This is a genomic window from Fulvimonas soli, from assembly GCF_003148905.1.
Classification (GTDB): Bacteria; Pseudomonadota; Gammaproteobacteria; order Xanthomonadales; family Rhodanobacteraceae; genus Fulvimonas; species Fulvimonas soli.
On the sequence record NZ_QGHC01000017.1, the window covers coordinates 1 to 52,307 of the forward strand.

A 52,307-nucleotide genomic window follows, 5' to 3' on the forward strand; every position below is an offset into this window, starting at 1 on the left:
CGGAAGTCCGCCGTCTTCAGCTTGAGCACCACGCTACGCGCCACCCGCTGCGCCTCCCGCTGGTAGACCAACCAGGTCTTCTCGGCTAGGCGGTGAAAGATCGGCAGCCGCGATCGCCTATCATGCGGTCGCGGTCGCCTCGTGATGCGACGCAGGGGAGGTGCGGCTTGTTCGTACACGTGGAGACGCGGCGGCGCAGCGGGGCACGCTGGGCGACCTGGCTGCTCGTGCTGGTCTGCGTGGCCTGCTTCGTGGGCCTGGCGTTGACGCCGCCGCCGCAGCGGCTGTCGCTGCTGCTCGAATGGGGCACGATCCCCGCCAACGTGTTCGATGCGGGCGAGCCCCTGTGGAACCAGCTGCTCGATCCCGCGCTGCTGCGCCTGTTCACCGCGCTGTTCATCCACGTCGCCTGGATCCACCTGCTCAGCAACCTGCTGTTCCTGGCGATCTTCGGCCTGCCCGCCGAGCGGGCGCTGGGCTCGCTGCGCTTCCTGGCCCTGTTCCTGAGCGGCGGCGTGATCGCCAACCTGGTCGGCGCGCTGACCCTGGCCGGCGTGCGGCTGCCGATCATCGGCTGCAGCGGCGCGGTGTCGGCGGTGCTGGGCGCCTACGCGGCGCTGTTCCCGCGCGCGCGCCTGGGCCTGGTGCTGCCGCTGGGCCTGTACCTGGAATTCGTGCGGGCGCCGGCGTTCCTGCTGATCGGCATCTGGGTGCTGCTGCAGCTGCTCTTCAGCTACGCGGGGCCCAGCTACGGGGCGGTGGTGTGGTGGACGCACATCGCCGGCTTCCTGTTCGGCATCGTGTTCGCGCTGCTGTCGCGCGAGGCCATCGCGCGGCGGCTGCGCGGCTAGAATGCGCAGCCATGCGCACCAAGAAACTCTACAAGGTCACCTTCCTGCACCTGGGCAAGAGCTACGAGCTCTATGCCAGGCACGTCGCGTCCAGCGCGCTGTGGGGCTTCACCGAGGTCGGCGAGCTGGTGTTCGAGCCGGCGGGCGAGGGGCTGGTGGTGGACCCGACCGAGGAGCGCCTGCGCGAGGAGTTCAAGGACACCCGCGTGCTGCACCTGCCGATGCAGGCGGTGGTGCGCATCGAGGAGGTCGAGCGCAAGGGCGTGCTGGCGATCCGCGATGCCGCGGACGGCCAGAAGGTGACGCCGTTTCCGATGCCGCCGCGCAGCACGCGCTGAATCCGCGGCTTTGCGGCTTCGTGCCAGTATCTCCCTGGGATCGGTGAATGCACCGGCGGTCGTCTCACTGGCGGAGTTCCGCGGACCGAATCGTCCGCTTCATTCGCGCCCAGGCTCACGCCAACGCTCGCTCAGCAGTCGAACCGGCTTGCCCTTCGCGGCGGGGGATGTTGCCTATGGCCCACCAGCGCGGCCCGGCCGGCCGTCAACCGCGCGCATGACCAGACGTGGTATCCCGGGCGACGCCAAGGACCGGCGTGTCGTGGCCCTCGTTGAACCGCCATGCGTTGGCGGGCCCGGCATCGAGGTCGCTGGCGGCCTTGCGGCAGGCTGATCGCGGCCGGAGGCCGCTCCCACAGGGGGGCCTCGCAAGCCTTGTGGGAGCGGCCTCCGGCCGCGATGCCCGGGCCATCGTCCCGCTCCCGCCATCCGCGCCGTCGCGGGTCGGGCGCCCATTCCTCGCTCCTCAAAGCCAGCGCCACCCATGGCGCCTCCTTGCGTACCTAGGCGCTTCCCCGGCCCGCACGCAGACGGCTCCCGGCAGGGTACGGGAGATTCGTGGACAGGCCCTCAGGCCATGTCCCGGCCATGACGGCGGCGATGCGTGCGCTCCGATCGCGGCGCCATTGGGGCTGCCGACGCCGCCCGGAGGCGTGGAGCTCAACGCGAGCCGCTCAATCCATGGTGCCGCGCGAAGTGCCGCAACAGCCGCCGCGCCATCGGCGTGGCGGCCACCTGCCGGTAGGCGTGGTGCGGATCGAAGCCTTCCCTGTGCATCGCCTCGCGCTTGCGGCGGATGTAGGCGCGCATCACGTCGGCGTTGAATTCCGGGTGGAACTGCACGCTCACCGCGTTGCGGCCGTAGCGCAGCAGGTGGTGCGGATCGCGCGCGGAGCGCGCCATCACGGTGGCGCCGGGCGGCGGCTCGAGCACGCTCTGCTCGTGCGTGGTGTGCGCGCGGAACACCGCGGGCAGCGCGGCGGCGAGCGGGTCGTGGCGCGCCCCGGGCAGCAGCTCGATCGGCAGCGTGCCGATCTCGCGGCCGCCGGGCAGGTAGTCCACGCGCCCGCCGAGCGCGTGCGCCATCAGCTGGTGGCCGTAGCAGACGCCGAACATCGGCAGCTCGGCGTCCATCGCGTCGCGGATCCAGCCGGCGGTGCGCTCGCTCCAGGCGGCGCGCTCGGTGACCATCGCCGCCGAACCGGTGATCAGCGCGCCGGCCACCTCGCCGGGGGCGGGCAGCGGCTCGCCGGCCTGCACGTCCACCACGCGCACCCGCGCCGGAGCGAGTTCGGAGGCGAGGCGGAACCAGTGCGGGAAGTCGCCGTGGCGGGCACGGATGTCGTCGGGCGCGCGGCCGGTGCGGATGATCAGGACGGGTTTCATGGCAGCGGGCGGATGGACGTCCTTACGGCTGGTGGTCGTCCGGTTGCTCGATCGGCGGCAGCACGGTGAGCACCTCCTGCACCGTGGTCAGGCCGCGCGCCACCTGCTCGGCGGCCGAGATGCGCAGCGGCCGCATGCCCTCGGCGAGCGCCGCGGCGCCGAAGCCGCCGAGGTCGAGCTGGGCCGAGATCATGCCGCGCAGGCGCGGGCTCAGCCGCAGCATCTCGTAGATGCCGGTGCGGCCGAGGAAGCCGGTGTTGCGGCATTCGAGGCAGCCGACGGGGCGGCAGACCTTCCCCGGCAGCGGCAGCGACCAGCCATGGGTGAGCGCGGCCCACTCGTGCGGGTCCTGCGCGGCCTCCTGCTTGCAGTGCGGGCACAGGGTGCGCACCAGGCGCTGCGCCACCACGCCGGTGAGGGTGGACTGGATCAGGTAGTGCGGCACGCCGAGGTCGAGCAGGCGGGTCACCGCGCTGGGCGCGTCGTTGGTGTGCAGGGTGGACAGCACCAGGTGGCCGGTGAGCGAGGCCTGCACCGCCATCTGCGCGGTCTCCAGGTCGCGGATCTCGCCGACCATGATGATGTCCGGGTCCTGGCGCAGCAGCGTGCGCACGCCGGCGGCGAAGTCCAGGTCGATCGAGGGCTGCACCTGCATCTGGTTGAACTCGGGGCTGACCATCTCGATCGGGTCCTCCACCGTGCACACGTTGATGGCCGGCGTGGCCAGGTGCTTGAGGGTGGAGTACAGCGTGGTGGTCTTGCCCGAGCCGGTGGGGCCGGTCACCAGCACGATGCCGTGCGGGCGCTCGACCATGCCGCGCCAGGCGGCGTCCTCCTCCGGCGAGAAGCCGAGCTGCGCGAAGTCCTTGGCGACGATGTCCGGGTCGAAGATGCGCATCACCACCTTCTCGCCGAAGGCGGTGGGCATGGTCGAGATGCGCAGCTCCACCTCGCGCCCGGCCGCCGAGCGGGTCTTGATGCGGCCGTCCTGCGGACGGCGCTTCTCGGCCACGTCCATGCGCGCGAGGATCTTGATGCGCGCGGTCACCGCGGTCATCACCGGCGGCGGCAGCTCGAACACCTTGTGCATCACGCCGTCGATGCGGAAGCGCATCAGGCCGGCCTCGCGGCGCGGCTCCAGGTGGATGTCCGAGGCGCGCTGCTCGAAGGCGTACTGCAGCAGCCAGTCGACGATGTGCACGACGTGGCGGTCGTCCGCGCCGACCTCGCCGGCCTTGCCCAGCTCCACCAGCTGCTCGAAGTTGAGCAGCGCGCCGGCGTCGTAGCCGACGTTGGCCTTGGCGTCCTGCGCCAGCTGGATCGAGCGCTGGACGCCGTAGAACTCCTGCAGGTAGCGGTTGATGTCGATCGGGCTGGCCACCACGCGCTTGACGTCGCGGCGGAGCATGTGCGCGAGGTCGGCCGCCCAGGCCGCGTCGAACGGCTCGCAGGTGGCGAAGGTCACCTCGCCCGGCGCGGCCGCCACCGGCAGGATGCGGTGGCGCTGCGCGTAGGCGTGGCTCACCACCTGGGTGACGGCGGCCACGTTGATCTTCATCGGGTCGATCTTGAGGTAGGGCAGGCCGGCGTGCGCCGCCAGCCACTCGGTCAGGCCCTCCAGGCTGAGCGGGCGACCGGGCTCGCGCTGGTTGGGCAGGCGGGCGTTGGCGATCACCACCAGCGGGTGCAGCTCCACCGTGCTGCGCCCGGCGCGGTGGCCCATGCGCACGTGCTTGGCGTCCTCGGCCGCGACGTGGCCGTCGACCACCAGCGCGGCCAGCACGTCGTCCAGCCCGAGCCGGCCGCGGCGGCCGAGCAGCGAGGCGATTTGCGGTGAGGCAGCCATCCGGATGCAGGATCCCCCTGAAGTGCGGTGCGACCGGCGCGAAACCCGGCGCCAGGGCCGGCTGCGGCTATACTAGCGCGCTTTACGCAAGGCCACGGGAAGCCATGTCCGCGCCCACCTTCCAGGATGTGATCCAGACCCTCAACCGCTACTGGGCGGCGCAGGGGTGCGTCTTGCTGCAGCCGCTCGACACCGAGGTCGGCGCCGGCACCTTCCACCCGGCCACCTTCCTGCGCGCGCTCGGCCCCGAGCCCTGGGCCGCGGCCTACGTGCAGCCCTCGCGCCGGCCCACCGACGGCCGCTACGGCGAGAACCCCAACCGCCTGCAGCACTACTACCAGTACCAGGTGGTGATGAAGCCGAACCCGGAGAACATCCTGGATCTCTACATCGGCTCGCTGAAGGAGCTGGGCATCGACCCGCTGGTGCACGACCTGCGCTTCGTCGAGGACAACTGGGAATCGCCCACGCTGGGTGCCTGGGGCCTGGGCTGGGAGGTGTGGCTCAACGGCATGGAGGTCACCCAGTTCACCTACTTCCAGCAGGCCGGCGGCCTGGAGTGCCGCCCGGTGACCGGCGAGATCACCTACGGCCTGGAGCGCCTGGCGATGTACCTGCAGAACGTGGACAACGTCTACGACCTGGTGTGGACGCGCGCGCCGCACGGCACGGTGACCTACGGCGACGTGTTCCACCAGAACGAGGTGGAGCAGAGCACCTACAACTTCGAGTACGCCAACGTGCCGGAGCTGTTCCACTGGTTCGACGTGTGCGAGGGCGAGGCCAACCGGCTGATCGCCGCCGGCCTGCCGCTGCCGGCCTACGAGCAGGTGATGAAGGCCAGCCACACCTTCAACCTGCTCGACGCGCGCCGCGCGATCAGCGTCACCGAGCGCCAGCGCTACATCCTGCGCGTGCGCACGCTGGCGCGCGCGGTGGCCGAGGCCTACGTGGCGCAGCGCGAGAAGCTCGGCTTCCCTGGCCTGAAGAAGAACGCCGAGGAGCAGGCCGCATGAGCGCCGCCAAGTCGCTGCTGATCGAGCTGGGCACCGAGGAGCTGCCGCCCAGGGCGCTGGACGAGCTATCCGCCGCCTTCCTGCGCGGCATCTGCGACGGGCTGGCCAGGCGCGGCATCGCCGCCGCGCTGGACGGCGCGAAGGCCTACGCCACGCCGCGCCGCCTGGCCGTGCACGTGCCGGAGGTGGCCGCCGCGCAGCCCGAGCAGGCCATCGAGCGCCGCGGCCCGGCGGTGAGCGCCGGGCTGGACGCCGAGGGCCGGCCCAGCAAGGCGCTGCTCGGCTTCGCGCAGTCCTGCGGCGTCGGGGTGGAAAAGCTGGAGAAGCTGGAGACCGACAAGGGTGCCTGGTTCGTCTACCGCAGCGTGCAGCCGGGCCAGCCCACCGCCGCGCTGCTGCCGGCCATCGTGGACGAGGCCTTGAAGGGCCTGCCGATCCCCCGGCCGATGCGCTGGGCCGACCACGACTACAGCTTCGTGCGCCCGGCGCACTGGCTGGTGATGCTGCACGGCGACGCCATCGTCGACGGCGAGGTGCTGGGCCTGAAGAGCGGGCGCAAGTCGCGCGGCCACCGCTTCATGCACCCCAACCCGGTCCACGTCACCGACGCCGACGGCTGGCTGGACGCGCTGCGCGCGGCCAAGGTGCTGGCCGATCCGGCCGAGCGCCGCCAGCGCGTGCGCGACGAGGTCGCGCGCGCCGCGCGGCAGACCACCGGCGTGCCGCGGCTGGACGAGGCGCTGCTGGAGGAGATCGCCAACCTCACCGAGTGGCCGGTGGCGATCGCCTGCGCGTTCGACCGCGAGTTCCTCGCGGTGCCGCCCGAGGCGCTGGTCACCACCATGGAGACCAACCAGAAGTTCGTGCCGGTGTTCGACGCCGCGGGCAGGCTCACCGAGCACTTCATCGGCGTGGCCAACATCGACAGCCGCGACCCGGCGCAGATCCGCAAGGGCTACGAGCGGGTGATCCGCCCGCGCTTCGCCGACGCCAAGTTCTTCTGGGACGAGGACCTCAAGGCGCCGCTGGCGGGCTACCAGGACGCGCTGAAGAACGTCACCTACCAGCAGGCGCTGGGCAGCCTGTGGGACAAGAGCGTGCGCGTGGCGGAGCTCGCGCGCATCGTCGCCGGCCGGGTGGGCGTGGACGCCGGCGCGGCCACGCGCGCGGCGGCGCTGAGCAAGTGCGACCTGCTCACCCGCATGGTCGGCGAGTTCCCCGAGCTGCAGGGCGTGATGGGCCGCTACTACGCGCAGCACCACGGCGAGGCGCCGGAGGTGGCCGCGGCGCTGGACGGCTACTACCAGCCGCGCTACGCCGGCGACGCCATCGCGCCGGGCAAGCTGGGCCAGGTGCTGGCGGTGGCCGAGCGCGTGGACACCCTGGCGGGCATCTTCGCGGTGGGCCTCAAGCCCAGCGGCAACAAGGACCCGTTCGCGCTGCGCCGCGCCGCGCTGGGCCTGGCGCGCACGCTGATCGAGGGCAAGCTCGACCTGGACCTGTCGGCGCTGTTCGCCGAGGCGCTGGAGCTGCTGCCGGAGGCCGCGCTGGCGGCGGGCCTCAAGCCGGGCAAGGACGGCAAGGCCCCGGCGCTGGACGCGGGCGCGCGCCGCGCCGCGCTGCGCGCCGAGCTGGTCGAGTTCGTGTTCGACCGCCTGCGCGGCTACTACGCCGAGCAGGGCTTCGGCGGCGAGGCCTTCGAGGCGGTGCTGGCGGTGGCGCCGGCCAGCCTGTACGACTTCGACCGCCGCCTGCGCGCGGTGGTCGAGTTCGGCCGCCGCCCGGAGGCGGCCAGCCTGGCCGCCGCCAACAAGCGCGTGGCGAACATCCTGCGCAAGCAGGAGGAGGAGGGCGGCGCGCCGGCTTCCGGCCGGATCGACCCGGCGCTGTTCGAGCTCGACGCCGAGCGGGCGCTGGCCGCGGCGCTCGACGCCGCCCGCGCCGACACGGCCGGCGCGCTGCGCGGCAACGACTACGCCGGCGTGCTGGCGCGGCTGGCGCAGCTGCAGCAGCCGGTCGACCGCTTCTTCGACGAGGTGCTGGTGAACGCCGACGACCCGGCGGTGCGCGCCAACCGCCTGGCCCTGCTGGCGCAGCTGCGCCAGCAGTTCGGCAGCGTGGCCGACATCTCCCGGCTGTAAGAGCCCGTTCACGATCCACCGTCGGCGCGGCTATTCCCTCCTCCGTCATTCCTGCGAAGGCAGGAGGCGCTTTTCAACAGCCGAAGGGCTGGTCATCCGGTGACTTTCCCTCGAAAAGTCAGCGACGCTGGATCCCAGCTTTCGCCGGGATGACGTTTCATGGGGGATACTTGGAGATCGTGAACAGGCCCAAGGCGGCGCCGGCCGGCGCGTCAGGCGCTGCGCTTGGCGTGCAGGCGCTCGGCCAGGCGGTGGTTGAACAGCAGCATCGCCGCGGCGTCGACCTGGTTGCCCTGCGGGCCCAGGATGCCGTAGAGCTCGGCCAGCAGGTCGCTGTGCTCGGTCAGGGAGAGCTGGCTGCCGGCCAGCTCCAGCTCCGACTGCAGGATGCGCATGGCCGTGCTCAGCCGCTCCGTGTCCACCATGCTGGTGCCGGTGTCGGACGCGCCGCCGGGGCCGGAGAAGCGCGCGCGCGTGCGCGGGAAGCTGAGCACTTCGCTGCTGGACGGGTCGTCCTTCGCGGCGGCGTCCTGGTCGCCCGGCAGCATCGAGCCCTCGCCCGCGACCAGCCAGACCAGCGAGATGCCCAGCGTGCGCGCCAGCGTCACGCAGCGCGCGCGCGAGGGGTCGGTGTTGCCGTCGCGCCAGCTGCGCACCACGCCCTCGGAAAAGCCGCACATGCGGGCGATCTCGGTGGCGCTGCCCACGCGCTGGATCAGCAGGCGGATGCGGTCGGCGAACGTGCTGCCGCCCTCGGGCGGGCTGGCGGGCTTGCTGGATCGGCGGGACATACGCGCTTTCCTGAAAAAAGTTGCGGGTCGGTCGGGCGGCGCAAGCATTTACGCACCGCCACCACGCCGGTGCAAATTAATTCGCGTTAACGCGAGGGGGGCCGCCGGCGTTGACGCGGCGCCGAACTTGCACCGTTCCGCCCCTTTGGCTTAACGTCGGATTTACATCGCCTCCCCCTTCCCCGAGGCGGCGATGCCGTGGTGCGCGCGAGGCCCTTCCCCAAGGCCGGCGCACCGTGTCCCCAAGGCTTTCCGACCGGCTTCGCGGCCGGCCGTGGGCTTTTGTTCGTTCGGAGTTTGAAAACAACAATGAAGCAGAAGACTTTGCTGGCGACCGCCGTGGCGGCAGCGCTGATGCTGCCGGCGTGGACGGCTTTCGCGCAGGACGCGACCCAGGGCGGCGACGCCACCTCCCCCGAGAGCGCCAAGAAGCTCGAGACCATCACCGTCACCGGCTCGCGCATCCGCAGCGTGGACGTGGAGACCGCGCAGCCGGTGTTCACCATGGACCGCGCGCAGATCCAGGCCACCGGCCTGACCGACGTGAGCGACATCCTGCAGCGCATGGTGTCGGCCGGCACGCCGGACATCACCCCGCAGGACACGCTGTCCTCCGGCTCCGACGTCGGCGGCCGCTACACCAGCATCCGCTACCTCGGCTCGCAGCGCACCCTGGTGCTGGTCAACGGTCGCCGCTGGAGCACCAGCATCAACGGTCTGACCGACCTGTCGACCATCCCGACCTCGATGATCGAGCGCATCGAGGTGCTCAAGGACGGCGCCTCCTCGATCTACGGCTCCGACGCCATCGGCGGCGTGGTCAACATCATCACCCGCGACCACTACAACGGCGCCGAGGCCAACGTCTACTACGGCCAGAACCAGAAGGGCGACGGCCAGCAGCAGCAGTACGACATCACCTTCGGCACCAGCACCGACAAGTCCAACACGATCTTCTCGGCCAGCTACCAGAACACCGACGCGATCTGGGACCGCAAGCGCCAGGAGACCACCTACGCCTACGGCCCGCGCCATCCCACCGACGGCTACGGCCAGGGCGCCTGGGGCCGCGTGGTCGACCCGGCCACCGGCGAGAGCTACGTGATCAACCACGCCAACGGCCAGGCGGGCGACACCTCCAACCTCGCCAACTACCACCTGTACGACCCGAGCAACGTCGACGACCTGTACAACACCCAGGCCGACATGACCTTCCGCGCGCCCACGCGCCTGAAGAACCTGTTCGCGCAGGAGCGCTACAACCTCACCGACAACGTCACCCTGCGCGCCACCGGCAGCTACAGCGAGCGCAGCTCCTCCTCGCAGCTGGCCGGCTATCCGTTCCGCAGCGACGGCAACCAGCAGGTGCTGATCTCCGGCGACAACGCCTACAACCCGTTCCCGGGCCAGGACGTGGAGTTCTTCCGCCGCACGGTGGAGCTGCCGCGCGTCACCGAGAGCACCTCCAAGCTGTCGCACTTCGACGTCGGCGCCGAGGGCTACTTCGCGCTCGGCGCGCACGACTGGAACTGGGACGTCACCTACAACTACTCCAAGGCCGACATCCACCAGACCACCACCGGCAACCTCAACCTGCTGAACGCGGCCAAGGCGCTGGGCCCGACCGCGGTGGTCGACGGCCAGGTGGTCTGCGCCGACGCGGACGACCGCGCCGCCGGCTGCGTGCCGTGGAACATCCTGGCCGGCCCGGGCGGCACGCCGCAGTCGGTGTGGAACTACGTCGCCGCGGTCGAGCAGGCCTCGGCGAAGGACACCACGCAGGACTTCAGCGCCAACGTCGGCGGCGGCCTGTTCGACCTGCCGGCCGGCACGGTCAACCTGGCCCTGGGCGTGGAGCATCGCCGCGAGAGCGGCTCGTTCACCCCGGACCAGTTCGCCTCCTCCGGCTACTCCACCGACCTGGCCAGCGCGCCGACCCGCGGCGCCTACCAGCTCAACGAGGCCTACGCCGAGCTGGACGTGCCGGTGCTGCGCGACCTGCCGGGCGCGCAGGAGCTGGGCGTGAACGTGTCCAGCCGCTACTCGCACTACAGCAACTTCGGCAGCACCACCAACAACAAGTACAGCTTCCGCTGGCGCCCGATCGAGGACCTGCTGGTGCGCGGCACCTACGCGGAAGGCTTCCGCGCGCCGACGCTGAACGACCTGTACGGCGGCACCGGGCAGAGCTTCGAGTCCTTCCTGGACCCGTGCGACAGCGTGTACGGCGCGGCCGCCAGCAACGCCGGCGTGGCCTCGGCCTGCCGCGCCGCCGGCGTGCCGGCGGGCTACCGCCAGATCACCCAGTCCGGCGCGCCGATCTCCAGCGCCCAGGGCGGCCAGACCCCGACGCCGTTCCTGTCGGGCTCCAACCCCGACCTGAAGCCGGAGACCTCGGTCACCCGCACGCTGGGCCTGGTCTACAGCCCGCACTACGTGCAGGGCCTGGACTTCACGCTCGACTACTACAGGATCAACATCAAGAACACGATCCAGTCGGTGCTGGCGTCGGACATCCTGAACTACTGCTACGTGCAGAACGCCCCGGCCTTCTGCGGCCGCTTCACCCGCGGCGCCGACGGCGCGATCACCAGCCTCAACGAGAGCCTGGCCAACCTGGGCCGCCTCAACACCGAGGGCTACGACTTCAGCGTGCACTACCGCCTGCCGCAGACCTCGTTCGGCCAGTTCGTCGCCACGCTGGACTCGACCTACCTCACCAAGTACGAGGTGCAGAACGGTCCGGGCCAGCCGGTGCAGGGCCAGGCCGGCATGATCGAGCCGGCCACCACCCAGGGCCTGTTCCGCGTGCGCGCCAACGCCTCGCTGGACTGGAGCTACGGCAACTTCGGGGCGACCTGGACGCTGCGCTACTTCTCCGGCCTGCGCGACAGCTGCTGGGACGTGGGCGTCGAGTGCAACGAGCCGAACTACACCAACCCGTGGATCGGCACGGTGGGTGCCAGCAGCAAGGGCGGCGTGACCTTCAACGACGCGCAGTTCCGCTACAAGCTGCCCTGGAACGGCACGGTCAGCGTGGGCGTGAACAACCTCTTCAACAAGAAGGGGCCGTACTACTACAACGTCACCGCGTCCGGCTCCGGCAGCCCGCCGTACCTGCCGCTGTTCGACATCGATCGCTACTTCTACGTGTCCTACAACCAGAAGTTCTGATCGCCGCCGGTGTTTCACGGCAGACCGGGGTCCGCGAGGGCCCCGGTTTTTTTGCGCCCGCCGTCCGCGGCCGCCGGGAGGATTTTTTGTGTTCCCGCGCATACGCCGACGCATGGAAGTGCCGGTTCCCCTTGACTTTTCCGCAGACCCCTTTTTCCGCTATGCTTGGAACTTCCCCCGCGGAAAACAGCGGTGCCGGGCGACTGGCTGTTTTCCACGCCCGCTAGATATCGTTCTCGAGAGGTTCCCTCATGCGCAGGATCGTTTGGTCACTGATGTCGGTAGCCGCGCTGGCCCTGGCCGGCTGCAACAGCGGCTCGGATTCCTCGTCGCCGCAGGCGGCGCCCGAGGCGTCCTCCAGCAGCGCCGGCCAGGCCGCCCCTGCGCAGGCCGCCAATACCGTCAGCGGCACGATCGCCTTGCGCGAGGGCAGCAGCCAGCCGTCGGCCGACGCCAAGCTGGAGATCAACCTGGTCGACGTGTCGGCGCAGGACTCGGCGCCGCTGGCCAGCAAGACGGTGGCGCCGGCCAACCAGTTCCCGGTCTCGTTCGAGCTCAGCTTCAACCCGGCCGACGTGAACCCGGCCGACCTGTACGTGGTGCAGGCCAACCTGGTCGACGGCGAGCGCCACTACGCGATGGTGCTGCAGGCGCCGGTGCTGACCAAGGGCGCGCCCAACAAGGTGTCGATCCAGCTGGCCGCCGAGCAGACCCCGGCGGAGAAGCAGCTGGCCGAGTTCACCGCGCTGCAGAAGCAGATCGGCGGCATGAAGATCAGCAGCGGCTCCAAGCTGGACAAGGACGTGTCGCGCGCCTGGCAGGTGTTCCGCCAGGGCGGCACCGTGCGGCTGGTGCGCATGCAGGCCGACTACGGCGACAAGGGCTTCACCAGCACCGACTACGCCTACCAGGACGGTGCGCCGTGGGTGGTGGTGCAGCAGAAGAAGTCCAGCCAGGACGCCAAGCCGAACTCGACCGAGCGCGCCGGCTGGGACAAGGACGGCAACCTGCTGCTCAAGCAGGCGGAGTCCGGCGGCAAGACCGACGCGCTCGGCGACGACGAGGCCGCCAGCCTGAAGAAGCAGGCGCAGGACGTGCTCAACATGGTCACCAACGGCAAGGGCAAGTAAGCCCGGCTCCTGTTCAGGAAAAACCAAAGGCCGCCCGATGGGCGGCCTTTTTCGTTCGCTCCCTCTCCCCCGCAGGGGGAGCGGGTTGGGGTGAGGGGTCGACCTCGCGCTGCCCTCGCTCCTCCGGGGGAGGAGCGAGGGATGAGGGGCCAACCCCGCGCGGCCCCCTTTAAGGCGACCTCAGAAGCTGATCTTCACCCCCATGTTGACGCCGTTGTCGCGCTGGCTGTCGTCGCTGAAGCGGCCGCTGAGGGCGATCCAGCTGGTCACGCTCGGGGTGAGCTGGGCCGACAGGCCGAGGTCGGCGCTGCCCCAGGTCTTGTCCGGGCTGTAGCCGGGCAGCTCGAAGCTGCCGCTCAGGCTGTTGAGGCCGGCCTTGATGGCGCGCGGCTCGGCCTTGCTGTCGTGGTTCCAGCTCAGCTCCGCGTACGGCGCCATCGCCAGGTCGCCGACCTTCCACTGGCCTTGCAGGCGCCAGCCCAGCGAGCTGATCAGCGCGTCGCGCTGCTGCCGGCCGAACCACATCGCGGTGCTGTCGTTGCCGCCCTCGGTGTAGCCGTTGACCTTCACCGTCTGCCACTCGACGTGCGCGAACGGGCCGGTCTGCAGCCCCTCGGCGAGGCGGAACCACCAGCCGCCCTCGACGCCGCCGCCCAGGTGCGAGCCGTCGGCCTTGCCGCTCTCGGTGCGGGTGGCCGCGCCGATCTGGATGCGGCGGTCGATGTCCTTGAAGTTGGACTGGCCGAAGCTGGCGAAGCCGCCGATGTAGCCGCCGCCGTTGTGGTACAGCGCATAGCCCAGGCCGGAGACGTCCTGCATCTTGTAGCCGCCTCCGCCGTGGGCGAAGTCGGCGTCGTGCTGGCCCACGCTCAGCGCCACGCCGAGGGAGACGTGCTCGCCGGCGCGCGCGTCGGCGCCCAGGGTCAGGTCGACGTTGTCGCTGCTGGTCTTGGGTGCGTTGCCGGCGGCGTCGAAGTGCTGCTGGCCGTAGTCCACGCTGGCGAACAGGCGGGTGTCGCTGCCTTGGCCGTCGGCCAGCAGTTGGTTGCGGATGGCGCGGTACTGCGCCTGCGCGGCCGCGAGCGGCGCCTCGCCCAGCAGCGAGACCTGGCCGGGCGCGGCGATCTCGGACAGCACCACCTGGGCCAGCATGGCGTGGGCCGCGCTGGTCGGGTGCACGCCGTCGGCGAACAGGTAGGTCTGGTCGGTGCCCGGCGCGTAGGTGTACGGCAAACCCGAGCCCTGCGGCCCGCATTGCACCGAGCTGGCGCCGGCGCCGCAGGCCGGCGCGGTGACGTTGCTGAAGCCGTAGGCAGCCGGGTTGGCGACCACCTCGTCGATCAGTGCGTAGGTGTTCACCGGGATCACGTTGAGACCGTTGCTGTTGAGCTGGATCAGGCCGGTGTTGAGCGTGCTGTTGTAGAGCACCGACAACTGGGTGCCGCCCGACACGGCGGCAGCGCCGCCAGCGAGTGCCGACGGAGTCTTGCCGATGTCAGGCAGGTTGTAGACCACCACGTACCGGGCGCCGGCCGCCTGCAGCTGGCCGAGCAGGCCTATCTCGGTCTGCGCCGCGGTGACGGCGCCTGCGGCCAAGGCGTTCTGGTCGGTGGTGGTGGCGGTCAGGTAGAAGATGTCGTTGGCGCCTCCCCACACCTGATAGAGCGCGTTCGCGTCGGCTTTGCCACCGTTCGCGGCCAAATACATCTGCAGCTGTTGCGGCAGGGTGGGGATGGGACCTGCGCTGGAATTGTGCACCAGGCCCGCACCGCCGAAGGCGTAGTCGGTGCCGCCGGTCAGCGACGGGGTGACCGGAAGGCCGAGCCCCGCGGCGACCAGCTCGGCGGCGGTCTGACCCGGATTGGTGGTGAAGCGCAGCGGCGGTTGCACGCCTGGCGCGGTGGCCAACGAAATGTTGCCGGCATCGCTGAGGCTGTCGCCGATCACGACCACCTTGCTGAAATCGGTGGCGGCTGCCGCGTTGCTGAAGAGCAGGGCGCCAGCAATGGCGCCGGCGAGAAGACGGGTACGAGGCATGTGGTAAGGCTCCTGGGCCAGTGTGGCCTTGTTATCCGGACGTTACGGTAATGCATGTCCATACGTGTGCGCATGCTGCGCTGCATCCGGGATTACCAAGGAGTCGGCAGATAGGGGGGCGCATCGGTTCGGGCACGGTCGCTCAGCGCCTTGCCCGACCGCTACGGCCAGTGATCTCGCCAGGTTCAGCGCTTCATCGCGCGCGCCAGCGCCTCGGCGAAGGCGCCGTTGGCCGGCGCCGGCTTGGGCGGGAGCGGCGCCCCGCCGCGGCGGCCGCCGCGCCCGCCCTCGCGCGCCTGGCCCGCGCCCGGCCGCGCGCCGCGCGCCTGGCCCGGCTCGTCGTCCAGGCGCATCGACAGGCCGATGCGCTGGCGCGGCAGGTCCACCTCCATCACCTTCACCTTGACGATGTCGCCGGCCTTGACCACGTCGCGCGGGTCCTTGACGAACTGGTGCGACAGCGCCGAGACGTGCACCAGGCCGTCCTGGTGCACGCCGATGTCGACGAAGGCGCCGAACGCGGCGACGTTGGTGACGCGGCCTTCCAGGATCATGCCGGGGCGGAGGTCCTTCAGGTCCTCCACGCCCTCGGCGAAGCTGGGCGCGACGAACTCCGGGCGCGGGTCGCGGCCGGGCTTCTCCAGCTCCTTGAGGATGTCGCGCACGGTCGGCACGCCGAAGCGCTCGTCGGTGAACTGCTCGGGCTTGAGGCCGCGCAGGAAGGCGGTATCGCCGATGATCCCGCGCACCTCGCGGCCGCAGCGCGCGATGATGCGCTCGACCACCGGGTAGGCCTCCGGGTGCACCGCGCTGGCGTCCAGCGGGTTGTCGCCGCTGGGCACGCGCAGGAAGCCGGCGCACTGCTCGAACGCCTTCTCGCCCAGCCGCGGCACCTTGAGCAGCGCCTTGCGGTTGGGGAACGGGCCGTGGGCGTCGCGGTGCCTGACCACGTTCTCGGCCACCGAGGGGGTGAGGCCGGCCACGCGCGCGAGCAGCGCGGCGGAGGCGGTGTTCACGTCCACGCCCACCGCGTTCACGCAGTCCTCCACCTTCGCGTCCAGCGCGCGCGCCAGCTTCACCTGGTTGACGTCGTGCTGGTACTGGCCCACGCCGATCGCCTTGGGCTCGATCTTCACCAGCTCGGCCAGCGGGTCCTGCAGGCGGCGCGCGATGGAGACGGCGCCGCGCAGGCTGACGTCGAGCTCGGGGAACTCGCGCGCGGCGAGCTCCGAGGCGGAGTACACCGAGGCGCCCGCCTCGCTCACCACGATCTTGGCGAGCTTGCGCCCCGGATGGGTCTTGGCCAGGCCCTTGAGCAGCTCGCCGGCCAGCTTGTCGGTCTCGCGCGAGGCGGTGCCGTTGCCGATCGCGATCAGGTCCACGCCGTGCCGCGTGCACAGCGTCGCCAGCCGCGCCAGCGACTCGTTCCACTGGTTGCGCGGCTCGTGCGGGTAGATCGTGTCGGTGGCCAGCAGCTTGCCGGTGGGGTCGACCACCGCCACCTTCACCCCGGTGCGGATGCCCGGGTCCAGGCCCATCACCGTCCTCGCGCCGGCGGGCGCGGCCAGCAGCAGGTCCTTGAGGTTGTCGCCGAACACGCGGATCGCCTCGTCCTCGGCGCTCTCGCGCACCTTGCCGAACAGGTCCAGCGTCAGGTGCAGGTGCAGCTTCACGCGCCAGGCCAGGCGCACCGTCTCGCGCAGCCAGGCGTCGGCGGGGCGGCCGCGGTCGGCGATGCCGGCGCGCGCGGCCACGCGGCCCTCGGCCTCCAGGTGGCCCTGCTCGGCGTCGAGCGCGGGGACCAGCTCCAGCTCCAGCACGCCCTCGTTGCGCGCGCGCATCAGCGCCAGCAGGCGGTGCGAGGGAATCCTGGCGATCGGCTCGACGTGGTCGAAGTAGTCGCGGAACTTGGCGCCCTCGTTCTCCTTGCCCTCGATCACCCTGGCGCGGATCTGGCCCTTCTCCCACAGCCAGTCGCGCAGCTCGCCGACCAGGGCGGCGTCCTCGGCGATGGCTTCCATCAGGATCGCGCGCGCGCCCTCCAGCGCGGCGCGCGCGTCGGGCACGCCCTTCTCCGCGTCGACGAAGCGTGCCGCGAGCGCCTCGGGCGACTGCGTGGGGTCCTCGCGCAGGCCGGTGGCCAGCGGCTCCAGCCCCGCCTCGCGCGCGCTCTGCGCCTTGGTGCGGCGCTTGGGCTTGTACGGCAGGTACAGGTCCTCCAGCCGCGCCTTGGTGTCGGCGGCGAGGATGTCGGCCTTCAGCGCGTCGCCGAGCTTGCCCTGTTCCTCGATGCTGGCGAGGATCGCGCCGCGTCGCTCCTCCAGCTCGCGCAGGTAGCGCAGGCGCTCCTCCAGCAGGCGCAGCTGGGTGTCGTCCAGGCCGCCGGTGGCCTCCTTGCGGTAGCGCGCGATGAAGGGCACGGTCGCGCCCTCGTCGAGCAGCGCGACGGCCGCGCGCACCTGCTCGGGCTTGGCGGCGATGTCCTGGGCGATGCGTTGTTCGATGCTCAGCATGGGTGTTGCGGGTCCTCGTGTGGCGATGGCGCGGCGGCGCCCGCGCGGGCACCGCCGAACGTTCGATCATAGCAAGGGGCCCGGCCGCGGCCGGGCGTGCGGGTCGGGCTCAGGCGTGGAAGGTGCCGTCGCCCGCGGCGGGCCGGCGCGGCTGCTGCTGCCGGCCGGCGCGGCCGTTCAGCACCAGGGTGCCGGCGAGCATGTCGTGCAGGCCCTGCTTGCGGCGGGTCCAGGCCACCATCAGGAAGCCGACGAAGAGGATGAAGGCGCTGAGCAGCTTGGCGAAGTAGCGGGCGCTGGCCTTCGCGAAGCCGATGCGGCGGCCGTCCAGGTCGGTGACGCGGATGCCGAGCGCGAGCTTGCCCGCGGTGGCCTGCCAGGCCGAGCTCTCGCACAGCGCGAAGTACAGCCAGCCCAGCACCAGCTGGGCGAGCGCGGCCGGCCCGATGTCGTGCATGTAGGTGTTCATCGCCTGCAGCAGCAGGTCCGGGTTGCCGCCGGCGGCGGCCTGCGCCTGCTGCAGCGCCAGCTCCGCCTCGCGCGCGCCGAACAGGTTGCCGAGCAGCAGGTTGGGAATCCACAGCACGATGCCGTCGAGGATGTAGGCGGCCACGCGCTTCCAGAAGCCGGCGTGGTCCTCCAGCGCGGGCATGTCGTGGCTGGGCCAGGCCGCCGGCGCCGCGGCGGGCGGCGCGAACGGCGGCGGCGCGGCGCGGGTCTCCTCGGGGAACAGCACCGACAGCGGCTGCCAGTTGGCCAGGCCCTCGCGCCAGCCGAGGTCGTCGCGGCTCAGCTGGCCGCTGCGCAGCCAGGCGCGCACGTCGTCTTCCTTGTAGGGGCCGTGGCGTTCGCCATCACGACCGATCCAGATTTCCATCGAGCGGTTACTCCAGCCTGCGTTGCCGCGCATGATGCCATGCGTCGCCGGGTTGGCGCGTGCCGTCCGTTGCCGGGAGGCGGCTTGGGTCCTGCCGGGCTGCCTTCGCGGCCGGAGGCCGCTCCCCCAAGCTGGCGCGAGCCTGGGGGAGCGGCCTCCGGCCGCGAAAACCGGACGCTCCGGGCAGCCTCAAGCCGCGCGACGCTTCAGGTGCACCAGCAGCAGCGAGATCGCCGCCGGCGTCACGCCGCTGATCCGCGCCGCCTGGCCGATGGTGGCCGGGCGCGCGCGCTTGAGCTTGAGCAGCACCTCGGCCGACAGCCCGCGCACCTTGTCGTAGTCGAAGCCCTCGGGGATCGCGGTGTGCTCGTGGCGGCGCTGGCGCTCGATCTCCTCGCGCTGGCGCTCGAGGTAGCCGGCGTACTTGGCCTGCACCTCCACCTGCGCGGCCACGTCCTCGCGCTCCACCGCCGGGCCGAGTTCCGGCACCGCGGCGAGCTTCGCGTAGTCGAGCTCGGGGCGGCGCAGCAGGTCGAGCGCGTTGGTCTCGCGGCTCACCGCGATGCCGAGGTGGCGCGCCACCGCCGCGCCCAGCGCGTTGGTCGGCGCGGCCCACAGCGCGGCCAGGCGCCGCGTCTCGCGCTCCACCGCCTCGCGCTTGGCACGCAGCGCGTCGTAGCGCGCCGGCGGCACCACGCCGAGTTCATGGCCCTGCTCGGTGAGGCGCAGGTCGGCGTTGTCCTCGCGCAGGTGCAGCCGGTACTCGGCGCGCGAGGTGAACATGCGGTAGGGCTCGATGGTGCCGTTGGTGGTGAGGTCGTCGATCAGCACGCCCAGGTAGGCCTCGTCGCGGCGCGGGTACCACGGCGCCTTGCCCCGCACGGCGAGCGCGGCGTTGAGGCCGGCCAGCAGGCCCTGCGCGGCGGCCTCCTCGTAGCCGGTGGTGCCGTTGATCTGGCCGGCGAAGTACAGGCCCGGGATCGCCTTGGTCTCCAGCCACGGGTGGAGCCCGCGCGGGTCGAAGTAGTCGTACTCGATGGCGTAGCCGGGGCGGGTGACGTGCGCGCGCTCGAAGCCGGGGATCGAGTGCACCAGCTCCAGCTGCACGTCGAACGGCAGCGAGGTGGAGATGCCGTTGGGATAGATCTCCAGGCTGTCCAGCCCTTCCGGCTCGATGAAGATCTGGTGCGAGGCCTTGTCGGCGAAGCGCACCACCTTGTCCTCGATCGACGGGCAGTAGCGCGGGCCCGCGCCCTCGATCTGGCCGGTGTAGAGCGGCGAGCGGTCGAGCGCGCCGCGGATGATCTCGTGGGTGCGCTCGGACGTGTGGGTGATCCAGCAACTGACCTGGCGCGGATGCTCCGCGCGCGAGCCCAGGTAGGAGAACACCGGCGCCGGATCGTCGCCGGGCTGTTCCTCCAGGCCGGCGAAGTCGATGCTGCGCCGGTCGATGCGCGGCGGCGTGCCGGTCTTGAGGCGGTCGGCCGCCACCGGCAGCTCGCGCAGCCGCTGCGCCAGCGCGCTGGCCGGCGCGTCGCCCGCGCGGCCGCCCGCGTACTGCGCGGGGCCGATGTGGATCTTGCCGGCGAGGAAGGTGCCGGCGGTGAGCACCACCGCGCGAGCGTGGAAGGCGAGCCCCATCTGCGTCACCACGCCTACGGCGCGGCCGTTTTCCAGGCGCAGGTCGTCGACCGCCTGCTGGAACAGCTCCAGGTTCGGCTGCGACTCGACGATGCGGCGGATCGCCGCCTTGTACAGCGCGCGGTCGGCCTGGCAGCGCGTGGCGCGCACCGCCGGGCCCTTGGAGGCGTTGAGCGTGCGCCACTGGATGCCGGCGAGGTCCGCCGCGTGCGCCATCGCGCCGCCCAGCGCGTCGATCTCCTTCACCAGGTGGCCCTTGCCGATGCCGCCGATGGCCGGGTTGCAGCTCATCGCGCCGACCGTCTCGACGTTGTGGGTCAGGAGCAGCGTGCGCGCGCCGGTGCGCGCCGCGGCCAGCGCGGCCTCGGTGCCGGCGTGGCCGCCGCCGACCACGATGACGTCGTAGCGGGTGGGGTGGAACATGCGGAATCTCTGGTTCTTGCTTGCGGATGGCTGCGCGCGGCGGACGCCCGGCGCCGGCGCGCCCGAAACTGACCCGCCGGCGCAGATACTGACCAAAACGGCCCGGGGCCGGGCGCCATGGTACCGCCCCGCGGCCAGTGCGGAAGGGATATGGCCTTGTGGCACGGACTTTGCTCCAATCCTCACGCACTTTCACGGGCAGACGCTGCGCGGAACTTCGCGCGCCGAGATCGGGCGGACAGGGGTCCGATCGCGTGCCGGGAAAGGGAGCATGGCGGCGCCACGGGTCTACCCTGGCGCCGTCACTTTTTCCGGGCCCGGAAACGCCAAACCCCGCGCAGGACGCGGGGTTTGGCGTTTTTTCAGATCTGGCGCCCGGCGGTCTCAGGAACAGGGGGAATCCAGGATGACCGTGTTGCCGGGCGCCAGAAACCGTGGAACCGGCGCCGTGTGCGGTGGTGGGCACCGCACCGGACTTGAGGGGGATTCTCCGCATCCGGTCGTGAATGAGAAGTGACTGGAACGTAGCTTTTTGCCAACGTGCGGCAATCGCTGACCCTCCGCGTCAGTTTGCTTGCAGCGCGCGATTTTTTCATGTGATGCGCATCACGTTTTGGCATGGCGATTGCTCCGCCTCCCGTACCTCGGAACGTCAGGGGAGAGCGTCATGGAAGTGTCCTTGGATTTCACGCCGGTCTATCCGCGCCACGATCTGCTGATCGAGATCGGCCGCATCGAGATGGCGATGGAGCATCTGGCCGAGCGCGACGAGCGCGAGCGCGTCAGCCTCAAGCCGCGGCTGGAGTCGCGCATGCAGCGCCTGCGCAGCGAGCTGGCGCATCTGGCCGTCTAGACGGCGATCCGCCGGGCCGCGCAAGGCGGCCCGGACGCCGGCGCTCAGGCCGGCAGCAGGTGGCCGACGATCTCCGCGAGATTGCGCGACAGCGCGCCGTGGCCGGCCAGCGCGGCGAGCGCCTGCCGCGCCTGTTCCCGCCGCACCGGCTCCAGCCGTTGCCAGCCGTTGAACGCGGTCGCCAGGCGCGCGGCCACCTGCGGGTTGAGCGCATCCAGCTGCGCCAGCCGTTCGGCGAGCAGGCGGTAGCCGGCGCCGTCGGCGCGGTGGAAGCCGCTGGGGTTGCCGCTGGCGTAGCTGCCGAGCAGCGCGCGCACGCGGTTGGGGTTCTTCAGGGTGAAGGCCGGGTCCGCCTCCAGCGCCCGCACCCGCGCCAGCGCGGGCTCGCCGGGGATCTGCGCCTGCACCGCGAACCACTTGTCCAGCGCGAGCGGGTCCTGCGCGTGGCGCGCGCGGAAGGCGGCCAGCGCGTTGAGGGCCTGCGGCGCCTCGTGGCGCACCAGCACGGCGAGCGCGGCGAGGCGGTCGGTCATGCCGGCGGCCGATTCGTACTGCCGCTGCGCCAGCGGCAGCGCGGCGGCGGGATCGTGCAGCGCCAGCAGCTCCAGCACGCGGCGCTTGAGCCGGCGCCGCGCCTGCGCCGCGGCGTCGGGTTGCGCGCCGGCGTCCGCGGCCAGCTTGCGGTGGTGCCGTTCGAGGCGCTCGCCGCCGAGCGCGGCGGCCAGCCGGCGTTGCAGTTCCTGGCGCAGCGCGTGGATGCGCGCGGGATCGACCTCGCGCTCGCGCTCGGCCAGCTCGATCTCGCCGGGCGGGGTGAGCAGGTCGGCCAGCAGCGCGGGGTCGAGCGCCGCGTCGTCGAACAGCGCGGCCAGCGCGGCGCACCAGCCCTCGACCGCCGCCTCGCCGCCGCCGTCGCGCAGCGCCGCGTAGGCGCGCAGGGCGAGCTGCTGGCCGGCCTCCCAGCGGTTGAAGCCGTCCGGGTCGTGCGCGAGCAGCAGCGCCAGTTCCTCCGGCGCGTAGTCGCATTCCAGGATCACCGGCGCGGAGAAGCCGCGCAGCAGCGAGGGCACCGGCGGCGCGTCGACGCCGCGGAACACGAAGTCCTGCTCGGCCTGCGCCAGCACCACCACCCGCTCGGTGGAAGCTGCGGACGTCTGGCCGTCCAGGCGCAGCGGCAGCATGCGGCCGGCGCGGTCGAACAGCGCCAGCTTCACCGGGATCGGCAGCGGCCGCTTGTCCGGCTGGCCCGGCGTGGGCGGCGTGTGCTGCGCCAGGGTCAGGGTGTAGGTGCGCGCGGCGGCGTCGTGCCGGCCGCGCGCCGTCAGGCGCGGCGTGCCGGCCTGCGCGTACCAGGCGAGGTAGGGCGAAAGGTCCAGCCCGTTGGCCTCGCCCAGCGCGGCGAGGAAGTCCTCGAGCGTGGCGGCGCGGCCGTCGTGGCGCGCGAAGTACAGGTCCATGCCGCGGCGGAAGCCCGCCTCGCCCAGGCGGCCGGCCAGCATGCGCACCAGCTCGGCGCCCTTCTCGTACACCGTGGCGGTGTAGAAGTTGTTGATCTCGCGGTACTCGGCCGGGCGCACCGGGTGCGCCAGCGGGCCGGCGTCCTCCGGGAACTGCGCGCGGCGCAGCAGCGCCACGTCCTCGATGCGCTTGAGCGCGGGCGAGTTCATCCGCGCCGAGAACTGCTGCTCGCGGAACACGGTGAGCCCTTCCTTCAGCGAGAGCTGGAACCAGTCGCGGCAGGTCACGCGGTTGCCGCTCCAGTTGTGGAAGTACTCGTGCGCCACCACCGCCTCCACCGCGCGGTACTCGTCGTCGGTGGTGGTGTCCGGGTCGGCCAGCAGGTACTTGGCGTTGAAGATGTTGAGGCCCTTGTTCTCCATCGCGCCCATGTTGAAGTCGTGCGTGGCGACGACGTGGAACACGTCGAGGTCGTAGTTGCGCCCGTAGGTTTCTTCGTCCCAGCGCATCGCGCGCTCCAGCGCGCCGAGCGCGTAGCGGCAGCGGCCGATGGCGTCGGCCTCGGACCAGATCGCCAGCTTCACCGCGCGGCCGTCGGCGGTGCGGTAGTCGCGCTCGATCTTCTCCAGCCGGCCGGCGACCAGCGCGAACAGGTAGCTGGGCTTGGGATGCGGGTCGACGAAGCGCGCCCAGTGGCGGCCGCCGGGCAGCTCGCCCGCGCCGTCGGGGTTGCCGCCGGCCAGCAGCACCGGGAAGCGCGCGCGGTCGGCGCGCAGGGTGACGGTGAACCTCGCCAGCACGTCCGGCCGGTCGGGAAAGAAGGTGATGCGGCGGAAGCCTTCCGCCTCGCACTGGGTGAGCAGGAAGCCGGCCTCGCGCGAGCCGGACAGGTACAGCCCTTCCAGCGCGGTGTTTTCGGCCGGCCTCACGCGCACGCGCGTCTCCAGCACGCTGCCGTCGCGCGCGCCGTCCACTTCCAGCACGCCGTCGGCGTAGCGCCAGCGGCCGGCGGGCAGCGGCGCGCCGTCGAGCGCGATGGCGAGCAGTTCCAGCTCCTCGCCGTCCAGCCGCAGCGGCGCGTCCTGCGCGGGATCGCGCGCCAGGTGCAGGCGCGCGCCCACCTCGCTGGCGTCGATGCCGAGCTCGAAGTCCAGCTCCGCCTGCACGACCCGCCACGGCGGCGGCGCGTAGTCGCGGAGGCGGATCGGCAGGGGAGCGGCGTCGTTGCGTGCGGGCATGGGGCGTACTGCAGGAAAGGGGGCGGATCAGGCTAACATGCGGCGGTTGCCCGGCTGGACAAGACCGTGACCGACTACCGCGCTTCCCTGGACCGCCTCGGCCCGCACGCGCTGGCCCTGCTCGAGGACGCCGCGCGCGGCCGCCGCGTGCGCATCGCGCGGCGCGGCGCCACCGTGCTCGGCATCGAGGCGACGCACCGCGGCCGGCCGGTGGCGCTGGCGGACGGCTACCGCGACGCGGCCGAGCTGGAGGGCCACGTCAACTCGCGCTTCGCGGTGATGGCGCCGTTCGCCAACCGCGTCGCCGACGCGCGCTACGTGTTCGACGGCGTGGCGCACGACCTGCAGCCGGGCGTCGCCGGCGCGGCGCGCGGCGCCCGGCACGGCTTCGTGCGCGGCGTGGATTTCGAGCTGGCGGAGCTGGACGCCGCCGCGCACGGCGCGCGCGCCGTGTTCTCGACGCGGGCGATCCGCCCCGGCGCGCATCCGGGCTACCCGTTCACGATCGACCTGGAAGTGCGCTACACGCTGGACGCGGACGGGCTGACCCTGGAAGCGCGCATGCGCAACGCGGGCGAGACGGCGGCGCCGTGCTTCTTCGGCTGGCATCCGTACTTCCGGCTGGGCGAGGCGCCGCTGGCGGGCCTGGAGCTGGGCGTGCCGGCCGCGACCCGGGTGCGCACCGACGCGGCGCTGCTGCCGCTGCCCGGCGCGGAAGCCTACGCGCCGGTGGCCGACGCGCCCGCGCTGGACTTCCGCGCGCCGCGCGCGATCGGCGACGCCCGCCTGGACCTCGCCTACGCCGACCTCGCGCGCGACGCCGACGGCCGCGCGCGCACGCGCCTGCGCGACCCGGCCAGCGGCCTGGGCATCGCGGTCTGGCAGGAGCACGGGGTGATGCTGGCCTTCACCGCCGACACGGTGGCGCGCGACCGCCGCGGCGCGATCGCGCTGGAGCCGATGGAAAGCCTGTCCGATGCCTTCAACCGGCCCGACTGCGCCGCGGCGATCCGGCTGGAGCCAGGCGCCGAGCGGCGCTTCCGCTGCGGCGTGGAGATGGAGACCCTATGAACGTGCTGCCCACCCTCGACGACATCCGCGACGCCGCCGCGCGCATCGCGCCCCACGCCACGGTGACGCCGGTGCTGCGCAGCGCGGCGCTGGACGCGCTGGCCGGCGCGGAGCTGTTCTTCAAGTGCGAGAACCTGCAGCGCGGCGGCGCCTTCAAGTTCCGCGGCGCCTGCAACGCGGTGTGGTCGCTGGACGGAGGCCAGGCGGCGCGCGGCGTGCTCACGCACTCGTCCGGCAACCACGGCACCGCGCTGGCGCTGGCCGCCGCTACCCGCGGCATCCCCGCGCACGTGGTGGTGCCGGAGGGCGCGGTGCAGGCCAAGCTCGATGCCATCGTGCGCGCCGGCGCGATCCTGCACCGCTGCGCGCCGACCATCGCCGCGCGCGAGGCGACCGCCGCCGGGCTGGAGCGCGCGACCGGCGCGGTGATGGTGCATCCCTACACCGACCCGCGCGTGATCGCCGGGCAGGGCACGCTGGCGCTGGAGCTGCTGGCGCAGGCCGGGCCGCTGGACGCGCTGCTGACGCCGGTGGGCGGCGGCGGGCTGATCAGCGGCGTGGCGATCGCCGCGCACGCGCTGGCGCCGGGCATCGAGATCCACGGCGCGGAGCCGGCCGGCGCCGACGAGTCGGCGCGCTCGCTGGCGCGCGGCGAGCGCGTGGTCGACTTCGTGCCGGACACGCTGTGCGACGGCCTGCGCGGCACCCTGGGCGAGCCCAACTTCGCGGCGCTGGTCGCGCACCGCGTGGCGATCACCACGGTGACCGACGCGGAGTGCGTCGCGGCGATGAAGCTGTTGTGGCGCGAGCTCAAGCTGGTGGTGGAGATCTCCAGCGCCACCGTGCTGGCGGCGGTGCTGAAGGCGCGCGGGCGCTTCGCCGGGCGGCGCGTGGGCGTGGTGCTGACCGGCGGCAACGTGGACCTCGACGCGCTGCCCTGGTGAAGCCGCCCAGGCGCGGCGCGTCCCTTGCCGTCATTCCGGCACAGGCCGGAATCCAGGGGCGATCACGCCGGTTTTTCGCGGCAAGACAGCCATGCCCAAGGCACGCCGTGCCGGCGTGCCATGAGGCCATGGCGGGCGCTCCCGCGACTGGATGACTCGCTGTGCTCGCCCTTGCAGGCCGTCCGCTGCGCACGTTCTGCGCGCTTCGCGCTTGTCCGGCCTGCGCCGGCATGACGAGCGGGCGGCTCGTCGCGCCCGGTCCGGTCTTGAGACGCCGCCGAAGTGGCGCCGCGGGATGTCGCGGACACGCCCTCACACCGGCCGCCGCCGCCAGTTCACTGCCACCAGCCCGAGCAGCACCAGCGCGATGCCCGCCGCCTCCGCCGGCGAGGGCCGCTCGCCGAGGATCGCCCAGGCCAGCAGCACGCTGAACACCGGCACGCCGAGGCTGGACAGGCTGGCCACGGTGGCGCTCAGGTGCCGCAGGGCGAACAGCCACAGCGCCCAGGCCGCGCTGGAGGCGACCACCACGCTGTAGGCCAGCGCGGCGAGCAGGGCCGGCGTCCACTGCAGCGGCCGCTGCGGCACGGCCAGCGCGGCCGCGCCGAGCGCGAGCGCGCCGATCAGCATCTGCCAGGCGGCGAAGTTGAGCGGCGCCACCGCATGCCGCTGGAACAGCCGCTTGCTCAGCACCGTGCCCAGCGCCCAGGCCGCGCCGCCGCCCACCGCCAGCGCGCTGCTGCGCGCGCCGCCCAGCCCGCGCCAGGGTTCGAGGATGCACGCGAGGCCCAGCGCGGCCAGCGCCACGCCCAGCCCCTGCGCGCGCGCGGGCCGCTCGCGCAGCAGCGGCCAGGCCAGCGCCACCGCCCAGAACGGCATGGTGTAGGCGAGCAGCGCCACCCGTCCGGCGCCGCCGTCGACCAGCGCCCACTGCTCGAGCCCCTGGAACGCGGCGGTCTGCGCCAGGCCGACCAGCGCGGTGGGCCACAGCGGCGGCGGCGCCAGCGGCTGGCGCGCCGCCAGCAGCACCGCGAACAGCGTGGCCGCGCCGAGCAGGTAGCGCAGCGCGGCGAAGTCGAACGGCCCGGCGTAGGCCAGCGCCTGCTTCATCACCACCCAGCTGTACGCCCAGATCAGCAGCGTGGCGGCGAGCGCGGCGGCGGCGCGGCGGGAGGCGGGATCGGTCATGCGGCGGCGGCGGGCGAAGGAGCGCGCCAGTCTAGCGGAGCGGTCCCGCGCCGATGCGCTACAGTGCCCGCCCGATGCGAGGAGGACCGTCATGCGACGCTGCCACTGGGCCGAGAGCGACGACGCGCTGATGCGCGCCTACCACGACACCGAGTGGGGCGTGCCGCTGCACGACGACCGCGCGCTGTTCGAGTTCCTGTGCCTGGAAGGCGCGCAGGCGGGGCTGTCCTGGCGCACCATCCTGGCCAAGCGCGGGCGCTACCGCGAGGTGTTCCACGGCTTCGAGATCGAGCGCGTGGCGGCGATGAAGGACCGCGAGCTGGAGAGGCTGCTGCAGGACCCCGGCATCATCCGCAACCGCCTGAAGGTGGGCGCGGCGCGCGACAACGCCGTCGCCGCGCTGAAGGTGATCGCGGAGGCCGGCAGCCTGGACGCCTACCTGTGGTCCTTCGTCGACGGCAAGCCGGTGCGCAACCGCTGGCGCGACAAGGGCGAGGTGCCCGCCACCACGCCGCTGTCCGACCGCATGAGCAGGGACCTGAGGAAGCGCGGCTTCCGCTTCGTCGGCAGCACCATCTGCTACGCCTTCATGCAGGCCACCGGGATGGTCAACGACCATCTCGTCGGGTGCTTCCGGCACCGCGAGGTGTAGCGCGGGAGCGGGCGCCACGCGGCGTCCGCCCGGATGCGGACCGCGCGTGCCGGCCGGAACGCGCGCGGCGCGAAGCGAGGCCGGGGCCTGCCCGCGATGGCGGTTCCGGCGCGTGCCGGCCCGCGCGGCGTCCCCGGCGCGGCTGGCGCCGGCGCGCCCCGCACGCCCTCAGCGCCGCCCCGCGCACGAGCGGTTGCCGGGATGCGCCGGGTCCTCGTGCAGCAGCCGGCGGGTGACGCCGTTGGTCCAGCCGAAGCCGTCCTGCAGCGGGTACTCGCCGCCGCCGCCACCGACGATCTCGCCGTCCTGCGGCACCAGCACGTACTTCTCCACCAGCTTGCTCTCGCGCCGGTACAGGTTGGCCACGGTGTGCAGCCAGCGCGAGGCGATCTCGTCGGCCAGCGGGTCGCCGTAGCGGCGCAGCCCGCCGATCGCCAGCCACTGCAGCGGCGCCCAGCCGTTGGGGCTGTCCCACTGCTCGGGCGTGACGCGCTCGGTGCAGTCCAGCCCGCCGGGGCGGAGCAGGCGCGCGCGCAGCGCCGCGCCGGTGCGCGCGGCCTGCCCGGGATCGGCCGCGCCCACGTAGAGCGGCATCGCGGCGGCGGCGGTGAGCGCCTCGCGCGGCGCGCCGCGCTCGAAGTCGTAGTCGAGGTAGGCGCCGGCGCGCGCGTTCCACAGCACGCGGTCGATCGTCTCCCGCCGCGCCTGCGCCAGCGCGCGGAAGCGCGCGGCTTGCGCCGCGTCGCCGGCGGCGGCGCTGAGCAGGGCGATCTGCGCCTCCAGCTTCCACAGCAGGGCGTTGAGGTCCACCGGCAGGATCGCGGTGGTGCGGATGCCGGACAGCTCGTCGCCGTCGCACCAGCGCGAGCTGAAGTCCCAGCCGGAGGCCGCGCCCGCGCGCAGCTCGCGGTACACCGCGCGCGCCGGCCGCGGCGAGCGCCGCGCGGTGGTCACGTCCTCCAGGTGGGCTTCCTCGCGCGGCGCGTCGCGCGCGTCCCAGTAGCGGTTGAGCAGGCGGCCGTCCTCCAGCCGCACGCAGTGGCCGCGCGCCTCGCCGGGACGCAGCGCGCCGGCGTCGGCGGTCCAGAAGGCGTGCTCCCTGCGCAGCTGCGGCAGGTAGCGCAGCGCCTTGCAGATGCCGTGCCGCTCGAACAGCTCCACCATCAGCACGAACACCGGCGGCTGCGAGCGGCTGAGGTAGTAGCTGCGGTTGCCGTTGGGCACGTGGCCGTAGGCGTCGATCAGGTAGGCGAAGTTGTCCGCCATCGCGCGCAGCAGGTCGCCGCGGCCGCTCTCGGCCAGGCCGAGCATGGTGAAGTAGGAGTCCCAGTAGTACAGCTCGCCGAAGCGCCCGCCCGGCACCACGTAGGCGTTCGGCAGCGGCAGCAGCGAGCCGTGCGGCGGGTGCTGCGCCGGGTGGCGGGTGAGCACGTCCCACAGCCCGTCGATGTGCTCGCGCAGCGGCTGGCCCGGCGGCGAGACGTAGTGGCTGCGGTGCACCCGCGGCGGCGCGAAGTGCGCGCGCACGAAGGCGGCGAGGTCGAAGCCCGGCTGCCCGCGTTCGCGGCGGTAGGCCTGCAGGATCGCCTCCGGCGCCCGTTTCGGCGCGCAGTCGACGAAGGTCTTGCTGTCCTCGAACACGCGGCCCAGCTGCACCGCCTCGAACAGCTCGCGGTAGCGGTCGGCCGGGGTCAGCGGATCGGCGGGCGCGGCCTGCGCCGCGCGCGCGGCGGCCTCGTGCCGTTCCCGCTCCGCGCCGCTCATTGCTCGGCGTAGTTCCACAGCAGGCCGCCGTCCACCACCAGGCTGGCGCCGGTGACGTAGGCCGCGTCGTCGCAGGCGAGGAAGGCCACCGCGCCGGCCACGTCCTCCGGCGTGCCGAGGCGGCCGAGCGGGATGTTGGCGAGCAGTGCCCGGAGCAGCGCCGGCTGCGCCATCAGCTGGGCGTTGATCGGCGTCTTCACCGCGCCGGGCGCGACGTTGTTGACCGTGATCCCCAGCGGCGCCAGCTCGACGGCCAGGTCGCGCATCAGCGTCTTCAGCCCGCCCTTGCTGGCGCAGTAGCTGGCGAAGTGCGGGAACGGCAGCTCCTCGTGCACCGAGCCGACGTTGACGATGCGCCCGCCGCCGCCGCGCTCGCGCGCGTGGCGCGCGAAGGCCTGGGTGAGGAAGAACGGCCCCTTGAGGTTGGTGGCGAGCACGGCGTCGTAGTCGGCCTCGGTGGCGTCGAGGAAGGCCGCCCGGCGTTCGATGCCGGCATTGTTGACCAGCAGGTCGAGCCGGCCCAGCCGCGCCACCGTCTCGGCGACCAGGCGCCGGCAGTCGGCCGCCACGCCGACGTCGCCGGCCACCGCACAGGCCGCGGCACCGTCCTGCCGCAGCAGCGCGAGCAGCTCGTCCGAGCGCGCGTCGGGCGCACGCACGCCCAGTGCGACGCGCGCGCCCTCGCGCGCCAGCCGCAGCGCGATCGCGCGGCCGATGCCCTGGCTGGCGCCGGTCACCAGCGCCGTCTTGCCCTCGAGTCGCATGCCCGGCTCCGTCGTTGCCGCGGGCGGCAGTCTAGGACGCCACGCCGTGAATGCTCCGCGAGCGCGTTCCGCCGGCGCTTCGCCACGGCGCGCCGGCTGGCGGCAGCCCGGCACGATCGGCGAGGCTGCTGCCGCAGGCTGTCAGCAGCGTGCGTGGCCGAGGGTGGGCTTTCGCCGTGCCGTGCAGGCATCATGGCGGTCCATTCCCTCCCGCGGCCGCCGCATGTCCCCAGGTTCCCGCTTCGCCCCCGTGCTGTTCGCCGTGGGCGCGCTGCTGATCAGCATGGTGTCCTACCAGTGCGGCGCGGCGCTGGCCAAGCAGCTGTTCCCGCTGGTCGGCGCGCAGGGCGCCACCGCCTACCGGCTGGGCCTGGGGGCGCTGGTCCTGCTGCTGCTGCGCCGGCCCTGGCGGCGGTTCCGGCGCGACGTCGACTGGCGCGCGCTGTGGGGCTACGGCCTGGCGATGGGCGCGATGAACCTGTCCTTCTACATGGCGCTGCGCACGATCCCGCTGGGCATCGCGGTGGCGCTGGAGTTCACCGGGCCGCTGACGCTGGCGCTGGCCGGCTCGCGCCGGCTGCTCGACTTCGTGTGGATCGCGCTGGTGGTGGCCGGGCTGCTCCTGCTGCTGCCGCCGCGCGGGCAGGCGCACGGGCTCGATCCGCTCGGCGTGCTGTACGCGCTGGGCGCGGGCGTGGGCTGGGCGCTGTACATCGTGCTGGGCCAGAAGGCCGGCGCGGCGCACGGCGGCGACGCGGTGACCTGGGGCACCTCGGTGGCGGCGCTGCTGGCGCTGCCGGTGGGGCTGGCGCACGCGGGCGGCGCGCTGTTCTCGCTGCCGCTGCTGCCGGCGGCGCTGGGCGTGGCGGTGCTGAGCTCCGCGTTGCCCTATTCGCTGGAGATGGTCGCGCTGACCCGCCTGCCGGCGCGCAGCTTCAGCGTGCTGCTGAGCCTGGAGCCGGCGATCGCCGCGCTGGCCGGCGTGCTGCTGCTGAGCGAGCGGCTGAGCGCGCTGCAGTGGCTGGCGATCGCGGCGATCATCGTGGCGGCGACCGGCACCGCGCTCAGCGTGCGCCGGCCGGTGGCGGAGCCGTTGGCGAACTAGGGACCAAGCTCCAGGCGTGGCGGCCATCGCGGCCGGAGGCCGCTCCCGCCGGAATCAGCGCCGCCGCGAACCGCGCAGGCTGTCCACCGAGAAGCTGGCGATCTCGCCGCCGCCCCGGCCGCGGCGCGCCTGGCCCGGCGGCGGCCCCCAGGCGTGCGCGGTCACCACTTCCCAGGTGGCGGGGATGCGGCCGTCGCTGCGGAACTCCTCGTAGGCGGCAAGCATGCGCCGGTAGTGCGCCTTGCCGGTGAGGCCGCGGCCGCGCGCCGCGTCGGCGTGGGTGGCGCCCAGGCCCTTCAGTTCCTTCAGCAGCTCCGCCGGCTCGCTGTAGGTGAGCGTGTAGCGGTCCACGTCCAGCACCGGGTCGCGCAGGCCGGCGGCGATCATCGCGTCGCCCACGTCGTGCATGTCGAGGAAGCGGCCGACGTGCGAGCGCGCGTCGACGGCGGCCCAGGCCGCGCGCAGCTCGCGCAGGGTGTCCGGGCCGAAGGTGGAGAAGGCGAGCAGGCCGCCGGGCCGGAGCACGCGCACGCATTCGCCGAACAGCGCGGCGAGGTCGTCGATCCACTGGAAGCACAGGTTGGAGTGCAGCACGTCCACGCTGTGGTCGGGCAGCGGCAGCGCCAGCGCGTCGGCGCACACGCGCTGGAACGGCTTCAGCCAGCCGGCGTGGCGCCTGGCCTCGCGCAGCATCGGCAGGGCGAGGTCGAGCGCGAGCACCTGCGCCTGCGGCCAGCGCTTCTTCAGCAGCGCGCTGCCGCGGCCGGTGCCGGCGCCGACGTCGAGCACCAGCCGGGGCTGTTCCAGATAGAAGTCCAGACGTCCGAGCAGGCCCTCCTGCACCGCGCGCTGCAGCGCGTCGTGGCGTTCGTAGCCGGCCGCGGCGCGGGCGAAGTGGCGGCGCACCAGGGTGCGGTCGAGGTGGAACTCGTTCATGCGGGAACCTGCTCCAGCAGCGGCGCCAGCGCCTCGGCCAGCGCGCCGGCGTGGCCGAGGAACGGCGCGTGACCGGCGTGGGCGATCTCGGCGAAGCGGCCGCCGCTGGCCTGCGCGGACCAGCGCATCGCGGCCGGATGCACCAGCCGGTCGCGGCGGCCGGCCAGCCAGGCGCTGGGCTGCGCTAGGCCCGCCAGCGCGGGGCGCAGGTCGGTGTCTTCGAGCAGGCGGAGGCCTTCCTGCAGCACGCGCAGCTCCGGCTCGCCGTGCGCGAACACCTCGCCGCGCAGGCGGCGCAGCTCGGCGCGCGGGTCCTGGCTGCCCATCGCCTCCAGCGCGAGGAAGCGCTCGATGGTGGCGTGGTAGTCGGTCTCCAGGTCCTGCGCGAGCCGGCGCACCAGCGCGGGATCGTTGCCGTGCGGCCAGTCCGCGTCGCGCACGAACTTCGGCGTGGCGCACAGCATCGCCAGCGCCTGCACGCGCGCGGGCTGCTCCAGCGCGGCGGCCAGCGCGACCAGGCCGCCCAGCGACCAGCCCAGCCAGGCCGCCGGCGGCGTGGCCGCGGCGATCGCGCGCGCGCAGGCGGACGGCTCCAGCGGCAGGCCGCAGTGGCGCGAGCGGCCGTGGCCGGGCAGGTCCACCACGTACAGCGCGCAGCGCTCGGCCAGCGCCTCCACCAGCGGCGCGAACACGCCGCCGTGCATCGCCCAGCCGTGGATCAGCACCAGCGGCACGGGACCGCGGCCGGCTCGCTCGATGTAGAGACTCATGCGCGCGTCTCCTTGCCGGGTCGGGACGAGAGCCGGGCGGCGAGGCCGGGACTCGCGCCAAGGCTGCGGCTTACGGCCTCCTCTCCCCGCCGGGGAGAGGAGCGAGGTGAGGGGGCGGGGCTTGCGGAAGCGCCTGGCGGGATGGGTTCCGTGGCTGGCGTGTCGCCAGGCTGGCCCCTCACCCCGGCCCTCTCCCCGGAGGGGAGAGGGCGCGGACGCGGCGGTGCGGGGCGCAGGTCGGGACCCAGTGCGCCGCGCGCGTCGAACACGAAGCAGGCGCCCTGCCAGTGCGCGCCGCCGGTCTCCTCGAAGTACCCGAGGATGCCGCCCTCCAGCTGGAACACGCGCTCGATGCCGAGCTCGCGCATGTGCAGCGCGGCCTTCTCGCAGCGGATGCCGCCGGTGCAGTAGGGCACCACGGTCTTGCCGGCGTAGCGCGCGCGGTCGGCGGCCAGCGCGTCCGGCAGCTCGGTGAAGCGGGCCAGCCGGTAGTCGACCGCCTGCGGGAACCTGCCGACGTCGGTCTCGTAGCCGTTGCGGGTGTCGAGCAGCACGAGCTCGCGGCCGTCGTCGTCGCGGCCGCGGTCCAGCCAGCGCTTCAGCGTGGCCGGGTCCACCGCCGCGGCGCGGCCCGCCTCCGGGCGGAGCGCCGGCCGGCGCAGGGTGATGATCTCCCGCTTCAGCCGCACGCGCAGGCGGCCGAACGGCACCGCGTCCGACCACGAGGCCTTCGCCTCCAGGCCGGCGAAGCGCGGGTCTTCGCGCAGCCAGTCCATGAAGGACTCGGCCGCCTCGGGCGCGCCGGCCAGGAACAGGTTGATGCCCTCCGGCGCGAGCAGCACGGTGCCCTTGAGCGCCAGCGCCTCGGCGCGTGCGCGGAGGCGTTCGCGCAGCGCGGGCAGCCCGTCCAGGCTGACGAAGCGGTAGGCGGCGAGGTTGAGGATGGGCATGGCGGGGAAACGGGCGGAACGGCGCACGATTATAGGTGGTGTGTCCGTAGGCGCCGGCGCGCGGCAGGATCGATCCGACGCATGCGGCCGGCCGGCGACGACGCGCCGCGGCTGCCTGCGCGCACGCGCCGGCGCGGCGCGCGTCGATCGACGGCGGCCGGCGCGATGGGCCACGCTGGCCACGCCCCGATCCGGGGCAGGCCATCCAGGGAGCGGAACATGAAGACAGGCATGGGCACCGCCATTGCCGGGCTGCTGTGGCTCGCGGCGTCGGCGGCCTTCGCGCAGCCGGCCGGATCGCAGGCCCGGCCGGCCGCGCACTACACCGACCTGGCCGCCACGCTGCAGGACGACGCCGACATCGACGCCTGGTACGGCATCGCCGACGCGCTGCGGCGCGACTTCGACGCGATCTGCGGCGACACCTTCTGCGAGGGCGACTACAGCGACATCGAGCCGCTGCGTTTCGTCTGCTCGGCGGACCCGGCGACGGGCGAGGTGGGCCAGTGCGTGTGGAGCTTCGCGGCCAGCGACGAACGGATCGATGCGCGGCGTGGCCGCATCCGCGCGGCGATCCCGGGCTGGCGCTGCGTCGGCCCGCTGGCGCCGCACACCACGGTGCGCGAGCTGCTGGCCGCGCTGGCGGTGCCGCACCCGCTGCACGCGCCGCTGCCGCGCAGCGGCGCCACGCTGTACGACGGCCTCAGCGATTGCCTGTAGCGGCATCGCCGGGCTCCGTGACGCGGCCGCGCAGGCCCTCCGCCAGCGCGTCGAGCAGGCGGTCCACGTGCGCCTCCTCGTGCGCGGCGGACAGCGTGACGCGCAGGCGCGCTTTGCCCGCCGGCACGGTGGGCGGGCGGATCGCGGCGACCAGCAGGCCGCGCGCCTCGAGCGCCTGCGCCGCCTGCAGCGCCGCCTCGGCGCTGCCGAGCAGCAGCGGCTGGATCGCGGTGGGCGAGGGCAGCAGCGGCAGGCCGAGCTGCGCGGCGCCGGCGCGGAAGCGGGCGACCAGCGCGGCGAGCTTCCCGCGCCGCCACGCCTCGCGCCGCGCCAGTTCCACCGCGGCCAGCGCGGCGGCGGCCAGCGCGGGCGGCATCGCGGTGGTGTAGACGTAGGTGCGCGCGAACTGCATCAACCCCTCGACCAGCGCGGCGGAGCCGGCGACGAACGCGCCGGCGCAGCCCAGCGCCTTGCCCAGCGTGGCCATCAGCAGCGGCGCCTCGTCCTGCGCGAGGCCGGCGGCCTCCACGCTGCCGGCGCCGCGCGCGCCCAGCACGCCCAGGCCGTGCGCGTCGTCCACCATCAGCGTGGCGCCCTCGCGCGCGCAGAGCGCGGCCAGCTCGCGCAGCGGCGCCACGTCGCCGTCCATGCTGAACACGCCGTCGGTGGCGAGCAGCGCGGCGGCCGCGGCGTCGCCGCGCAGCTGCCGCGCGGCGGCGGCCACGTCGGCGTGCGGGTAGCGCCGCAGCGTGGCGCCGGCCAGCCGCGCGCCGTCGAGCAGGCAGGCGTGGTTGAGCCGGTCCTGCACGCACAGCGCCGGTCCCGGGCGCGCGCCGGGATCGCCCGCTTCCAGCAGCGCCTGCAGCGCGCCGAGGTTGGCCATGTAGCCGGTGGAGAACAGTAGGGCGCGCTCGCGGCCGGTCCACTCGGCCAGCGCTTCCTCCAGCCGCGCGTGCTCGCGGCGGTGGCCGCAGACCAGGTGCGCGGCGGTGCTGCCCACGCCGGCGTCGCCGGCGGCGCGGCGCAGCGCTCCCACCAGCGCGGGATGCTGGGCCAGGCCCAGGTAGTCGTTGCCGCAGAAGGCGAGCAGGCGGCGGTCGTCGACCTGCAGCCAGGGGCCGTCGGCGCGCTCGACCGCGCGCAGCCGGCGCAGCAGCGCGGCCTGCGCGCGCGCCTGCGTGCGCGCGGCCAGCCGCCGCAGCAGGTCGGGGCGCGGGCCGGGCGCGGGGTGCATCGGGGGCCCGCTCATGCGAGGATCGGCCCGTGGCGCGTCGAGGGGGCGCGTCCGCCGTAGTCGCGAAAGGTGCAGGGCCTATGTCTTTTTCGTTCCGCGGGGGTGGGGCGGCAGTCGGCGTGCGTGTGGCCGCCGGCGCCGGGCACGTGCTGCGCTGGCTGTTCTGGGTGCCGCTGCAGCTGGCGCTGCTGTGGGCCTTGTACGTGGCGGTGCGCTACCACCACGCCGAGCATCGCCTGTACGTGTGGCTGCGCGGCGAGCCGGACGCGCCGGCGTGGAGCGCGCGAGCCGGCCGCGGGCTGGACCTGGCCGCCTACCGCATGGACATTGCCGGCCGACGCATCGCCGGCGCGGAAAACCTTTCCGGCCTGGCCTGGGATGCGCAGCGCGACCAGCTCGTCGCGGTGCTTAACCGCCCGGCCACGCTGCTGCTGCTGGACCGCGAGGGCGCGGTGCAGGCGCGCCACCGGCTGCGCGGCTTCGCCGACACCGAGGCGGTGGCTGCGCTTGGCGACGGCTGGTACGTGGTGAGCGAGGAGGGCCGCGCGCAGCTGGCGCTGTTCCGCCTGCCCGCCGAGGGCAACGAGGTCGCGCACGCGCAGGCGGTGGTGCTCAACCTGGACCTCGCCGACGGGCACGACGGCAATGCCGGCTTCGAGGGGCTGGGCTACGACGCCGCGGGCGACGTGCTGTACGTGGCAAAGGAGCACTCGCCCACCCGCCTGTACGAGGTGCGCGGCCTGGCCGCGTTGCGCGACCACGGCGCGCTGCGCGGGCTGTCGATCCGCGACCGCAGCGAGCTGCTGGCGCCGATGCGGCCCAGCGACGACCTGTCCTCGGTGGAGTTCGACCCGCGCAGCGGCCACCTGCTGCTGCTCAGCGACGAGGGCCAGCGGGTGATGGAGGTGACCCGCGACGGCGTGGCGGTGAGCCAGCGCCTGCTCGACGGCAGCCGCACCGGCGAGCCGCCGCTGGCGCAGGCCGAGGGCGCGGCGATCGACGGCCACGGCACGCTGTACGTGGTCAGCGAGCCGGACCGCTTCTACCGCCTGCGCCCGGCCGGCGGCTGAACGCCGCGGGTCCATGACCGGCCCCCGCTGCGCGCTCAGGCCGCGCGCGTGGCGCACGGCTCGAGGATGTCGGCGTGCGCGGTGCCGCCTTCCTGCACGGGTTCCAGCGGATGCAGGTCGAGCCGGCGGAACAGCGCGCGGTCGTGCTCCACGTCGGGGTTGCCGGTGGTCAGCAGCTTCTCGCCGTAGAAGATCGAGTTGGCCCCGGCGAAGAAGCACAGCGCCTGCACCGCGTCGTCCATCTGCTGGCGGCCGGCGGACAGGCGCACCACCGAGGCCGGCATCAGGATGCGCGCCACCGCCACGGTGCGCACGAACTCGAACGGGTCCAGCGCCGGCGCGCCATCCAGCGGCGTGCCCTGCACCTGCACCAGCTGGTTGATCGGCACCGACTCGGGGTGCTCGGGCAGGTTGGCCAGCGCCTGCAGCAGGCCGGCGCGCTGCGCGCGCGTCTCGCCCATGCCGACGATGCCGCCGCAGCAGGTTTTCAGGCCGGCCGCGCGCACGTGCTCGAGCGTGTCCAGGCGGTCCTGGAACTGGCGGGTGTGGATGATCTCGCCGTAGAACTCCGGCGCGGTATCGAGGTTGTGGTTGTAGTAGTCCAGGCCCGCGTCCTTCAGCGTGGCGGCCTGCTCGCCGCTCAGCATGCCCAGCGTGGCGCAGGTCTCCAGGCCCAGCGCCTTCACCGCGGCGACGATCTGGGCCACCTTGGCCACGTCGCGGTCCTTCGGGCTGCGCCAGGCGGCACCCATGCAGAAGCGCGAGGCGCCGGCATCCTTGGCCGCCTGCGCGCGCGCCACCACGGCGTCCACGCTCATCAGCTTCTGCGCCTGCACCCCGGTGGCATAACGCGCGGCCTGCGGGCAGTAGGCGCAATCCTCCGGGCAGCCGCCGGTCTTGATCGAGAGCAGGGTGGACACCTGCACCGCGTTGGGATCGTGGTGCGCGCGGTGCACCGTGTGCGCGCGGTGCAGCAGCTCGTTGAACGGCAGCGCGAACAGCGCGGCCACTTCCTCGCGCGTCCAGTCGTGGCGGATGGCGGCGGACATGCGGACACTCCGTGCGGTGAGGCCGGCGAGTGTGGGCAGGCGGTCCGGGCCTGTCAACCAGGCACATGCGATCGGAGTTGACAAGACGGGCGCCGCCGGGCCCGCTACGATGGCGCTTTCCATCGAGGGACGGATGCCATGAGCGCAGGACAGGGCAGCACCGGCAACGTGATCGCGGCGGTGTGCAGCTTCTTCATTCCCGGGCTGGGCCAGCTGGTGCAGGGGCGCCTGCTCAAGGCGGCCGTGATGTTCGTGCTGGCCGGCGTGCTGTGGCTCTTCTGGCTGGGCTGGCTGGTCCACCTGTGGTCGATCGTCGACGCGGCGCTGTTCAAGCCGGGCAGCTGAGCCACCGCGCCGCGCATGGATGCGCTTCTCGCCACGCTGTTCGCGCGCACCGCGGCATGGCTGCTGCCGTGGCGCTGCCTGCTGTGCGGCGCGCCGGGCGCGGACGGGCTGGATCTGTGCGCGGCCTGCGCCGCCGAGCTGCCGCGCAACCGCAGCTGTTGCGCGCGCTGCGCCCTGCCGCTGCCGGCACCCGCCGCGCTGTGCGGTCGCTGCCAGCGCCGCGCGCCGCCGTGGGACGCGGCCTGGGTACCGTTCCGCTACGCCTGGCCGCTGGACCGGCTGGAAACGCGCTTCAAGTTCGGCCGCGACCTGGCCGCCGGCCGCACGCTGGCGCGGCTGTGGCAACGCGAGGCACGGCCGGCGCCGTTGCCGCAGCTGATCGTGCCGGTGCCGCTGCATCCGCGCCGCCTGCGCACGCGCGGGCACAACCAGGCGCTGGAGCTGGCGCGCCCGCTCGCCGCCGCGCTGGGGGTATCGCTGCACCGCGACGCGCTGCGGCGCGTGCGCGCCACCGAGGCGCAGACCGAACTCGCCGCCGTCGCGCGCCGTCGCAACGTGCGCGGCGCCTTCGCGCTGCGCGAGGGCGTGGCCTTGCCCGCCCACGTCGCGCTGCTCGACGACGTGCTGACCACCGGCGCCACCCTGGCCGAGTGCGCACGCGTGCTGCGCCGCGCGGGCGTGCGGCGCGTGGACGCGTGGGCACTGGCCCGCGCGCCGGTACCCGGAGCGCGCTGATGCCCATGCTGCGGCATGCAAGCCTGCGGCAACGAGGCGTTTTGCCCCGTTTGGCGTCGGCCGGCGTCACGGCGCCACTGCGGCGCCGGCCGCCGCCGCGAAGGCCGGGCGGCTATTGCACCGCCAGCGCCAGCACGATGCCGGCCCACACGGTGAGGCCCCACCAGTTGTTGTGGCGGAACGCGGCCAGGCAGGCCTCGCGCGCGCGGCCGCGGATCAGCTTGAGCTGCCAGCCGAACAGCGCGGCGGCGGCCAGCAGCGCCAGCCAGTACGGCCAGCCCAGCTGCGCGCGCTGGCCGACGAACACCATCGCCAGCAGCAGCGTGCCCATCAGCACGGCGAGGATCGGCAGGTCGGCGTCGCCGAACAGGATCGCGGTGGACTTCGCGCCGGCCTTGAGGTCGTCGTCGCGGTCGACCATCGCGTACTCGGTGTCGTACACCACCGACCACAGGATGTTGGCGATGAACAGCAGCCAGCCCAGCGGCGGCACCGCACCCTGCACCGCGGCGAAGGCCATCGGGATCGACCAGCCGAACGCCGCGCCCAGCACCACCTGCGGCAGGTAGGTCCAGCGCTTGGTGAACGGGTACAGCGCCGCCAGCGCGGCGCCGGCAAAGGACAGCTCGATGGTGAGCCGGTTGGTGAACAGCACCAGCACGAAGGCGAACGCCAGCAGCACGGCGAATACCACCAGCGCCTCGCGCGGCGTGACCCGCCCCGCGGCGATCGGCCGTCCGGCGGTGCGTGCCACCTGGGGGTCGAGCTCGCGGTCAGCGTAGTCGTTGATCGCGCAGCCCGCGGCGCGCATGGCGAACACGCCCAGGGTAAACACCAGCAGCGCCCTCCACGGCGGGAAATCGCCCGCCGCCAGCCACAGCGCCCACCACGTCGGCCACAAGAGCAGCAACGCGCCGATCGGGCGGTCCATGCGGGTGAGCACGAGGTAGTCGTGCGCCTTCTCGCGGTGGCGCACGGGCAGCCACCGCAGCAGCCAGTCCAGTACGCGCGCCGCGCGGGTGGAGCTGTCGGCCGGGCGCGCGACCGCGGCGACGGGCGCTTTCGCGCGTCGCGTCGGTGCCGGAGCAGCGGGCTTGCGCCGCTGGCGCTTGCGCGGTGGGGGGGCCATTAGCGCAGTTTAGCGTGTGACGGCCGCGGCGAAGGCATGCAGCGACACGGGAAACACACCATGCGGCGCGCGGCGGCGACAGGGCATCGCCGCGGCTTTCAGCGATCCAGCGGACTCGTCACGCCGTGACCGCCGCGATTCAGTACGTGGGTGTAGATCTGCGTGGTCCTCACGTCCTTGTGGCCCAGCAATTCCTGCACGGTGCGGATGTCGCTGCCCGATTCCAGCAGATGCGTGGCGAACGAATGCCGCAGCGTATGCGCGCTCACCGGCTTCACGATGCCGACCTCCCGGCAGGCCTTCTTCAAGGCGCGCGCCAGCATGCCGTCGTCGAAATGATGCCGGCGCTCCTGGCCGTCGCGCGGATCGTGCGAGCGGTGCGCGGCCGGGAACACGTATTGCCAGCCGAATTCGCGTGGCGCCAAGGGATACTTGCGCGCCAGCGCCTGCGGCAGCCATACCGCACCGAAGCCCGCGCGTAGGTCGGCCTCGTGCAACTGGCGAGCTCGCTCCATCTCGCGCCGCAAGGGTTCGGCCAGCGCGCGCGGCAGCATGGTGTGCCGATCCTTGCCGCCCTTGCCGTCGCGCACGATGATTTCGCAGCGTGCAAAATCCACGTCCTTCACGCGCAGGCGCAGCGCTTCCATCAACCGCAAACCCGAGCCGTACAGCAGGCTGGCCAACAGCCAGGGACGACCGTCCATGCGCGCCAGCAGCTGCATCGCCTCGTCGCGGGAAAGCACGGTCGGCACCCGGGCTGGGCGCTTGGCACGGGTCACACCGTCCAGCCACGGCAGCTCGACGCCGAGTACATCACGGTACAGGAACAGCAGCGCGGAAAGCGCCTGGTTCTGCGTGCTTGCCGCCACTCGGCCCTGCACGGCCAGTTGCGAAAGGAAGCCCTCGACCTCGGATGCGCCCATGTCGCGTGGATGCCGTTTACCGTTGGCCAGGATGAAGCGGCGGATCCAGCCCACGTAAACCTGTTCGGTGCGTAGGCTGTAGTGCTTCAACCGAAGCACTCTGCGGACCTCGTCCAGCAGCCGCGGCGCCTTGCCCTGGGCGGAGCGCATATCCGCGTTTTCGGGGCGATAAAGCATAACGACCTCGTTCCGTGAGATATGCAAACCATCATGCGCGCAGCCTGGTGAGGAGCACATCTGGCAAGGCCTTGTTCGTGTGTAGGATTTCCCCGCTTGACGCCGTACGAGCGTGGACGGAGCATGGACGCATATGCCCCGAGTTGGGGTCTACTAAGCGTTAGATGTCGCAATCAACCATCAGGAGAATACATGACCACCAGAGACCAGTACATGAAGGTTGCTCGGCAGATCGCCGATCATCTCAACGCATTTCATCTCGCATTTAAAACCTATCAAGTCTCTGACTTCGATGCGATGATCAAGTCTGTTGCGGGCGAAAGCGCTAGGGTGTCTGGCAAGGGCGACACGTCGGAGCAATTAAGCGCAGCACTTCTAGAGCGTGGCTTCACCATCTTCCCGGCAATCCCTGACGCCGAGGATGGTTACGTCCGCGTCATCCGCACTAATTCTCTGGTTGGCAGCCTACTCAACGCATTTCGCTATGTAGGTTCTGGCGGGGATACGGAGTTGGCAAACATCTTAAACGCCATCAAACGCCGCAACCGTGCTGACGACTTGGTGGCTCCGGCAAGCGAAGGCGATATCTAACTATTCGGTCAAGCGGACGCCAACCCGCTGCGCGGGTTGCGCCGCTTACCTCAAGCGTTAGGCATCAAGGGGAAAGCCATGAGAAAGGTAGTTGTTGCCAGTATCGTATTAGCGCTCTCTGCCTGCGCGACCGCCAAGAAGACATACACACCCGATGGGCGAGAGGGCTACACCATCAATTGCTCAGGTCAAGCATTATCTTGGGGGCAGTGCTACCAGAAAGCAGGCGATATTTGCGGTGCAAAGGGCTACGACATTATTTCCCAATCTGGCGATCAAGGCGACACGGTTGCTGCAAACCAGTTTGGTTTGTACGGCGGCTCAGTCATCACTCGTGATCTCGTCATCGCTTGTAAGCGTTAGGGCCTAACCACTCGTTCAAGGCGGACGGCTTCGCCGCCGCTTAACTCCAGCGTTAGCGCGCAGGAGAAGTCATGACGCGATCGGAAAGAGCTTGTCAGATCTGGGCGGTGTTGGCTTGGGCTGCAAAGAACCGTCAATCGCTTACCTACAGCCAGATCTCTTCGTTAATTGGCGTTCCGCGAGCCGGGCTCGGCCAACTGTTAGAGCCAATCCAATCCTATTGCATAGTCCACGGGTTACCTCCGCTCACCGTGCTAGTCGTGCAGCAGGACTCCGGCCTTCCAGGTTCAGGATTTACAGGCGCCAGTGCGGGTGAGCTAGCCAAGGCACTAATGAGCGTCTTCTCTGAGGATTGGCTTGCTCCTGGCAATCCAAACCCAGAGGCACTAGAGGCGGCGGTTCTCAAGTTGCCGTCTAATGGCTAAGCAGCGCGCTGGAAATTTTCTCAAGCGAACCCTAAGGGAGGATCGATGAAGAGTTTAGCTATCATCGCTGCGACTCTAGTAATAGTCGGATGCACAACAACGCAAGAGATCAGGCGCCCGGATGGTTCTGTAGAGCACTTGATCGCTTGTGGCGCAAGCCTTGGTTGGAATATCTGCTACGACAAGGCGAACCAGATCTGCCCGATGGGCTACAACACAATCTCTGAGATCGCTGGGATCAATCGCAAAGAGCTACGCATCTCTTGCCCATCTGCAAACAAGGATGGGAAAAATGAGACTGCACGCTAACAATTCGTTCAAGCCGATGCCGCTTCGCGGCACGGCTTAACTCTGGCGTTAGCGGCAGGGGGTAGACATGCGCAGATTGCTCTTCATTCTTGCTGTTGCGGGTTTGCTGTCAGGCTGCGCTACCGGCCAAGTTGTCCGCAACAATGTTCATCAAGGCATGACGAAGCAGCAGGTAGTGGCGGTCATGGGTAATCCTGATGGTGTTCAAACGAGTGGCAACTACGAGGCGCTGGAGTACGCAAACCGTCTTATCAGCGGGTGGTCATGGGATCGCGCTGATTACTATGTCATCCTAAACAATGGCTTAGTTACGTCCTACGGCCCTGGCCAAGTGCGTCAAGAGCGGCCAGGTGTGCTGGTGCTCGTGCCTGTTCGCTAGTCATTCCATCGCTAACTGTTCATTCCAGCGGACGCGCTGCGCGCGCCGCTAAATTCAAGCGTTAGCGCCCACATCAAACCTCGGAGGTGGCCAATGGATGAAGAGCCTTGCACTGTCGCCGACCTGCCTAGCATGGAATTCGATGACTCGATCCAGCCAAGAGCATTCTTTGATCGGGCGCTGCAAATCGCTGTAGACAACTGGACTGACCTGGACAAGCAACTTGTCGCATGGCTAGCTCGGGAAGGGCATCTCACCAAAGCAAAACTTCCCATCCATAATCATGCGCATCGCGGAAAGTACTTTATCAACGACAAGCCGCAGCACCGAGACGCTCACTTCGACGGCCTCTGGCACCAAGTTGGTGACTTCTACGTTGACACCAAGTACAACGCGCAAGCTCACGTAAATAATCTTCTCAGCACTCTTGAGCAACTTGGAGTGCATGACCCGCACTTTTATCTGGCGTTCCGCACAAGTGGGCGCTAACAAATCGTTCAAGCCGATGCCGCTTCGCGGCACGGCTTAACTCAGGCGTTAGTTGCCACAGGGGGTAACAATGAAACGTCGTGGGCTGCTGTGGTTGCTCGTGCCTGTCGTAGTCATCGCGGCTATTGCAGGCTGGAACTATTTCGGGGTGCAACAACCGCTATCCAAGGCACTGGCAGCCGACAGCCGAAATGAGGGGCTCTCGGTCTTTGCGCACTACCAATGGTACGTAAATGCCGATGTTCTAGTCTTCGACCTACGCGGCGTCTCGGGCACGAACAGCGAAGCCGATGTTTTCCGCAGCATGCTGCAGTTTGCGCAGGCTGTGCAGTCACGCAATTTCAACAAGGTAATTCTGGCCTACAAAGGCACTCCACGCTTCATGCTTGAAGGCGCGTACTTCAAGCAGCTTGGGGTCGAGTTCGCGTATCAAAACCCGGTGTACACTCTTCGCACGTTGCCGGAGCATGTCTACAACTTGGACGGTACGCCGGCGTTCGGTACTTGGACTGGTGGTTTGCTTGGCGTCGTTGGTCACCAAATGCAAGACCTCAATGAATTTGGTAGGCAGTGGTTTATCAACGATGCTGCGGGTGGCAACTAACTATTCGGTCAACCGGACGCTCACCCGCTACGCGGGTTCGCGCCGGTTACCTCAAGCGTTAGGCCTCAGGGGGCGTATTCATGAAATCCATTAAAAAAGCTGTCGTTGCCAGTCTTTTCCTTCTGGTCGCCAATGTTTTACACGCGAACACCTGTGATAGCCCAACGACGCAAATGGAAATTAACCAATGTGCCTCAAGCGCACTAGAAGCTGAAACGGCAGCGATAAATTCGGTTTATAACCGCTACCGCATAGAGCTGAGCGCGGCACAAAAGCAACAGCTCAAGGATGTGCAACTTGCCTGGATAAGATACAAAGATTTAGCCTGTAATTACAACGCATCCGAGCTCACTGGCGGATCAATGCAGCCATATGTCATTGCACAATGTCTAACTGAGCAAACAATTATTCGTCGCAAGCAACTTGAAGCTTTACTTAACTGTGAATCTGGCACCACACCCGGATGCCCAATTTCACACCAAGAAACAGCACCAAAAAGCCAACCGCAATCAACAGACCAAGCTCAGGCATCACAACGCAAAAATGACGCTACGCAGACTACACCGTATGGCAATTGCCCCCAGCGAGCTGAGGTCTACCAAAAGCGGTATGAGAGCTTGAACCAATCCAGCGACTTGGTCTGCTACCAAAAAGCACTTGAGAGAGAGCTGAGCGATGAACAGAGCTTCAGCTGCCCGCTTAGCGCCCAGTACTATCAAACGGCATATGAGCGCAACTTGAACGCAAGCGATCTTGTGTGCTACCAGCAAGCACTTGAGCGCGAGCTCAATTAGCCTGATGCCTAACAATTAATTCAAGCCGACGCCGCCTCGCGGCGCGGCTTAACTCAGGCGTTAGGCGGATGAGCAACATCACTTGTCGCTCATCTTTTCGAGAAATCAATTCTAGTTAGGGGGAATCATGAGAACTGCTGCAACGGCCATGCTGGCTGCCATGCTTATGCTGAGTGGCTGCTCAAAGCCAACAGACGCCGTCATACCATCAGACATGGACTCTTGGGATGAAAAGCTTGCGCCTGAAATCAAAAAGCTATCTGATTCGGAGAGAGAGAAGGTCGCCGCTTATTTAATGCGAGCAAAGATGGGAGAGGCTTTCGGTGGCGGCGGCATTCCCCCGGGCACGACCATTGGACAGGCTATTGATGCCCAATCAAAGTGGGAGGCTGAACAGGCGGCTAAGCGTGCAGAAGAAGAGGCGCTGAAGAAGAAGCTAGAACAAGAACGTGCCGCAGCACTTGAACAGTTGAACAAGGCAGTGACCGTCACCTTGCTGGCCAAGCGAGAGCTACCAAAAAACTACAACATTGGGCGGTACAGCGAGTATCAAGAATTCCGCATTGGGGTTCAAAACAACACAGAGAAACCAATAGTCGGTGTTTCCGGCGAGATCAAGTTTGTTGATGTTTTTGACAAAGAAGTTGGCGCTGTCAATTTCAGAATAAGTGAGAACATTGATCCGGGTAAAACTGTTGTATGGACGGGCGGCCGAGACTACAACCAGTTCCTTGACGCGCACCGGGCCGTTTGGAACCTTGAGGATGGCAAGTACACAACACGGTTTGTTCCTGAAATGGTGGTGTTTGGTAATGGAGAAAAGCTCACTGTTCCAGAGTAGGGAGCATCCGCCTAACAATTCATTCAAGCCGACGCCGCTTCGCGGCGCGGCTTAACTCAAGCGTTAGGTAACAGGGGGGCGCATGGCAAATTACTGGCTTGTTGGCGCATCATGGGGTGGCACTGATCACCAGGATCAGCGTTTCATCGAGCAAGGAATGTGGATGCTTGGTTGGGAGGACGGGCACCAGGCAGCACTCGCAGCACAAATGAAGTCGGGTGATCGCATTGCGATCAAACGCATGAAGGGCAAGGGGCAAACCGGAATCCGCATCCTGCACTTGGGAATCGTGCGCGGAGTCATCTTAGAAACGAACAAAGTTATCTGCACGGTGACTTGGGTCGCAACCAACTTGAATCGTGACATTTCGGAAACCCGAGGAGCGTTCCAGTCAATCCACGGCCCATACGCCCATGATCCTTGGGTGCAGGAAGTGTTTTGTCTATAGAGCTGGTATAACGCACACTCAATCGCTGGGGGATGAACTATGTTCTATTCAAAGCAAATATTGGTGGCTGTCGCCGTGGTATTCGCCTCGGGCTTCTGCGCGCTGTGCATGGCGCAAGCAGCACCATCCGAACCAACAGGTGAAACTGTTTTGGTTAAACCTAGAGCAAATAACAACTATCACTCCGGCAGTGCGGCCGACGCTGCGATTAATAGGTTCATGAACAGGCTAACGGGCGTCGCTAAAAAGCAAGAAAACCAAGAACGAGCATGGACAAATAGGGTCATCGAGATCAAACAGGTGCTGAGTGAATACCCGCTGTCTACAACGAGCGATGGCTACTACACGGGTTGGCACGGAGATTATAGTACCTGTGTATATGCGCAGATTGACAAGATGGGGCCGCGCCACATGGATTGGAATCTTCGGACTGGGGACTATGGCTTGTCTCCAGATGAAGCTGATACTCTTCCTCCGACAAATATCGTGCAAGAATGCTTAGCGAGCGTCAAAGCAAAGTACGAGCAAAAGCAAGCTGATCGCGCTAGTGAGCAGGCGCGCCAAGATAAGCTATCTAGCTGCGAAAGCTCGTCCGCTGGACAGCTTGCTCACCTATCAGCTGAAATTGTGCACGCCCGCAACGTCGTTTCGTTTGCTCAAGCGAACCTTGATCAAGAGAAGAAGGTTGAGGCAGCAAGTGGTGTCGTTGACCTCGACACCGCCCACCAGATGGGCGAACTCGTTGTTTACGGCCAACAGGAGATAGACAACGACTTCAAGCAATACCGTCAACTTGGCGGCAAGGCTACGAGGACGGCAGACGTTGTGCCTTTAAATGATCCTTGTAAGGCACTTCGTCAATAAGCAGATGAGTGGGGCTGTTACCTAACTATTCGGTCAACCGGACGCAAATCCCGCTACGCGGTCTTTGCGCCGGTTACCTCGGGCGTTAGGTGTGTCCAAGAATGAGTCGCTTTGCCAAGCTCAGACAGTGGATCAACCGCGATGACGGTAGGCTCTATCAAGCTGGCAACAGGCCTTTGGGTGCGGCCGAAACCATCGGCTTGCTCATCTTCGTCAGCGCTATCGCCTTGTGGCAACTTCACGTCAAAGCTGGCATCAGCATCATCTGGTCTCTCGCGGCAGGCAGTATCGGTCTCGTGTTAGCAATCGTCGGTGGCGCTGGCAAAAATCGTGGCCCGCACACCTAACCAGTCATCCAAGCGGACGGCTTCGCCGCCGCTTAATTCCAGCGTTAGGCGTCAAAAAGCAAAATGCCGCGGGCGTTTACTGCGTTTGCCCGCGGCTTATCTAGCTCAGTCTTCAGGCAGGATCACAATGCCTTGATCAGTCACCTGTATTCGTGCTTTCTGGCCAACCGTGAAACCAGCTGCGGATAGCCAATCGCCACTCAACCGTAAGAACGGCACTTGTCTTGGTCGGTAGCGGCACTGCTTAACCTTGTGCCGGCTCTCATAGACCTGGTAGCCAATCGTCAGATAGCGAGGCCTCGGACACTTCTTGGCAGTCATGGTGGACTCCTACGATTCGTTCTATTTCGCCTCCTGTTCAGAGAGGCGGCCGGGTGCTTGAACACGGTCGTAGGGCCGCCCGCAGTTTTCCCCTTTCGGGTCTTGTATAGCTGCGCGCCACCCGGCCATAGAAAACGCTACGCACAAAAAAACCACTTGGCTAACGGGAGTGGCATCCGCCTACGAAGGTGTGTTCAGCACCGCGTTCAAATCTAGCGCTGCCCCCAGCTTGGGTCAAGCTGGGGGTAAGTCCCAAGCCCGCTCAGCTATGGCATGCTTGGCTCAGGGAAGAGGTAGGGGCCGCAGCTCATCTGCCTAACAATTCGTTCAAGGCGGACGGCTTCGCCGCCGCTTAACTCAGGCGTTAGCTGCTAAGGAGAGACCACGATGTCCGGAAATGAGAATGGCGGTGCTATTGGGGAAACCGCCAAAGCAGTTGCAGAGCTCGCCAAGTCCGTTCCCATCTATCAAGATGCCATCCAGCCAGCGGCCAAAGAAGCTGGAAAGTCGCTCCACCTGGTCACGCGAGCCGTGAATGCAGCACTCACTCCGGTTGAAGGGCTTGTCTGGGGCGTCGAAAGAATTAGAGATTTTGTTCGGGAGCGTGTCGCAGCAAAACTGGAAAACGTGCCACCAGAAGAGGTTCAACAGCCGAAACCGCACATTGCCGTTCCAGCCATCGAGGCACTCCGATACACAGGGGCCGAATCAGAGTTGTCTGAGCTTTATGCAAATCTCCTTGCAACATCAATGGACAAGGCTACTGCTTACCGCGCACATCCAGGTTTTGTTGACATGATCAAGAACATGTCTCCTGATGAGGCGAAACTCATGAGGTTCTTGGCGACATCAGGGAATCAGCCACTAGTCAACATTAAGCTGGTCGTAAATGATCAGGGGCACTTTCGCATCACGCATCGCCACATTTCCCTTATCGGAATCAAGGCGGGGTGCCAGTATCCACCGTTGGCTGCGAACTACTTGGACAATCTAGTAAGACTCGGCCTGATAGCAATTCCGGAGCGCTACCTCACAAGGGATGAGGTATACACTGAGATCGAGGAATTTCCGCAGATAAAGCAGATCCGTGAGGATCTTGGCAAACAGCAAGGCTGTCGAGTTGAAATAGATCGGCTGTCAGTTGAGTTAACTGACCTCGGAAAGCAATTCATCCGTGCCTGCGTCATTGACAAGGCGGCTCAAGAGCGCAGCTAACAATTCATTCAAGCCGACGCCGCTTCGCGGCGCGGCTTAATTCAGGCGTTAGGGCCCATGTCAGCCGATATCGCAACTGCATTGATAACCGCTGGCGGCGCTACGGTTCTTGCTGTCGTCACCTATGCCTTGACCAAGAAACGCGAGAGAGACGCTGACCTTCGTAAAGAGCGTTTGGCTCACTACAAAGGGTTCGTGGGCAGCCTCAGCGGCATTCTTGAAGGCGAGGCAACGCCAAGTGGGCATCGCGCCTTCGCCAAAGCCTGCAACAATCTCAACCTCATCGCGCCCCAGTCGGTCATTCGGGCCATGCAGGCCTACCAACATGAGATTCGCCTTAGCAACCCTTCCCGGGACATTGAGCTCCAAGAGCAATTGTTATCCCGCTTGCTCTACGAGATGCGCAAGGATCTTGGCGTCTCGCCAAAGGACAGCGCTAACTTTAAGATCGGTTTGTGGGCCTCTGGCATCCCCGTCAATGGGCCCTAACAATTCATTCAAGCCGACGCCGCTTCGCGGCGCGGCTTAATTCAGGCGTTAGAACTCAAGGGGGAGAACTTCGCGTGCTCACATTCAAGACACAGTTTCCGATTAACGCCGAAAAGACGACTGAGGACCTACTTGACTGCACACACGCATGGATTTCGGGGAGTCCACACAGCGAATTGGCACGTAAGCTCAGTGGCATCAAGTTTGAGGATGGCACGTCCGTATCAACGGCAAACGAGTCGGTCCTGTCTTCTTCGTTCAAAGACTCCGAAAGAGAAACGGCGGGAGTGCGATACGAGAAGCGCGAGGATGGCGAAATCAGATGGATAACGGACGTTGTTGGTTCAAAGTCGAAAGATGGATTCATTGTTGCGGTCCAGCTTAGTGTCGACTCCGAGCTTCCTGTCGAGAGATTGGATCAGGGAAAGCGACCATACATCCTGAAAAGCCTGATGGAGAGGATTGGTGGTGGTGTTGATGGCGACCTGATCGTTTCTGACAAGCCAATCTTTCTGAAAGAGCAAGATTTGTCTCTTGCTGCCGACATCATCTGCGCAAAAGCAAATTACACAATGCCTGTTGTGTATGTAAGCGCTGACAACAGAGACAAACCATTCATCGATCCCGATCAAACCGCGAAGTGGCTGTCTGGCATGGCTCATGTTGTTGTCGAGCCCAGTCGGTCCTTCTCTTTCAAGCTCATGCGAGAAGTCTATGGAGAGAACGCATACGGTGGTGCTGTAGGGATCTACTGGCCAGATGGCGTCGGAAAATGGCTGTTCCTGCCAACCGGCAACTATTCCGATCCTAAGGAAATGCAGATTGCCGTATCAAGGAAGGTACGGGCTTCATTGCTTTCGCAACGAACAAAAAGAGAATGCACTTGGTCCAACCTTCAAGAGCTGATCGCGAGGCACCGCCTTCAGGAGCTGAAGGACTCGGGGTCAAATGACATCAATGAGTACATTCGACACTTCGATGCTGAGATGGCATCGAAGGATGAGGAAATACAACGACTAGAAGCGGAACTGGCACGCGCCAAATATGCGCGTCAGCTTCCCAGCGGCGTATCTAACACTGACGGAACAAATCTTGCTCTTGCCTCTACAGAGAGAGACCTTTATCAAGGTGAGCGCTTAGATATAATTATTGATTCACTAAAAGCTGCTGCCGACGCCGCGGAGCCTCATAGCCGACGCCGAGATGTTTTGACTGACATTATTAAGCAGAATGCGCATTCTGGCGAGCGCGAACAGATTTTGGAGCGACTCAAGCAAGTTTTGCGTCAGTATGACTCAATGACAGCATCTGTTCGCGCAGAACTGGAGTCGCTAGGATTCGCAATTCTGGAAGATGGGAAACACTACAAGCTCATCCTCCATGAGGATTCTAGATATCCATTCATTCTTGCAAAAACTGGGAGCGACTGGCGTGGCGGGCTTAATGCTTTCTCTGATTTGAAGCGTCGTATTTTCTAGTTGATCGCATTGAGTTCTAACAATTCATTCAAGCCGACGCCGCTTCGCGGCGCGGCTTAATTCAGGCGTTAGGCTCTACAATGATCCACATCGAGCATATTCGGATTCCAGATGAGCTTAAATTTGCTCTTGGCAGCATATGTGATCGGTTTCCGAAGATCGCTTCACTGAGCGACGATGCAGGCATAACGCTTACCGGCCTGACTGCGGAAGAGCAGCTCGCGCTTGATTTCCTACGTGTATCAGCGCCGGTTGATGAAATCATCGACAACATCAACATGATCGCGGCTGACCTAGAGGCGCTCGGTCGCTCTGCACGCACTTTTGGCGACAATCATCCGTTTAGACGTTACAAACTTCTTGTTCGCACATTCTTCTATGAGTTTGGCCGCTTCGAGGACGCTTTCGCCTACTACACACTATGGTTGCAACGGAGAAGATACATCTCAAAGGAACAGCGCAAGTCCATGCGCGATGACTTCTACGAGACCATGAAACCAATGGCCAGAGTACGCAATGTTTGCTTGCATGCTGATCCTGATTGGGGCAAGCATGTCACGCCAGAGATCGCAATCCTGACAGGGCTCGATCTCTTTGGCCTTCAGGCTGCGGACGAGAGCGGTGAGATCTTAAGGTGGGAGCCTCACCTTGAACCTCAATGTACTTAAATGTGCGCCATGATCGAAATTGCAACTTCTGAGATGCGCACAACGTGGAATATGTACTTTGCGGGTTGTGCGGAAGATCTAATTCGTGACGGCAAGATTAGGCCAGCCACTCGAAAGTACATGCCAAAGAATCTTGTGCGCTCCAAAGTGAGAAGCCATCATGGCAAACGGCCCAGCGTCGGCAGCGGGGCCTAACATTTCGTTCAAGGCGGACGGCTACGCCGCCGCTTAACTCCAGCGTTAGGCCGCACATGACAGTTCACTACAAAGTTGCCGTTTTCCTAGAAGTTTCTCTCTCGACCAACGAGGAGGCTGCGCCTGCGCTGTTCTTCCGAGAGCTGGAGATGCTGACCTGAGACGGATCGTGTAGCCAGTTGGCTGGTGAGTTCTCTACCCTCGACAGGAAGGAGAGCTCCATGAAGAAGCGATTCACCGACGAGCAG

Annotated in this window: 48 protein-coding genes; 29 read left to right on the forward strand and 19 right to left on the reverse strand. The window is 68.8% G+C overall.

Features of this window, described 5'->3' with window-relative positions; all coding sequences use genetic code 11:
- Nucleotides 1-167 precede the first annotated feature (167 nt).
- Entirely contained in the window at nucleotides 168-851 is a 684-nt protein-coding gene (locus C7456_RS15360) for a rhomboid family intramembrane serine protease (protein ID WP_170120233.1), read from the forward strand.
- An 11-nt stretch (nucleotides 852-862) separates the two neighbouring features.
- Complete coding sequence (locus tag C7456_RS15365) at nucleotides 863-1,189, forward strand: DUF1820 family protein (RefSeq protein WP_109724686.1); 327 nt, start codon at nucleotides 863-865, stop codon at nucleotides 1,187-1,189.
- 660 nt (nucleotides 1,190-1,849) lie between these two features.
- Here the strand turns inward: C7456_RS15365 and C7456_RS15370 are convergent.
- Complete coding sequence (locus C7456_RS15370; RefSeq protein WP_109724687.1) at nucleotides 1,850-2,575, reverse strand: glutamine amidotransferase; 726 nt, start codon at nucleotides 2,573-2,575, stop codon at nucleotides 1,850-1,852.
- A gap of 22 nt (nucleotides 2,576-2,597) precedes the next feature.
- On the reverse strand, nucleotides 2,598-4,421 hold the full coding sequence (gene tfpB / locus C7456_RS15375) for a type IV pilus assembly ATPase TfpB (protein WP_109724688.1): 1,824 nt from the start codon (nucleotides 4,419-4,421) through the stop codon (nucleotides 2,598-2,600).
- Between the two features lie 104 nt (nucleotides 4,422-4,525).
- On the opposite strand from tfpB, the gene glyQ reads away from it, so the two are divergent.
- The gene (glyQ, locus tag C7456_RS15380; RefSeq protein ID WP_109724689.1) at nucleotides 4,526-5,437 is read left to right on the forward strand and encodes a glycine--tRNA ligase subunit alpha; all 912 of its coding nucleotides are present in this window, start codon (nucleotides 4,526-4,528) and stop codon (nucleotides 5,435-5,437) included.
- Nucleotides 5,434-7,578 (forward strand): glycine--tRNA ligase subunit beta, encoded by a 2,145-nt coding sequence (gene glyS / locus C7456_RS15385; RefSeq protein WP_109724690.1) that lies wholly within the window; start codon nucleotides 5,434-5,436, stop codon nucleotides 7,576-7,578. Before glyQ ends, glyS begins: the two co-directional genes overlap by 4 nt.
- A gap of 212 nt (nucleotides 7,579-7,790) precedes the next feature.
- On the opposite strand, the gene C7456_RS15390 is transcribed toward glyS, so the two are convergent.
- The gene (locus C7456_RS15390) at nucleotides 7,791-8,369 is read right to left on the reverse strand and encodes a helix-turn-helix domain-containing protein (RefSeq protein WP_109724691.1); all 579 of its coding nucleotides are present in this window, start codon (nucleotides 8,367-8,369) and stop codon (nucleotides 7,791-7,793) included.
- 309 nt (nucleotides 8,370-8,678) lie between these two features.
- Here C7456_RS15390 and C7456_RS15395 point away from each other — a divergent pair, with 309 nt between their 5' ends.
- Nucleotides 8,679-11,543, forward strand: a complete 2,865-nt coding sequence (locus C7456_RS15395) for a TonB-dependent receptor plug domain-containing protein (RefSeq protein WP_109724692.1) — start codon at nucleotides 8,679-8,681, stop codon at nucleotides 11,541-11,543.
- A gap of 275 nt (nucleotides 11,544-11,818) precedes the next feature.
- Nucleotides 11,819-12,673 carry a DUF1481 domain-containing protein gene (locus tag C7456_RS15400; protein ID WP_245889901.1) on the forward strand — a complete coding sequence of 285 codons (855 nt, stop codon included), beginning with the start codon at nucleotides 11,819-11,821 and terminating at the stop codon, nucleotides 12,671-12,673.
- Nucleotides 12,674-12,853: 180 nt separating this feature from the next.
- Here the strand turns inward: C7456_RS15400 and C7456_RS15405 are convergent, their stop codons facing one another.
- From C7456_RS15405 to mnmG, 4 genes are all read right to left on the reverse strand, one after another.
- Nucleotides 12,854-14,710 (reverse strand): autotransporter outer membrane beta-barrel domain-containing protein, encoded by a 1,857-nt coding sequence (locus tag C7456_RS15405; RefSeq protein WP_109724694.1) that lies wholly within the window; start codon nucleotides 14,708-14,710, stop codon nucleotides 12,854-12,856.
- A 185-nt stretch (nucleotides 14,711-14,895) separates the two neighbouring features.
- The gene (locus C7456_RS15410) at nucleotides 14,896-17,223 is read right to left on the reverse strand and encodes a Tex family protein (protein WP_109724695.1); all 2,328 of its coding nucleotides are present in this window, start codon (nucleotides 17,221-17,223) and stop codon (nucleotides 14,896-14,898) included.
- 109 nt (nucleotides 17,224-17,332) lie between these two features.
- Entirely contained in the window at nucleotides 17,333-18,133 is an 801-nt protein-coding gene (locus C7456_RS15415) for an RDD family protein (RefSeq protein WP_342767304.1), read from the reverse strand.
- A 156-nt stretch (nucleotides 18,134-18,289) separates the two neighbouring features.
- Entirely contained in the window at nucleotides 18,290-20,164 is a 1,875-nt protein-coding gene (mnmG, locus tag C7456_RS15420) for a tRNA uridine-5-carboxymethylaminomethyl(34) synthesis enzyme MnmG (RefSeq protein WP_109724697.1), read from the reverse strand.
- A 667-nt stretch (nucleotides 20,165-20,831) separates the two neighbouring features.
- Here mnmG and C7456_RS15425 point away from each other — a divergent pair.
- Entirely contained in the window at nucleotides 20,832-21,017 is a 186-nt protein-coding gene (locus C7456_RS15425; protein ID WP_109724698.1) for a hypothetical protein, read from the forward strand.
- 44 nt (nucleotides 21,018-21,061) lie between these two features.
- Here the strand turns inward: C7456_RS15425 and pepN are convergent, their stop codons facing one another.
- Nucleotides 21,062-23,713, reverse strand: a complete 2,652-nt coding sequence (pepN, locus tag C7456_RS15430) for an aminopeptidase N (protein ID WP_109724699.1) — start codon at nucleotides 23,711-23,713, stop codon at nucleotides 21,062-21,064.
- 66 nt (nucleotides 23,714-23,779) lie between these two features.
- On the opposite strand from pepN, the gene C7456_RS15435 reads away from it, so the two are divergent.
- Nucleotides 23,780-24,784 carry an aldose 1-epimerase gene (locus C7456_RS15435; RefSeq protein ID WP_109724700.1) on the forward strand — a complete coding sequence of 335 codons (1,005 nt, stop codon included), beginning with the start codon at nucleotides 23,780-23,782 and terminating at the stop codon, nucleotides 24,782-24,784.
- Nucleotides 24,781-25,728: a pyridoxal-phosphate dependent enzyme gene (locus C7456_RS15440; RefSeq protein WP_109724701.1), complete on the forward strand. Its 948-nt coding sequence runs from the start codon at nucleotides 24,781-24,783 to the stop codon at nucleotides 25,726-25,728. The genes C7456_RS15435 and C7456_RS15440 overlap by 4 nt, the downstream gene beginning before the upstream one ends.
- A gap of 312 nt (nucleotides 25,729-26,040) precedes the next feature.
- Here the strand turns inward: C7456_RS15440 and C7456_RS15445 are convergent, their stop codons facing one another.
- Complete coding sequence (locus tag C7456_RS15445) at nucleotides 26,041-26,916, reverse strand: DMT family transporter (RefSeq protein ID WP_109724702.1); 876 nt, start codon at nucleotides 26,914-26,916, stop codon at nucleotides 26,041-26,043.
- A 91-nt stretch (nucleotides 26,917-27,007) separates the two neighbouring features.
- Between C7456_RS15445 and C7456_RS15450 the strand changes: the two genes are divergently transcribed.
- Nucleotides 27,008-27,568: a DNA-3-methyladenine glycosylase I gene (locus C7456_RS15450; RefSeq protein WP_109724703.1), complete on the forward strand. Its 561-nt coding sequence runs from the start codon at nucleotides 27,008-27,010 to the stop codon at nucleotides 27,566-27,568.
- 168 nt (nucleotides 27,569-27,736) lie between these two features.
- Here the strand turns inward: C7456_RS15450 and treF are convergent, their stop codons facing one another.
- Both treF and C7456_RS15460 read right to left on the reverse strand, forming a co-directional pair.
- Nucleotides 27,737-29,332 (reverse strand): alpha,alpha-trehalase TreF, encoded by a 1,596-nt coding sequence (treF, locus tag C7456_RS15455; protein ID WP_109724704.1) that lies wholly within the window; start codon nucleotides 29,330-29,332, stop codon nucleotides 27,737-27,739.
- Nucleotides 29,329-30,096 (reverse strand): SDR family NAD(P)-dependent oxidoreductase, encoded by a 768-nt coding sequence (locus tag C7456_RS15460; RefSeq protein WP_109724705.1) that lies wholly within the window; start codon nucleotides 30,094-30,096, stop codon nucleotides 29,329-29,331. Before C7456_RS15460 ends, treF begins: the two co-directional genes overlap by 4 nt.
- A gap of 223 nt (nucleotides 30,097-30,319) precedes the next feature.
- Between C7456_RS15460 and C7456_RS15465 the strand changes: the two genes are divergently transcribed.
- Nucleotides 30,320-31,201, forward strand: coding sequence for an EamA family transporter (locus C7456_RS15465; RefSeq protein ID WP_109724706.1), 882 nt, complete (start codon nucleotides 30,320-30,322; stop codon nucleotides 31,199-31,201).
- Between the two features lie 54 nt (nucleotides 31,202-31,255).
- On the opposite strand, the gene bioC is transcribed toward C7456_RS15465, so the two are convergent.
- The 3 genes from bioC to C7456_RS15480 are packed head-to-tail and all read right to left on the reverse strand — an operon-like array spanning nucleotide 31,256 to nucleotide 33,857.
- On the reverse strand, nucleotides 31,256-32,137 hold the full coding sequence (bioC, locus tag C7456_RS15470; protein WP_109724707.1) for a malonyl-ACP O-methyltransferase BioC: 882 nt from the start codon (nucleotides 32,135-32,137) through the stop codon (nucleotides 31,256-31,258).
- Nucleotides 32,134-32,907 carry a pimeloyl-ACP methyl ester esterase BioH gene (gene bioH / locus C7456_RS15475; RefSeq protein ID WP_109724708.1) on the reverse strand — a complete coding sequence of 258 codons (774 nt, stop codon included), beginning with the start codon at nucleotides 32,905-32,907 and terminating at the stop codon, nucleotides 32,134-32,136. The genes bioC and bioH overlap by 4 nt, the downstream gene beginning before the upstream one ends.
- Complete coding sequence (locus C7456_RS15480; RefSeq protein WP_109724709.1) at nucleotides 32,904-33,857, reverse strand: sulfurtransferase; 954 nt, start codon at nucleotides 33,855-33,857, stop codon at nucleotides 32,904-32,906. The genes bioH and C7456_RS15480 overlap by 4 nt, the downstream gene beginning before the upstream one ends.
- A gap of 219 nt (nucleotides 33,858-34,076) precedes the next feature.
- Here C7456_RS15480 and C7456_RS15485 point away from each other — a divergent pair, with 219 nt between their 5' ends.
- Complete coding sequence (locus C7456_RS15485) at nucleotides 34,077-34,577, forward strand: hypothetical protein (RefSeq protein WP_139942841.1); 501 nt, start codon at nucleotides 34,077-34,079, stop codon at nucleotides 34,575-34,577.
- Here the strand turns inward: C7456_RS15485 and bioF are convergent.
- Complete coding sequence (gene bioF, locus C7456_RS15490; RefSeq protein WP_245889902.1) at nucleotides 34,561-35,826, reverse strand: 8-amino-7-oxononanoate synthase; 1,266 nt, start codon at nucleotides 35,824-35,826, stop codon at nucleotides 34,561-34,563. The two genes, C7456_RS15485 and bioF, sit on opposite strands and share 17 nt — an antisense overlap.
- Before the next feature lie 104 nt (nucleotides 35,827-35,930).
- Between bioF and C7456_RS15495 the strand changes: the two genes are divergently transcribed.
- Entirely contained in the window at nucleotides 35,931-36,881 is a 951-nt protein-coding gene (locus C7456_RS15495) for an SdiA-regulated domain-containing protein (RefSeq protein WP_139942840.1), read from the forward strand.
- Between the two features lie 35 nt (nucleotides 36,882-36,916).
- Here C7456_RS15495 and bioB read toward each other — a convergent pair whose 3' ends face one another.
- The gene (bioB, locus tag C7456_RS15500) at nucleotides 36,917-37,930 is read right to left on the reverse strand and encodes a biotin synthase BioB (protein WP_109724713.1); all 1,014 of its coding nucleotides are present in this window, start codon (nucleotides 37,928-37,930) and stop codon (nucleotides 36,917-36,919) included.
- Between the two features lie 138 nt (nucleotides 37,931-38,068).
- Here bioB and C7456_RS15505 point away from each other — a divergent pair, with 138 nt between their 5' ends.
- Complete coding sequence (locus tag C7456_RS15505) at nucleotides 38,069-38,275, forward strand: hypothetical protein (RefSeq protein WP_109724714.1); 207 nt, start codon at nucleotides 38,069-38,071, stop codon at nucleotides 38,273-38,275.
- A 15-nt stretch (nucleotides 38,276-38,290) separates the two neighbouring features.
- A complete protein-coding gene (locus tag C7456_RS15510; protein WP_109724715.1) occupies nucleotides 38,291-39,010 on the forward strand; it encodes a ComF family protein in 720 nt (239 codons plus the stop codon).
- A 112-nt stretch (nucleotides 39,011-39,122) separates the two neighbouring features.
- On the opposite strand, the gene ubiA is transcribed toward C7456_RS15510, so the two are convergent.
- Together ubiA and C7456_RS15520 are read right to left on the reverse strand one after the other, a co-directional pair.
- Nucleotides 39,123-40,139 carry a 4-hydroxybenzoate octaprenyltransferase gene (gene ubiA, locus C7456_RS15515; protein ID WP_109724716.1) on the reverse strand — a complete coding sequence of 339 codons (1,017 nt, stop codon included), beginning with the start codon at nucleotides 40,137-40,139 and terminating at the stop codon, nucleotides 39,123-39,125.
- Nucleotides 40,140-40,237: 98 nt separating this feature from the next.
- On the reverse strand, nucleotides 40,238-41,239 hold the full coding sequence (locus C7456_RS15520) for an integron integrase (protein WP_211306342.1): 1,002 nt from the start codon (nucleotides 41,237-41,239) through the stop codon (nucleotides 40,238-40,240).
- 192 nt (nucleotides 41,240-41,431) lie between these two features.
- Here C7456_RS15520 and C7456_RS16960 point away from each other — a divergent pair, with 192 nt between their 5' ends.
- The 10 genes from C7456_RS16960 (at nucleotide 41,432) to C7456_RS16990 (ending at nucleotide 47,693) form a co-directional block, all read left to right on the forward strand.
- The gene (locus C7456_RS16960) at nucleotides 41,432-41,830 is read left to right on the forward strand and encodes a hypothetical protein (RefSeq protein WP_139942839.1); all 399 of its coding nucleotides are present in this window, start codon (nucleotides 41,432-41,434) and stop codon (nucleotides 41,828-41,830) included.
- A 78-nt stretch (nucleotides 41,831-41,908) separates the two neighbouring features.
- On the forward strand, nucleotides 41,909-42,193 hold the full coding sequence (locus C7456_RS15525) for a hypothetical protein (protein WP_109724718.1): 285 nt from the start codon (nucleotides 41,909-41,911) through the stop codon (nucleotides 42,191-42,193).
- A gap of 801 nt (nucleotides 42,194-42,994) precedes the next feature.
- Nucleotides 42,995-43,306 carry a hypothetical protein gene (locus C7456_RS16965; protein ID WP_139942838.1) on the forward strand — a complete coding sequence of 104 codons (312 nt, stop codon included), beginning with the start codon at nucleotides 42,995-42,997 and terminating at the stop codon, nucleotides 43,304-43,306.
- A gap of 132 nt (nucleotides 43,307-43,438) precedes the next feature.
- Nucleotides 43,439-43,795 (forward strand): hypothetical protein, encoded by a 357-nt coding sequence (locus C7456_RS16970; RefSeq protein WP_139942837.1) that lies wholly within the window; start codon nucleotides 43,439-43,441, stop codon nucleotides 43,793-43,795.
- A 70-nt stretch (nucleotides 43,796-43,865) separates the two neighbouring features.
- Nucleotides 43,866-44,399, forward strand: a complete 534-nt coding sequence (locus C7456_RS16975; protein WP_139942836.1) for a hypothetical protein — start codon at nucleotides 43,866-43,868, stop codon at nucleotides 44,397-44,399.
- Nucleotides 44,400-44,479: 80 nt separating this feature from the next.
- Nucleotides 44,480-45,193: a lysozyme inhibitor LprI family protein gene (locus C7456_RS15545; protein WP_109724722.1), complete on the forward strand. Its 714-nt coding sequence runs from the start codon at nucleotides 44,480-44,482 to the stop codon at nucleotides 45,191-45,193.
- A 127-nt stretch (nucleotides 45,194-45,320) separates the two neighbouring features.
- Nucleotides 45,321-46,034 carry a hypothetical protein gene (locus tag C7456_RS16980; protein ID WP_139942835.1) on the forward strand — a complete coding sequence of 238 codons (714 nt, stop codon included), beginning with the start codon at nucleotides 45,321-45,323 and terminating at the stop codon, nucleotides 46,032-46,034.
- A gap of 82 nt (nucleotides 46,035-46,116) precedes the next feature.
- Nucleotides 46,117-46,482 (forward strand): hypothetical protein, encoded by a 366-nt coding sequence (locus C7456_RS15550; RefSeq protein ID WP_109724723.1) that lies wholly within the window; start codon nucleotides 46,117-46,119, stop codon nucleotides 46,480-46,482.
- A gap of 39 nt (nucleotides 46,483-46,521) precedes the next feature.
- Nucleotides 46,522-47,346, forward strand: coding sequence for a hypothetical protein (locus C7456_RS16985; RefSeq protein ID WP_139942834.1), 825 nt, complete (start codon nucleotides 46,522-46,524; stop codon nucleotides 47,344-47,346).
- 101 nt (nucleotides 47,347-47,447) lie between these two features.
- Nucleotides 47,448-47,693, forward strand: a complete 246-nt coding sequence (locus tag C7456_RS16990) for a hypothetical protein (protein WP_139942833.1) — start codon at nucleotides 47,448-47,450, stop codon at nucleotides 47,691-47,693.
- A gap of 105 nt (nucleotides 47,694-47,798) precedes the next feature.
- Here the strand turns inward: C7456_RS16990 and C7456_RS15555 are convergent, their stop codons facing one another.
- Nucleotides 47,799-48,014 (reverse strand): SymE family type I addiction module toxin, encoded by a 216-nt coding sequence (locus C7456_RS15555; protein ID WP_109724724.1) that lies wholly within the window; start codon nucleotides 48,012-48,014, stop codon nucleotides 47,799-47,801.
- Nucleotides 48,015-48,401: 387 nt separating this feature from the next.
- Between C7456_RS15555 and C7456_RS15560 the strand changes: the two genes are divergently transcribed.
- The 4 genes from C7456_RS15560 (at nucleotide 48,402) to C7456_RS17005 (ending at nucleotide 51,864) form a co-directional block, all read left to right on the forward strand.
- Entirely contained in the window at nucleotides 48,402-49,229 is an 828-nt protein-coding gene (locus tag C7456_RS15560; RefSeq protein WP_109724725.1) for a DUF4393 domain-containing protein, read from the forward strand.
- Between the two features lie 57 nt (nucleotides 49,230-49,286).
- Nucleotides 49,287-49,718, forward strand: coding sequence for a hypothetical protein (locus tag C7456_RS16995; protein ID WP_139942832.1), 432 nt, complete (start codon nucleotides 49,287-49,289; stop codon nucleotides 49,716-49,718).
- A 176-nt stretch (nucleotides 49,719-49,894) separates the two neighbouring features.
- Entirely contained in the window at nucleotides 49,895-51,196 is a 1,302-nt protein-coding gene (locus C7456_RS17000) for a hypothetical protein (RefSeq protein ID WP_139942831.1), read from the forward strand.
- 80 nt (nucleotides 51,197-51,276) lie between these two features.
- A complete protein-coding gene (locus tag C7456_RS17005) occupies nucleotides 51,277-51,864 on the forward strand; it encodes a hypothetical protein (protein ID WP_139942830.1) in 588 nt (195 codons plus the stop codon).
- The last annotated feature ends 443 nt before the right edge of the window (nucleotides 51,865-52,307 follow it).

What these genes read in the sequence shown, in the direction of transcription:
- C7456_RS15365 (WP_109724686.1), top strand. Translation starts at nt 863, where the DNA reads ATGCGCACCAAGAAACTCTACAAGGTCACCTTCCTGCACCTGGGCAAG.
- C7456_RS15370 (WP_109724687.1), bottom strand. Translation starts at nt 2,575, where the DNA reads ATGAAACCCGTCCTGATCATCCGCACCGGCCGCGCGCCCGACGACATC.
- tfpB (WP_109724688.1), bottom strand. Translation starts at nt 4,421, where the DNA reads ATGGCTGCCTCACCGCAAATCGCCTCGCTGCTCGGCCGCCGCGGCCGG.
- glyQ (WP_109724689.1), top strand. Translation starts at nt 4,526, where the DNA reads ATGTCCGCGCCCACCTTCCAGGATGTGATCCAGACCCTCAACCGCTAC.
- glyS (WP_109724690.1), top strand. Translation starts at nt 5,434, where the DNA reads ATGAGCGCCGCCAAGTCGCTGCTGATCGAGCTGGGCACCGAGGAGCTG.
- C7456_RS15390 (WP_109724691.1), bottom strand. Translation starts at nt 8,369, where the DNA reads ATGTCCCGCCGATCCAGCAAGCCCGCCAGCCCGCCCGAGGGCGGCAGC.
- C7456_RS15395 (WP_109724692.1), top strand. Translation starts at nt 8,679, where the DNA reads ATGAAGCAGAAGACTTTGCTGGCGACCGCCGTGGCGGCAGCGCTGATG.
- C7456_RS15400 (WP_245889901.1), top strand. Translation starts at nt 11,819, where the DNA reads ATGTCGGTAGCCGCGCTGGCCCTGGCCGGCTGCAACAGCGGCTCGGAT.
- C7456_RS15405 (WP_109724694.1), bottom strand. Translation starts at nt 14,710, where the DNA reads ATGCCTCGTACCCGTCTTCTCGCCGGCGCCATTGCTGGCGCCCTGCTC.
- C7456_RS15410 (WP_109724695.1), bottom strand. Translation starts at nt 17,223, where the DNA reads ATGCTGAGCATCGAACAACGCATCGCCCAGGACATCGCCGCCAAGCCC.
- C7456_RS15415 (WP_342767304.1), bottom strand. Translation starts at nt 18,133, where the DNA reads ATGCGCGGCAACGCAGGCTGGAGTAACCGCTCGATGGAAATCTGGATC.
- mnmG (WP_109724697.1), bottom strand. Translation starts at nt 20,164, where the DNA reads ATGTTCCACCCCACCCGCTACGACGTCATCGTGGTCGGCGGCGGCCAC.
- C7456_RS15425 (WP_109724698.1), top strand. Translation starts at nt 20,832, where the DNA reads ATGGAAGTGTCCTTGGATTTCACGCCGGTCTATCCGCGCCACGATCTG.
- pepN (WP_109724699.1), bottom strand. Translation starts at nt 23,713, where the DNA reads ATGCCCGCACGCAACGACGCCGCTCCCCTGCCGATCCGCCTCCGCGAC.
- C7456_RS15440 (WP_109724701.1), top strand. Translation starts at nt 24,781, where the DNA reads ATGAACGTGCTGCCCACCCTCGACGACATCCGCGACGCCGCCGCGCGC.
- C7456_RS15445 (WP_109724702.1), bottom strand. Translation starts at nt 26,916, where the DNA reads ATGACCGATCCCGCCTCCCGCCGCGCCGCCGCCGCGCTCGCCGCCACG.
- C7456_RS15450 (WP_109724703.1), top strand. Translation starts at nt 27,008, where the DNA reads ATGCGACGCTGCCACTGGGCCGAGAGCGACGACGCGCTGATGCGCGCC.
- treF (WP_109724704.1), bottom strand. Translation starts at nt 29,332, where the DNA reads ATGAGCGGCGCGGAGCGGGAACGGCACGAGGCCGCCGCGCGCGCGGCG.
- C7456_RS15460 (WP_109724705.1), bottom strand. Translation starts at nt 30,096, where the DNA reads ATGCGACTCGAGGGCAAGACGGCGCTGGTGACCGGCGCCAGCCAGGGC.
- C7456_RS15465 (WP_109724706.1), top strand. Translation starts at nt 30,320, where the DNA reads ATGTCCCCAGGTTCCCGCTTCGCCCCCGTGCTGTTCGCCGTGGGCGCG.
- bioC (WP_109724707.1), bottom strand. Translation starts at nt 32,137, where the DNA reads ATGAACGAGTTCCACCTCGACCGCACCCTGGTGCGCCGCCACTTCGCC.
- bioH (WP_109724708.1), bottom strand. Translation starts at nt 32,907, where the DNA reads ATGAGTCTCTACATCGAGCGAGCCGGCCGCGGTCCCGTGCCGCTGGTG.
- C7456_RS15480 (WP_109724709.1), bottom strand. Translation starts at nt 33,857, where the DNA reads ATGCCCATCCTCAACCTCGCCGCCTACCGCTTCGTCAGCCTGGACGGG.
- C7456_RS15485 (WP_139942841.1), top strand. Translation starts at nt 34,077, where the DNA reads ATGAAGACAGGCATGGGCACCGCCATTGCCGGGCTGCTGTGGCTCGCG.
- bioF (WP_245889902.1), bottom strand. Translation starts at nt 35,826, where the DNA reads ATGAGCGGGCCCCCGATGCACCCCGCGCCCGGCCCGCGCCCCGACCTG.
- bioB (WP_109724713.1), bottom strand. Translation starts at nt 37,930, where the DNA reads ATGTCCGCCGCCATCCGCCACGACTGGACGCGCGAGGAAGTGGCCGCG.
- C7456_RS15505 (WP_109724714.1), top strand. Translation starts at nt 38,069, where the DNA reads ATGAGCGCAGGACAGGGCAGCACCGGCAACGTGATCGCGGCGGTGTGC.
- C7456_RS15510 (WP_109724715.1), top strand. Translation starts at nt 38,291, where the DNA reads ATGGATGCGCTTCTCGCCACGCTGTTCGCGCGCACCGCGGCATGGCTG.
- ubiA (WP_109724716.1), bottom strand. Translation starts at nt 40,139, where the DNA reads ATGGCCCCCCCACCGCGCAAGCGCCAGCGGCGCAAGCCCGCTGCTCCG.
- C7456_RS15520 (WP_211306342.1), bottom strand. Translation starts at nt 41,239, where the DNA reads ATGCTTTATCGCCCCGAAAACGCGGATATGCGCTCCGCCCAGGGCAAG.
- C7456_RS16960 (WP_139942839.1), top strand. Translation starts at nt 41,432, where the DNA reads ATGACCACCAGAGACCAGTACATGAAGGTTGCTCGGCAGATCGCCGAT.
- C7456_RS15525 (WP_109724718.1), top strand. Translation starts at nt 41,909, where the DNA reads ATGAGAAAGGTAGTTGTTGCCAGTATCGTATTAGCGCTCTCTGCCTGC.
- C7456_RS16965 (WP_139942838.1), top strand. Translation starts at nt 42,995, where the DNA reads ATGCGCAGATTGCTCTTCATTCTTGCTGTTGCGGGTTTGCTGTCAGGC.
- C7456_RS16970 (WP_139942837.1), top strand. Translation starts at nt 43,439, where the DNA reads ATGGAATTCGATGACTCGATCCAGCCAAGAGCATTCTTTGATCGGGCG.
- C7456_RS16975 (WP_139942836.1), top strand. Translation starts at nt 43,866, where the DNA reads ATGAAACGTCGTGGGCTGCTGTGGTTGCTCGTGCCTGTCGTAGTCATC.
- C7456_RS15545 (WP_109724722.1), top strand. Translation starts at nt 44,480, where the DNA reads ATGAAATCCATTAAAAAAGCTGTCGTTGCCAGTCTTTTCCTTCTGGTC.
- C7456_RS16980 (WP_139942835.1), top strand. Translation starts at nt 45,321, where the DNA reads ATGAGAACTGCTGCAACGGCCATGCTGGCTGCCATGCTTATGCTGAGT.
- C7456_RS15550 (WP_109724723.1), top strand. Translation starts at nt 46,117, where the DNA reads ATGGCAAATTACTGGCTTGTTGGCGCATCATGGGGTGGCACTGATCAC.
- C7456_RS16985 (WP_139942834.1), top strand. Translation starts at nt 46,522, where the DNA reads ATGTTCTATTCAAAGCAAATATTGGTGGCTGTCGCCGTGGTATTCGCC.
- C7456_RS16990 (WP_139942833.1), top strand. Translation starts at nt 47,448, where the DNA reads ATGAGTCGCTTTGCCAAGCTCAGACAGTGGATCAACCGCGATGACGGT.
- C7456_RS15555 (WP_109724724.1), bottom strand. Translation starts at nt 48,014, where the DNA reads ATGACTGCCAAGAAGTGTCCGAGGCCTCGCTATCTGACGATTGGCTAC.
- C7456_RS15560 (WP_109724725.1), top strand. Translation starts at nt 48,402, where the DNA reads ATGTCCGGAAATGAGAATGGCGGTGCTATTGGGGAAACCGCCAAAGCA.
- C7456_RS16995 (WP_139942832.1), top strand. Translation starts at nt 49,287, where the DNA reads ATGTCAGCCGATATCGCAACTGCATTGATAACCGCTGGCGGCGCTACG.
- C7456_RS17005 (WP_139942830.1), top strand. Translation starts at nt 51,277, where the DNA reads ATGATCCACATCGAGCATATTCGGATTCCAGATGAGCTTAAATTTGCT.